This window comes from Mesorhizobium sp. Root554 (assembly GCF_001427025.1).
GTDB lineage: Bacteria > Pseudomonadota > Alphaproteobacteria > Rhizobiales > Rhizobiaceae > Mesorhizobium.
Genome location: NZ_LMGA01000001.1, coordinates 1,502,042 through 1,558,215 on the forward strand (window position 1 = coordinate 1,502,042; position 56,174 = coordinate 1,558,215).

55 protein-coding genes, 1 tRNA gene and 2 riboswitches (1 of these 58 cut by a window edge) are annotated in these 56,174 nt (G+C 63.9%); of the genes, 13 read left to right on the forward strand and 43 right to left on the reverse strand.

Translation table 11 applies throughout. The features are described 5' to 3' along the window. Positions 1 to 6: 6 nt before the first annotated feature. The 7 genes from ASD44_RS07220 to ASD44_RS07250 form a co-directional block, all read right to left on the reverse strand. A complete protein-coding gene (locus ASD44_RS07220; RefSeq protein WP_056110220.1) occupies positions 7 to 717 on the reverse strand; it encodes a nitroreductase in 711 nt (236 codons plus the stop codon). Positions 718 to 885: 168 nt separating this feature from the next. Beyond that, positions 886 to 1,473: an NAD(P)H-dependent oxidoreductase gene (locus ASD44_RS07225; RefSeq protein WP_056110222.1), complete on the reverse strand. Its 588-nt coding sequence runs from the start codon at positions 1,471 to 1,473 to the stop codon at positions 886 to 888. Next, positions 1,470 to 2,873, reverse strand: a complete 1,404-nt coding sequence (locus ASD44_RS07230) for an FAD-binding oxidoreductase (RefSeq protein ID WP_056110224.1) — start codon at positions 2,871 to 2,873, stop codon at positions 1,470 to 1,472. The genes ASD44_RS07225 and ASD44_RS07230 overlap by 4 nt, the downstream gene beginning before the upstream one ends. 2 nt (positions 2,874 to 2,875) lie before the next feature. After that, on the reverse strand, positions 2,876 to 4,180 hold the full coding sequence (locus ASD44_RS07235) for a cytosine deaminase (RefSeq protein WP_056110227.1): 1,305 nt from the start codon (positions 4,178 to 4,180) through the stop codon (positions 2,876 to 2,878). Between the two features lie 148 nt (positions 4,181 to 4,328). Further along, positions 4,329 to 5,180: an ABC transporter permease gene (locus ASD44_RS07240; protein WP_056110228.1), complete on the reverse strand. Its 852-nt coding sequence runs from the start codon at positions 5,178 to 5,180 to the stop codon at positions 4,329 to 4,331. Further along, a complete protein-coding gene (locus ASD44_RS07245; RefSeq protein WP_056115624.1) occupies positions 5,167 to 5,979 on the reverse strand; it encodes an ABC transporter ATP-binding protein in 813 nt (270 codons plus the stop codon). Before ASD44_RS07245 ends, ASD44_RS07240 begins: the two co-directional genes overlap by 14 nt. Before the next feature lie 14 nt (positions 5,980 to 5,993). Beyond that, positions 5,994 to 6,995 (reverse strand): ABC transporter substrate-binding protein, encoded by a 1,002-nt coding sequence (locus ASD44_RS07250; protein WP_056110230.1) that lies wholly within the window; start codon positions 6,993 to 6,995, stop codon positions 5,994 to 5,996. 245 nt (positions 6,996 to 7,240) lie between these two features. Here ASD44_RS07250 and ASD44_RS07255 point away from each other — a divergent pair, with 245 nt between their 5' ends. Then, entirely contained in the window at positions 7,241 to 7,633 is a 393-nt protein-coding gene (locus tag ASD44_RS07255) for a RidA family protein (RefSeq protein WP_056110232.1), read from the forward strand. After that, positions 7,630 to 8,433, forward strand: coding sequence for a creatininase family protein (locus tag ASD44_RS07260; RefSeq protein WP_056110234.1), 804 nt, complete (start codon positions 7,630 to 7,632; stop codon positions 8,431 to 8,433). Before ASD44_RS07255 ends, ASD44_RS07260 begins: the two co-directional genes overlap by 4 nt. 40 nt (positions 8,434 to 8,473) lie before the next feature. Here ASD44_RS07260 and ASD44_RS07265 read toward each other — a convergent pair whose 3' ends face one another. Together ASD44_RS07265 and cobD are read right to left on the reverse strand one after the other, a co-directional pair. Next, entirely contained in the window at positions 8,474 to 8,983 is a 510-nt protein-coding gene (locus ASD44_RS07265) for a tyrosine phosphatase family protein (protein ID WP_056110236.1), read from the reverse strand. Beyond that, complete coding sequence (gene cobD / locus ASD44_RS07270) at positions 8,980 to 10,053, reverse strand: threonine-phosphate decarboxylase CobD (protein ID WP_056110237.1); 1,074 nt, start codon at positions 10,051 to 10,053, stop codon at positions 8,980 to 8,982. The genes ASD44_RS07265 and cobD overlap by 4 nt, the downstream gene beginning before the upstream one ends. Between cobD and cbiB the strand changes: the two genes are divergently transcribed. Next, complete coding sequence (gene cbiB / locus ASD44_RS07275; protein ID WP_056110240.1) at positions 10,052 to 11,020, forward strand: adenosylcobinamide-phosphate synthase CbiB; 969 nt, start codon at positions 10,052 to 10,054, stop codon at positions 11,018 to 11,020. The genes cobD and cbiB overlap by 2 nt on opposite strands. Positions 11,021 to 11,063: 43 nt before the next feature. Here cbiB and cobO read toward each other — a convergent pair whose 3' ends face one another. The 5 genes from cobO to ASD44_RS07300 all read right to left on the reverse strand — a co-directional run bounded on the left by cobO (position 11,064) and on the right by ASD44_RS07300 (position 14,612). Then, positions 11,064 to 11,672 (reverse strand): cob(I)yrinic acid a,c-diamide adenosyltransferase, encoded by a 609-nt coding sequence (gene cobO, locus ASD44_RS07280; protein ID WP_056110242.1) that lies wholly within the window; start codon positions 11,670 to 11,672, stop codon positions 11,064 to 11,066. A gap of 1 nt (position 11,673) precedes the next feature. Continuing rightward, complete coding sequence (gene cobU / locus ASD44_RS07285) at positions 11,674 to 12,189, reverse strand: bifunctional adenosylcobinamide kinase/adenosylcobinamide-phosphate guanylyltransferase (protein ID WP_056110244.1); 516 nt, start codon at positions 12,187 to 12,189, stop codon at positions 11,674 to 11,676. Next, positions 12,182 to 12,937 carry a CbtA family protein gene (locus ASD44_RS07290; protein ID WP_056110246.1) on the reverse strand — a complete coding sequence of 252 codons (756 nt, stop codon included), beginning with the start codon at positions 12,935 to 12,937 and terminating at the stop codon, positions 12,182 to 12,184. Before ASD44_RS07290 ends, cobU begins: the two co-directional genes overlap by 8 nt. Before the next feature lie 15 nt (positions 12,938 to 12,952). Then, positions 12,953 to 13,132, reverse strand: a complete 180-nt coding sequence (locus ASD44_RS07295) for a CbtB-domain containing protein (RefSeq protein ID WP_056110248.1) — start codon at positions 13,130 to 13,132, stop codon at positions 12,953 to 12,955. Between the two features lie 37 nt (positions 13,133 to 13,169). Further along, a riboswitch (cobalamin riboswitch) is annotated at positions 13,170 to 13,361 on the reverse strand. 51 nt (positions 13,362 to 13,412) lie between these two features. After that, positions 13,413 to 14,612, reverse strand: a complete 1,200-nt coding sequence (locus ASD44_RS07300) for an MFS transporter (RefSeq protein WP_056110250.1) — start codon at positions 14,610 to 14,612, stop codon at positions 13,413 to 13,415. 231 nt (positions 14,613 to 14,843) lie between these two features. Here ASD44_RS07300 and ASD44_RS07305 point away from each other — a divergent pair, with 231 nt between their 5' ends. Both ASD44_RS07305 and ASD44_RS07310 read left to right on the forward strand, forming a co-directional pair. Continuing rightward, a complete protein-coding gene (locus ASD44_RS07305; RefSeq protein WP_056110252.1) occupies positions 14,844 to 15,842 on the forward strand; it encodes a DUF1624 domain-containing protein in 999 nt (332 codons plus the stop codon). After that, positions 15,839 to 16,330, forward strand: coding sequence for an isoprenylcysteine carboxylmethyltransferase family protein (locus tag ASD44_RS07310; protein WP_056110254.1), 492 nt, complete (start codon positions 15,839 to 15,841; stop codon positions 16,328 to 16,330). The genes ASD44_RS07305 and ASD44_RS07310 overlap by 4 nt, the downstream gene beginning before the upstream one ends. Positions 16,331 to 16,455: 125 nt before the next feature. Here ASD44_RS07310 and ASD44_RS07315 read toward each other — a convergent pair whose 3' ends face one another. Together ASD44_RS07315 and mgtE are read right to left on the reverse strand one after the other, a co-directional pair. Beyond that, entirely contained in the window at positions 16,456 to 16,842 is a 387-nt protein-coding gene (locus tag ASD44_RS07315) for a MerR family DNA-binding transcriptional regulator (RefSeq protein ID WP_056110256.1), read from the reverse strand. A 126-nt stretch (positions 16,843 to 16,968) separates the two neighbouring features. Beyond that, positions 16,969 to 18,387: a magnesium transporter gene (mgtE, locus tag ASD44_RS07320; RefSeq protein ID WP_056110258.1), complete on the reverse strand. Its 1,419-nt coding sequence runs from the start codon at positions 18,385 to 18,387 to the stop codon at positions 16,969 to 16,971. A gap of 258 nt (positions 18,388 to 18,645) precedes the next feature. Here mgtE and ASD44_RS07325 point away from each other — a divergent pair. Both ASD44_RS07325 and lipB read left to right on the forward strand, forming a co-directional pair. Beyond that, positions 18,646 to 18,730, forward strand: a tRNA-Leu gene (locus ASD44_RS07325). 231 nt (positions 18,731 to 18,961) lie between these two features. Further along, positions 18,962 to 19,780: a lipoyl(octanoyl) transferase LipB gene (gene lipB / locus ASD44_RS07330; protein ID WP_082542404.1), complete on the forward strand. Its 819-nt coding sequence runs from the start codon at positions 18,962 to 18,964 to the stop codon at positions 19,778 to 19,780. Between the two features lie 104 nt (positions 19,781 to 19,884). Here lipB and ASD44_RS07335 read toward each other — a convergent pair whose 3' ends face one another. From ASD44_RS07335 to ASD44_RS07455, 26 genes are all read right to left on the reverse strand, one after another. Then, a complete protein-coding gene (locus ASD44_RS07335; RefSeq protein WP_244478732.1) occupies positions 19,885 to 21,135 on the reverse strand; it encodes a site-2 protease family protein in 1,251 nt (416 codons plus the stop codon). Positions 21,136 to 21,620: 485 nt separating this feature from the next. After that, entirely contained in the window at positions 21,621 to 22,304 is a 684-nt protein-coding gene (locus ASD44_RS07340; protein ID WP_200946407.1) for an ABC transporter ATP-binding protein, read from the reverse strand. After that, the gene (locus ASD44_RS07345) at positions 22,301 to 23,602 is read right to left on the reverse strand and encodes a lipoprotein-releasing ABC transporter permease subunit (RefSeq protein WP_056110260.1); all 1,302 of its coding nucleotides are present in this window, start codon (positions 23,600 to 23,602) and stop codon (positions 22,301 to 22,303) included. The genes ASD44_RS07340 and ASD44_RS07345 overlap by 4 nt, the downstream gene beginning before the upstream one ends. Beyond that, a complete protein-coding gene (gene proS / locus ASD44_RS07350) occupies positions 23,599 to 24,927 on the reverse strand; it encodes a proline--tRNA ligase (RefSeq protein ID WP_056110262.1) in 1,329 nt (442 codons plus the stop codon). Before proS ends, ASD44_RS07345 begins: the two co-directional genes overlap by 4 nt. Positions 24,928 to 25,405: 478 nt before the next feature. Continuing rightward, positions 25,406 to 25,675 (reverse strand): DUF1467 family protein, encoded by a 270-nt coding sequence (locus tag ASD44_RS07355; RefSeq protein ID WP_056110264.1) that lies wholly within the window; start codon positions 25,673 to 25,675, stop codon positions 25,406 to 25,408. Further along, positions 25,672 to 26,076: a methylmalonyl-CoA epimerase gene (gene mce, locus ASD44_RS07360; RefSeq protein ID WP_056115633.1), complete on the reverse strand. Its 405-nt coding sequence runs from the start codon at positions 26,074 to 26,076 to the stop codon at positions 25,672 to 25,674. Before mce ends, ASD44_RS07355 begins: the two co-directional genes overlap by 4 nt. 100 nt (positions 26,077 to 26,176) lie before the next feature. Then, positions 26,177 to 27,844, reverse strand: a complete 1,668-nt coding sequence (locus tag ASD44_RS07365; RefSeq protein ID WP_056110266.1) for a ribonuclease J — start codon at positions 27,842 to 27,844, stop codon at positions 26,177 to 26,179. Between the two features lie 20 nt (positions 27,845 to 27,864). Continuing rightward, the gene (locus ASD44_RS07370; RefSeq protein WP_056110268.1) at positions 27,865 to 28,689 is read right to left on the reverse strand and encodes a biotin--[acetyl-CoA-carboxylase] ligase; all 825 of its coding nucleotides are present in this window, start codon (positions 28,687 to 28,689) and stop codon (positions 27,865 to 27,867) included. Then, positions 28,689 to 30,125 (reverse strand): NADH-quinone oxidoreductase subunit NuoN, encoded by a 1,437-nt coding sequence (gene nuoN / locus ASD44_RS07375; RefSeq protein WP_056110270.1) that lies wholly within the window; start codon positions 30,123 to 30,125, stop codon positions 28,689 to 28,691. Before nuoN ends, ASD44_RS07370 begins: the two co-directional genes overlap by 1 nt. 13 nt (positions 30,126 to 30,138) lie before the next feature. Beyond that, positions 30,139 to 31,644, reverse strand: a complete 1,506-nt coding sequence (locus ASD44_RS07380; RefSeq protein WP_056110272.1) for an NADH-quinone oxidoreductase subunit M — start codon at positions 31,642 to 31,644, stop codon at positions 30,139 to 30,141. Continuing rightward, complete coding sequence (gene nuoL / locus ASD44_RS07385) at positions 31,641 to 33,626, reverse strand: NADH-quinone oxidoreductase subunit L (protein WP_056110274.1); 1,986 nt, start codon at positions 33,624 to 33,626, stop codon at positions 31,641 to 31,643. Before nuoL ends, ASD44_RS07380 begins: the two co-directional genes overlap by 4 nt. Positions 33,627 to 33,636: 10 nt before the next feature. Next, positions 33,637 to 33,945 (reverse strand): NADH-quinone oxidoreductase subunit NuoK, encoded by a 309-nt coding sequence (gene nuoK / locus ASD44_RS07390; protein ID WP_056110277.1) that lies wholly within the window; start codon positions 33,943 to 33,945, stop codon positions 33,637 to 33,639. 1 nt (position 33,946) lies between these two features. After that, on the reverse strand, positions 33,947 to 34,567 hold the full coding sequence (locus ASD44_RS07395; protein WP_056110279.1) for an NADH-quinone oxidoreductase subunit J: 621 nt from the start codon (positions 34,565 to 34,567) through the stop codon (positions 33,947 to 33,949). A gap of 164 nt (positions 34,568 to 34,731) precedes the next feature. Continuing rightward, entirely contained in the window at positions 34,732 to 35,223 is a 492-nt protein-coding gene (nuoI, locus tag ASD44_RS07400; RefSeq protein WP_056110281.1) for an NADH-quinone oxidoreductase subunit NuoI, read from the reverse strand. Beyond that, on the reverse strand, positions 35,223 to 36,266 hold the full coding sequence (gene nuoH / locus ASD44_RS07405; RefSeq protein ID WP_056110283.1) for an NADH-quinone oxidoreductase subunit NuoH: 1,044 nt from the start codon (positions 36,264 to 36,266) through the stop codon (positions 35,223 to 35,225). Before nuoH ends, nuoI begins: the two co-directional genes overlap by 1 nt. A gap of 3 nt (positions 36,267 to 36,269) precedes the next feature. Beyond that, complete coding sequence (nuoG, locus tag ASD44_RS07410; RefSeq protein WP_056110285.1) at positions 36,270 to 38,351, reverse strand: NADH-quinone oxidoreductase subunit NuoG; 2,082 nt, start codon at positions 38,349 to 38,351, stop codon at positions 36,270 to 36,272. 62 nt (positions 38,352 to 38,413) lie between these two features. Continuing rightward, on the reverse strand, positions 38,414 to 38,905 hold the full coding sequence (locus ASD44_RS07415) for an NADH-ubiquinone dehydrogenase (RefSeq protein ID WP_244478733.1): 492 nt from the start codon (positions 38,903 to 38,905) through the stop codon (positions 38,414 to 38,416). 141 nt (positions 38,906 to 39,046) lie between these two features. After that, positions 39,047 to 39,712 carry a trypco2 family protein gene (locus ASD44_RS18340; protein ID WP_156459805.1) on the reverse strand — a complete coding sequence of 222 codons (666 nt, stop codon included), beginning with the start codon at positions 39,710 to 39,712 and terminating at the stop codon, positions 39,047 to 39,049. Then, complete coding sequence (nuoF, locus tag ASD44_RS07420; protein WP_056110287.1) at positions 39,709 to 41,013, reverse strand: NADH-quinone oxidoreductase subunit NuoF; 1,305 nt, start codon at positions 41,011 to 41,013, stop codon at positions 39,709 to 39,711. The genes ASD44_RS18340 and nuoF overlap by 4 nt, the downstream gene beginning before the upstream one ends. A 10-nt stretch (positions 41,014 to 41,023) precedes the next feature. Beyond that, positions 41,024 to 42,310, reverse strand: coding sequence for an NADH-quinone oxidoreductase subunit E (locus ASD44_RS07425; protein ID WP_056110289.1), 1,287 nt, complete (start codon positions 42,308 to 42,310; stop codon positions 41,024 to 41,026). A gap of 21 nt (positions 42,311 to 42,331) precedes the next feature. After that, on the reverse strand, positions 42,332 to 43,297 hold the full coding sequence (locus tag ASD44_RS07430) for an FkbM family methyltransferase (RefSeq protein ID WP_056110291.1): 966 nt from the start codon (positions 43,295 to 43,297) through the stop codon (positions 42,332 to 42,334). Beyond that, positions 43,294 to 44,484, reverse strand: coding sequence for an NADH-quinone oxidoreductase subunit D (locus tag ASD44_RS07435; protein WP_056110293.1), 1,191 nt, complete (start codon positions 44,482 to 44,484; stop codon positions 43,294 to 43,296). The genes ASD44_RS07430 and ASD44_RS07435 overlap by 4 nt, the downstream gene beginning before the upstream one ends. A 46-nt stretch (positions 44,485 to 44,530) precedes the next feature. Beyond that, complete coding sequence (locus ASD44_RS07440; protein ID WP_056110294.1) at positions 44,531 to 44,917, reverse strand: four helix bundle protein; 387 nt, start codon at positions 44,915 to 44,917, stop codon at positions 44,531 to 44,533. Positions 44,918 to 44,952: 35 nt separating this feature from the next. Further along, entirely contained in the window at positions 44,953 to 45,555 is a 603-nt protein-coding gene (locus ASD44_RS07445) for an NADH-quinone oxidoreductase subunit C (RefSeq protein ID WP_056110296.1), read from the reverse strand. Between the two features lie 6 nt (positions 45,556 to 45,561). After that, positions 45,562 to 46,155: an NADH-quinone oxidoreductase subunit B gene (locus ASD44_RS07450; RefSeq protein ID WP_056110298.1), complete on the reverse strand. Its 594-nt coding sequence runs from the start codon at positions 46,153 to 46,155 to the stop codon at positions 45,562 to 45,564. Continuing rightward, a complete protein-coding gene (locus ASD44_RS07455; protein ID WP_056110300.1) occupies positions 46,146 to 46,511 on the reverse strand; it encodes an NADH-quinone oxidoreductase subunit A in 366 nt (121 codons plus the stop codon). Before ASD44_RS07455 ends, ASD44_RS07450 begins: the two co-directional genes overlap by 10 nt. A gap of 333 nt (positions 46,512 to 46,844) precedes the next feature. Here ASD44_RS07455 and ASD44_RS07460 point away from each other — a divergent pair, with 333 nt between their 5' ends. Continuing rightward, complete coding sequence (locus tag ASD44_RS07460; protein ID WP_056110301.1) at positions 46,845 to 48,062, forward strand: winged helix-turn-helix domain-containing protein; 1,218 nt, start codon at positions 46,845 to 46,847, stop codon at positions 48,060 to 48,062. Positions 48,063 to 48,064: 2 nt separating this feature from the next. Here ASD44_RS07460 and ASD44_RS07465 read toward each other — a convergent pair whose 3' ends face one another. Next, positions 48,065 to 48,613, reverse strand: coding sequence for an NADAR family protein (locus ASD44_RS07465; protein WP_056110303.1), 549 nt, complete (start codon positions 48,611 to 48,613; stop codon positions 48,065 to 48,067). A 144-nt stretch (positions 48,614 to 48,757) separates the two neighbouring features. Between ASD44_RS07465 and ASD44_RS07470 the strand changes: the two genes are divergently transcribed. The 5 genes from ASD44_RS07470 to cobG form a co-directional block, all read left to right on the forward strand. Continuing rightward, the gene (locus tag ASD44_RS07470) at positions 48,758 to 49,690 is read left to right on the forward strand and encodes a DUF930 domain-containing protein (protein WP_082542553.1); all 933 of its coding nucleotides are present in this window, start codon (positions 48,758 to 48,760) and stop codon (positions 49,688 to 49,690) included. 62 nt (positions 49,691 to 49,752) lie between these two features. Then, positions 49,753 to 49,955: riboswitch (cobalamin riboswitch) on the forward strand. Positions 49,956 to 50,032: 77 nt separating this feature from the next. Then, complete coding sequence (locus ASD44_RS07475; RefSeq protein WP_056110308.1) at positions 50,033 to 50,416, forward strand: DUF1636 family protein; 384 nt, start codon at positions 50,033 to 50,035, stop codon at positions 50,414 to 50,416. A gap of 1 nt (position 50,417) precedes the next feature. Beyond that, positions 50,418 to 51,449: a cobalamin biosynthesis protein CobW gene (gene cobW, locus ASD44_RS07480; RefSeq protein ID WP_056110310.1), complete on the forward strand. Its 1,032-nt coding sequence runs from the start codon at positions 50,418 to 50,420 to the stop codon at positions 51,447 to 51,449. Positions 51,450 to 51,461: 12 nt separating this feature from the next. Continuing rightward, entirely contained in the window at positions 51,462 to 54,914 is a 3,453-nt protein-coding gene (cobN, locus tag ASD44_RS07485; protein WP_056110311.1) for a cobaltochelatase subunit CobN, read from the forward strand. Further along, positions 54,911 to 56,174, forward strand: the 5' portion of a protein-coding gene (cobG, locus tag ASD44_RS07490) for a precorrin-3B synthase (RefSeq protein WP_056110313.1). 50 nt of this gene lie beyond the right edge of the window; 1,264 of the gene's 1,314 nt are visible here — the first part of the coding sequence; the start codon lies at positions 54,911 to 54,913; its stop codon lies beyond the right edge, outside the window. Before cobN ends, cobG begins: the two co-directional genes overlap by 4 nt.

Here is a 56,174-nt window from a genome sequence, read left to right on the forward strand (position 1 = left end):
ACTGCCTCATTCCGCGAACGTCACCCATTCGTCCACCGGCGCGCGGTCGGTCCTGAAGGTGGCTTCGGGTTTGGACGTATCCTCGTAGCCAAGCGCCATGCCGCAGACGACGACTTCCTCGTCGCTGATGTTCAGCACCGGCCTGATCTGGCGGTGATAGGGCGCGAATGCCGCCTGCGGGCACGTATCCAGGCCCCTCGCCCGCGCCGCGATCATGATGTTCTGCAGGAACATGCCGTAGTCGATCCACGACCCCTGGTTCAGGCGGCGGTCGATGGTGAAGATCATGCCCACCGGCGCGTCGAAGAAGATGAAGTTGCGGTCGTGCTGGGCGCGCATCTTGTCGACGTCGCGGCGGCCGATGCCGAGCACGCCATAGAGGCCGAAGCCATTGGCGCGACGGCGGCTGAGATAAGGCTCGAAAAACTGGTCCGGATAATACTTGTACTCGTCCCATGCCACCTTTTCGGCGCGGATGCCGGAATTCAGGATGGCGTCGGCGATACGGTCCTTCACCGCGCCCTTGGTCACATAGACCCGCCATGGCTGCATGTTGGTGCCCGAAGGCGCGCGTGACGCCACTTCCAGGATTTCTCGAATCGTCGCGTCATCCACCGGCGTCGGCAGGAAGGAGCGAACCGACCGGCGCGAAACGATCGCGGCGTCCACCGCGGAAACATCGTCGGGCCCAGGGGTGTCATGTTCGGTCGCCAGCATCGCATTCCCTTTGCGCGGAGTGCAGCCGGCGTCCCCTATTCACCAGCTTGGCCAGCCTTTGCCTCAATGCCGAGGCAACCGCAAGCAAATCTTGCCGGCGAAATGCTTTTACTTGTCGTTTTGTTTTGTCCGCCGCACAAATACGTTCGCTTGGCCCGTAGGCTTCACTCAAAAGCGCTCCAGCCGCCGCCGCACCTTCTTGAGAAAGGCGGCGCGGCTTTCCTGCGTCGCCGAATCCATCATGTAGTGCGCCAGATAGAGCGTCTTGCAGCGCCAGCCGCATAGCGCCCGGATGCCGCGCAGGATGGTCTTTCGCCCCGGCTGACCGACGATGACACTCCACCACCAGGGCGCGCCGCAGGTGGTGACGATGGCGATCTTCTCGACCTGCCCCATCAGCGGCTCGATCGACTGGCGCGTGCCGTTGAAGGTGAAGGCGACATCCTTTGCCCACACCCGGTCGAGCCAGCCCTTCAGCATCGCCGGCAGACCGTACCACCAGGTCGGGTAGATGAAGACCAGCGCCTCCGCCCATTGCACCAGTTCGATATGCGGCCGCAGCGCCGGATCGCCGGGCGCCTGCTCGTTATAGCTGCGCCGTTCCTCGGCCCGCATTACCGGATCGAAATTCTCGGCATAGAGATCGATGATCCTTGCCTCGCAGCCCTTGGCCTCGATCGCCTCGACAGCCGCATCGCGCAGCGCGGCGCAAAATGAGTCCTCCACCGGATGGCAGTAGATGACGAGGACCTTCATCCGGCCTGCTCCAGCCCCTTGAACAGGAAAGTCCGGCCGCTGCGGTAGTCATAGTCGGGATTGTCCCAGGCAATCATCTTGCCGGGATTGAGCAGCCCTTGCGGGTCGGCCTCCCGCTTGAAGGCGAGTTGCACCGCGTCGGTCTGCTTCATGCCGCCTTCCTCCAGCGTGTAGCGGTGCGGATTGAAGATCGGGCAGCCATTGTCCTCGAATATCCGGACGATCTCGTCCAGCCGCGCCTCGCTGGTGAATTTCACCAGCGGCAGGCCGAAGCAGGTGATGTTGCCGTCGAGCCGGACAAATTCGAGGTGCGAAAAAACCTCGCCGGGGAACATGCCGTCCATCTTTTCCACAAGCGCCAGCTGGTTGGGGAACGGGTAGAGCGATTGCAGATAGGTGATCGACGGATCGATGCGCAGCGCCCGCAATGTCGTGTGGTTCCATGCCAGTTCGTAGGTCGGCGGCAGTCCTTTCCTGTCTTCCTCCGAAGCCGCCGCCGCATCGTACAAGACGGCGCCGCCCGCCCTGCGCGTGAAGGCGTGGAAGGCGTCCAGCGAGTGCGGCGCCACCATCACCAGGCAGACGCTCTGGCCTTCCGCCAGGAACTTTTGATGGCGCTTGAAGTAAAGCTGCGGCACCGGCGCGGCGATGGGCGTGATCAGCTTGGTCAGGATGCCGTCCTGGCAGGCGAGCGCATTGCCGTAGCCGGCTGCGCCCATGAAGCTGTCGAAGCCGACAATCACGTCCACCCAGTCATATGAGGCGGCCAGCGGCATCTCCACCTCGGTGATGATGCCGTTGGTGCCATAGGCATGCGTGACCTTGTGCAGGTCCTCGCCGGTCAGTTCCAGCACGCGCGGTTCGGCCTCCATGGTGGCGACGCGCAGCCGCAAGATGTTGCCGAAGTCGCGCAGCCCGCCGAAATTGATCGACCCGACGCCGCCCGAGCCGCCGGCGATGAAGCCGCCGATGGAAGCCGTGTTGTAGGTCGACGGATGCATCCGCAGTTCCTGCATCGAATGTGTGCGTGTGGCCCGGTCGATGTCGGCAAGGATCGCCCCCGGCCCGCAGACGACGCGGCCGGTCGATATCCCGCCGATGGCGTTCATCTCGGCCAGATTGAGCACCACGCCACCCGACAGCGGCATCGCCTGCCCGTAGTTGCCGGTGCCGGCGCCGCGCGGCGTCACCGCGACGCCATGCTTGTGGCAGGTGGCAAGCGTACGGATCAGTTCGGCCTCGTCCTTCGGCGTCACCACCAGATCGGCCGTCACGCCGTCGAGCTGCTGCTTGAGAACCGGGCTGTACCAGTAGAAGTCGCGGCTCTTCTGCAGGACCAGCTTTTCGTTGTCCTCGATCTTCAGCCCTTCCAGATCGCGCTTGAGCGCCGCAACATCCATCGTCACACCATCAGATCGTCGAGTTCGGCATAGTCCGGCAAGATGCGTTCGATGGCGCGGCCGTCGCGCACCACGATCCTTTCGGCCTCGGGCCGTGACAGGACTTCGGTCCAGCTGCGTCCCCGGAACACGATGAAATCGGCAGGACCGCCGGACGTAAGCGTGCCAATACCCTTGAGACCCATGATCTCGGCCGGCGTCGCTGTCACCGCCCTCGGCCAGTCGCCGACGGGATGGTCGAGATGCAGGACGCGGGTCGCCATGCGGTAGACCTCCAGCATGTCGAGATCGCCATAGGCATAGAATGGATCGCGCGTGTTGTCGGAGGCAACGGCGACTGGAATATCTCTCGCCTTCATCTCATGCAGCAGCGTCACCCCGCGCCAGCGTGGCGTCGTGCCGTCCACGCGCCGGTCCTGCAGATAGAGATTGCATAGCGGCAGCGACACGATGCCGATGCCGGCCTTGGCCACCTTGTCCAGCGTATCGAGCACATCGAGATCGGGTTGGCGCGCCAGCGAACAGCAGTGGCCGACGAGCACCTTGCCCTCGAAGCCGCTCCACAGCGCCGCCTCGGCGATCTTCTTCAGCGAAACCGACGATGCATCGCCCGTCTCATCGGCATGGAAATCGAGATCGAGCCCATGCCGATTCGCCAGGGTGAACATCTGATCCAGCAGCTTTTCGAGGTCCGGCACCATATAGGCGACCGCGCCCAGAACGCCGCCAGCCTTGGCCACCCGTCCGGCCAGCTTCTCGAACCGGGCCTTGTCCCTCACTGCCTCTATGCCAGTGAGGCACGCGGCCTGCAATTCAATGCGCCCGCGCCATTTCTCCCGCATTGCCTCGAACACCGGCCAGGAAATCTCATCCTGCGGTGCAATGCTGTCAAGGTGCGTGCGCAGAGCCCTGGTGCCATGCGCATAGGCAGCCCGCAGCGAGAAATCCATCCGCCGCGCCACGTCTTCGGCGCTCCACCGCGCCGACCGGTCGGCATCGGCGGCAATGAGCGCGCCTGCGAACGTCCCGTCGGGGTTGGGTTTGCGGCCCCAGATGTGCCCCTTGTCGATATGCGTGTGGCAATCGACGAAGCAAGGCAGCACGATGCGGCCAGCCAGATCGATAGCGCCCTCGGCAGCAGCAGCCGGCCGCGCGGCTTCGATTCGCGCAATCTTCCCGTCAAACACCGTCACATCCACCAACGCAAAGCCGTCCGCGTCATAAGTGGCTCGCAGCCCGGGCGTCAGCGACGCGTGCAGGCGTGCATTTTTCAGCGTGTAGGATTCGGGTGTGGGAAACCAGCTCAAGGGGCGCCCCCCTCACCCGGCTCGCTGTGCTCGCCACCCTCTCCCCGCCGGGGAGCGGAGGACGCTGCCATAGCCGCCTTACTCTTCTCCCCGGCGGGGCGAAGGTGGCCCGAAGGGCCGGATGAGGGAGCTATTGCGAGTCTCACCTTCACCGCTCCTGCACCATCGCGCTTTCGTGCCAGCGGCGCAGGACGAGGTTGGACACCAGCGACAGCGCCAGGAAGATGACGATGCCGGCGAGCGAGATCAGGATCAGCGCCGCGAACAGCCGCGGCGCATTCAGCCGGTAGCCCGCCTCGATGATGCGCGACGCCAGCCCCGACGACTGCCCGCTGGCGCCGGCGACGAATTCCGCCACCACCGCGCCAATCAGCGACAATCCCCCGGCGATCTTCAGCCCGCCGAGAAAATACGGCATGGCGGCCGGCAGGCGCAGCAGCCGCAATTGCTGCCAGCGCGTGGCGCCGTTCAGCCGGAACAGGTCGAGCAGATTGCGGTCCACCGAGTTCAGACCGAGCGTCGTGTTGGACAGGATCGGGAAGAATGCGACGATCCACGCGCACAGCAGAAGCTTCGTCGTCTGGTTGTCGACATAGATGTTGATGAGCGGAAAGATCGCCACGATCGGCGTCACCTGCAGCACGATGGCGAAGGGAAAGAACGACATCTCCACCCATTTCGACTGCGCGAACAGCACCGCCAGCCCGACACCGCCGACGACCGCCAGCGCCAGGCTGAGAAAGGTGATCTTCAGCGTCACGAGAAGCGACGAAAACAGCAGGCCGGCATCGTCATGCAGGGTTTGCAGCACGAGCCCCGGCCGCGGCAGGATGTATTTGGGGATTTCGTTCCAGACGCAGATGCGGTCCCACAGCCAGATGGCAAGGATCATGATCGCCAGCGGCAGCACCCAGCGGCCGATGCGCTCCAGCCGCTGCTGGCGCACCCGCCGTGCTTCTTCCGGGTCCAGCACTGGACGGCTCGGCTCAGGCATGGACATGCTGCGGCTCCGCATTCGTGCCCATGGCCGCTTCCAGCGCCGTCGATGCCTGCCGGCACAGCGCGGCATAGTCCACCGAAGTGCGGAACGCCTCGTCGCGCGGATAGGGCGCACTCACCGCCATCTCATCGGCTACCCTGCCCGGTCGCGCCGCCATGGTGACGATCCGGTTGGACAGGAACACGCTTTCGAAAACGCTGTGCGTCACGAACACCACCGTAAAGCGCTGGTCCTGCCACAGGTCCAGCAAATCGTTATTGAGCTGGAAGCGGGTAATTTCATCCAGCGCCGCGAAGGGCTCGTCCATCAGCAGCAGGCGCGGCTTCGTCACCATGGCGCGGGCAATGGAAACGCGCATCTTCATGCCGCCAGAAAGTTCGCGCGGCACCGCGTCGGCGAAACCGGCGAGGTGCACCCGCTCGAGCATTTCCATCACCGCCGGCTGCGCCTGCGCGCGCGAAATGCCCCGCAAGCGCAGCGGCAACCAGACATTGTCGAACACGCTCGCCCAGGGCATCAGCGTCGGCTCCTGGAAGACGAAGCCTATGTCGGAGCGGCTGGAGGCACCCGGCCATTCGATCTGGCCGGAAGTCGGCGTCGAGAGGCCGGCGATCAGCCTTAGCGCCGTTGACTTGCCGCAGCCGGAGGGTCCCAGAAGGCTGAGGAAATCGCCGTCGCGGATCGTCATGTCGACGCCGCGCAGCGCTACCGTCCCGGTGGAGAACGTCTTGCTCACATTACGCAGGAAAAGCAGCGGCGCCCTGTCGTCCGCCGCTGGTACACCGCTATCGCCAGACATGCCTTCGGACTGGCTCACTTCTTCAGGTCGAGCCCGACGCCCTTGTTGACGAAGTTCAGCGTGTAGGATTTTTTGATGTCGATGCCGGCCGGGATCACCTTGGCCTTGACCATCTTGTTGTAGAAATCCTGCATGCGCGCATCGGTCATGGCGCCGATGCCGAGCTTTTCGGTGTCGCCGGAATCGACGATGCCGAATTTCTTCAGCTGCGCGATCGTGAAGGCGATCTGCTCGTCGGTGATGTCGGGATTGTCCTTCTTGATCGCGGCGTTGGCGGCGGCGTTGTCGCCATAGAGATAGTTGTACCACCCCTTCGCCGAGCCATCGACGAAGCACTGCACCACCTCCGGACGCTTGTCGATCGTTTCCTGCATCGCTTCGATCGTCGTCGAATAGGTGCTGTAGCCATAGTCGGCGAGGAGGAACTGGTTCGGCATGAAGCCACCCTCCTTCTGCACCGCGAACGGCTCCGACGTGACGTAACCCTGCTGGATCGACTTCTTGTTGGCGATGAAGGGAGCGGCATTGAAGGTGTAGGGCACGCGCTTGGAGACGTCGAAGCCGTATTCCGTCGCCATCCACAGAAGGAAGCTCTGCGCGCCCTCGTCGCCGACGATGTACTGGTCGGCGTTCTTGAGGTCCTCCCATTTGTCGAGCCCTTCGCCGGGATGCGACATCATCACCTGCGGCTCTTTCTGGAAGGAGGCGGCGACGACGCGCAGCGGAATATCCTGCGCCACCGCATCGAACGCCTGCTGCATGTTGCCGCCCATGTAGAAATCGATCTTGCCGGCCAGCAGCAGCGGCCTTCCCGCCACCTGCGGGCCGCCCTGCTGGATGGTCACGTCGAGGCCACAGGCGGCATAGGTGCCGTCAACCACGGCCTGGTAGTAGCCGCCATGCTCCGCCTGGGCGAGCCAGTTGGTGCCGAAAATAACCTTTTCGTTGGCTTGCGCAGTCGCCATCCCGACGGCCATGGCAACGAACACAGCCGGCAGCATCACTTTACCGTACATGGAAATCACCCCTCTTGTTCCGACACACCGCCGGTCCGACTTCAATTTTGATGAAGCAAGACATATGCCATCGGCCATCGGACCGTATCGCCGCGTTTTCATCGGCAGTATCGGATGACGCTGGCCTCGATGGAAGGCATCCTGCTAATTTTTTTGTCCGCTGTCCACAAAGCCGCGCGCTCTCCACTCACGGTCTTGTGGAGGTGAAAAGGGCGGCCTAGTTTGCCCGTCGAAATGGAGCGCTCATGTTCAAATTCCTTCAGCCGAAATCGATCAAGCCGCCCTTCGCGCGCTACAGCCACGGCGTTGAGGTTCCGGCGGGAAAGCGCCTCGTCCTCACCTCGGGCCAGCTCGGCATCGGCGCCGATGACACCGTACCGGAAGACGCAGGCAAGCAGGCCGAACTCTGCTTCGCCAACATCGCCGCCATCCTCGGCGAGGCCGGCCTCGGCTTGAAGGACATCGTGCGCATCAACGCCTATGTCACGGACCGCGCCCATATGCGGCCCTATATGGATGTGCGCGACCGGCTGTTCGCCGACCCCGCCCCGGCCTCGACGCTGATGATCGTTTCCGGCTTCACGCGGCCCGAATTCAAGGTCGAGATCGAAGTGATCGCGGCGGGAGACGATCGATGACAAATTCGACCCGACGTGTCTGGTGGGGCGACTACCGCACGACCGAATATTCCGCCATCGACGCCGAGAAGACCATCGCCGTGCTGCCGGTCGCCGCGATCGAGCAGCATGGCCCGCATCTGCCGGTGTCGACCGACGCCACGATCATGCAGGGCATGCTGGAAACGGTGATCCCGCTCGTCCCCGCCGATCTCGACATCCGCATCCTGCCGATCCAGTCGGTGGGCAAGTCCAACGAGCACGTCCACGCCCCCGGCACGCTGACGCTTTCACCGCTGGCTGCGATCCAGGGCTGGGCCGAGCTTGGCGCCAGCGTCGCCCGCGCCGGAGTGAGAAAGATCGTCTTCGTCAATTCGCATGGCGGCAATGAGGAGATCATGGGCATCGTCACGCGTGAGTTGCGCGTCGCCTTCAACATGCTGGCGGTGAAGACGAGCTGGCAGCGGTTTGGCCGCCCCGCCGGCATGTATACCGACCTGGAGGATCGCCACGGCATTCACGGCGGCGATGTCGAGACCTCGCTGATGCTGCATTTCCGTCCCGACCTGGTCGACATGTCGAAGGCTGGGAATTTCGTTTCGAATGTCGCCCGCGCGGAGCAGGAATTCGACCTGCTGCGCCACACCGGCACGCACGCCTTCGCCTGGATCGCTACCGACCTCAACCCGCATGGCGTGGTCGGCGACGCCTCGATGGCGACAGCGGAAAAGGGACGGCTGACCGCCAAACATCAGGCCGACGGTTTCATTGCTCTGCTCAAGGACGTCCGCAAGGCGCGGCTGGAGGATTGGCTTTCGTGACGGCTTCTCCCTTCTCCCCTTGTGGGAGAAGGGAAGCCCCTCAAACATCCACCCTCAGCCCGAACGGCACGCCCTCGAACGCGTCTGCCCCGCGGCCGATCCCCTCGATGGCGCGAACCATGCGGCCACGCCGTCCCAGCAGTCCGTCGGCGATCGCAACCAGCCGGGGATTGGGCGTCGCGGAGGGGGAAAGCGACCGCAGCGCCAGCGCCAGTTCCTGCTCGTCCCGCTTCGGGGAAAGTGCTGCCGCGATGATGAAGGCCGATGCCGTCGAGCGGCTGATGCCGGCATAGCAATGCACCACCAGCGGCCGCGCGCGGTTCCAGTCCTGGGCGAAGTCCAGCAGTTCGCGCACGTGCTTCTCGCCCGGCAGCGTCATGCCTTCCTGCGCCTCGGCGATGTCGTGCATCGCCAGATGCAGATGGTTGCCGGCCATGATCGCCGCAGGGCGGGTCATCTCGGTTCCCGCCGCCAGCAGCGACAGCAGCCTTTCGGCGCCGGTCTTGTTGACGGTCTCCTCGACCCTCGACAGCGGGCAGACATAGATCATGGTTCACTCTCCTGCGGCGGTCCATCGTCGCGCCGCACTGCCCATCCGGCAAGCGCCGATTCCAGTCTCTGCCAATCGTCCTGACAGCCCGGCAGGCCGATGCGCAGCACATGCGGCCTTTCGGCGAAGTGCCGCAGCAGGATACCCTGCCGGCCAAGCGCGGCGAACAGGCCGGCCACGCCCGAAAATTCGATGTAGCGAAACAGCGCCGTGCCACCGGCAACGGGTACGCCGAAGCGGCCAAGCAGCGCATCAATCCTTGCCGCATCTGCCGCGAGCCGGCTGCGCATCTCATCCCGCCAGCCTGCGTCCTGCAATGCACAAATGCCATATTCCAGCGCCGGCCCCGAGACCGCCCACGGTCCCAGCTCAGCCGCCAGCCGCTTTGCCGTCGCCATGTCCGCCAGTGCAAAACCCAGCCTGACGCCGGCAAGCCCGAAGAACTTGCCGAAGGAGCGCAGGACGACGATGCCGCCGCGCGTAACGTCACCCGCAAGGCTTTCGGCGCGCGGCCCGACATCCATGAAGGCCTCGTCCACGACCAGCAGCCCGTCTTTGGCGCGCAGCTTTTGCGCCAGCGCCAGCAGATCCGCGCGCGTAACGATGCGCCCGTCCGGATTGTTCGGATTGACCACGATTGCCAGATCGGCCTGCGCCAAAGCATTCAGATCGCCGACCTCGGACACTTCATGTCCGGCCAGTGCGGCCGCCCGTGCATGTTCGGCATAGGTTGGCCCGAGCACAAGCGCCCTGCCCGGCTTCAACAGACGGGCGATGCGCGGCAGCAATATCTGCGTACCGGGCGCCGCGACGACATGATCGGCCGATGGCGCTCCGTAAGCCGCAGCCGCGGCCTCCAGCAGCGTGCGGAGCCCGGCCGGTTCAGGCAGCCGCGACAAGGCTGTGGCGGGCAGGTCGAAAAGCGGATAGGAGTGCGGATTGATCCCGGTCGAGAGATCGACGAACGGTTCGGGGGCGTGCGGGAAAAGCGCCCGCGCCCGGCCCAGGCTTCCGCCGTGGTCGACCGCCGCCATCGCCTCTCCGTCCATCGCTCCGTCGCCCAGATCCATGTCGATCCTGATTGCCCTTCTCTCGCTGATCGCCGAACGGCTCGCAGGCTATCCCGCGCCGCTGTTCAATGCCATCGGCCATCCGGTGACATGGCTCGGCAGGCTGATAGCCTGTCTCGACCGCACGCTCAACCGCGCCACCGACACCGACCCGGCGCGCCGCATATGGGGCATCGCCGCCCTCCTCGTCATTGTGCTCCTGCCGGCGTCAATCGCCTACGGCATCGAGGCCTTGCTCCTGAAAATTCCGTTCGGCTTCATCGCCGTCGCCCTGCTCGGCAGTTCGCTGCTGTCGCAGCGCAGCCTCGCCCAGCACGTCAAGGCCGTCGCCGATGCGCTGGACGGCGGCGGACTGCCTGAGGGGCGCAAGGCCGTGTCGATGATCGTCGGCCGCGATCCGGAAACACTCGATGAATCCGCCGTCGGTCGCGCCGCCATCGAAAGCCTCGCCGAGAACTTCTCCGACGGCATCGTCGCGCCCGCCTTCTGGCTCGGCGTCGGCGGCCTCGCCGGAGGGGTTGGCTATAAGGCGGCGAACACGGCGGATTCCATGATCGGCCATCGCACGCCCCGCCATCAAGCTTTTGGCTGGGCGGCGGCGCGCTTTGACGACCTCGTCAACCTGCCCGCCTCGCGCCTGACCGGCCTGCTGATCGTCGCCGCTTCCTTTCTCGTCCGGGATGCCGACACGGCCGCCGCCTGGCGCGCCATGTGGCGGGACGCGCGGCATCACCGCTCGCCCAATGCCGGCTGGCCGGAAGCCGCCATGGCCGGCGCCCTCGGCCTCGCACTGGCCGGCCCGCGCAGCTATGGCGGCGTACTGGTCGAGGGCAACTATATGGGCGAAGGCGGCCGGGCCGAAGTGAAGAGCAGCGATATCCGCCGCGCGCTGCGGCTCTATTGGGTAGCGGATGCGCTGCTGATCGGGCTGTTTGGGGTGCTCTATTCGATACCCCTCCTTCTATGATCCAGTGCGTCCTTCGAGGCTCGCTCCAACATCCAAATCGCGCCTAGAACTCGATCCCCTGCTGCGCTTTCACGCCGGCGGCGAAATGGTGCTTGGTCGCGCCCATCTCAGTCACCAGATCAGCCGCCTCGACAAGCGCCGGCTTGGCATTGCGGCCAGTGACGACCACGTGCAGGCCTTCGCGCCTCGCATTCAACGCCGAAACCACCGCATCCACATCGAGATAATTGTAGCGCAACGCAATGTTGAGCTCGTCGAGCACCACGAGGCTGATCGATGGATCGGCCATCAGGTCCAGCGCCTTGGCCCATGCCGCCTGCGCAGCCGCCACGTCGCGCTCTTTATCCTGCGTCTCCCAGGTAAATCCCTCGCCCATCGTATGCCACACGACCCGGTCGCCGAAAGCCGCGAAGGCATCCTTCTCACCGGTATGCCAGGCGCCCTTGATGAACTGCACGACGCCGACGCGCTTTCCATAGCCCAGCATCCGCAGCGCCAGCCCGAACGCGGCCGTGGTCTTGCCCTTGCCTGGCCCGGTGTTGACGATGAGCAGTCCCTTCTCGATGGTTTTCGATGCGACCTCGGCGTCCTGCACCGCCTTGCGCTTGGCCATCTTGGCGCGGTGCTTTTCGGTATCGGCGTCGTTGGCCATGTCATTTCACCTTCAGCGGCAGCCCGGCCACCATCATAACGACGGTGCCGGCCACGGCCGCGATATGCTGGTTCAGCCGGCCGGCCTCGTCCCGAAAACGCCGTGCCAGCGCATTGTCGGGCACGATGCCCAGACCGACCTCGTTCGACACCACCGCCCACGGCCCGCGCGGACGCGACAGCACATCCGTCAGCCGCCGGCATTCGGCTGTGAGGTCGTGTTCTGCCAGCATATGATTGGTCAGCCACAGGGTCAGGCAGTCGATCAGCACAGGACGGCCGTCTGGAATCGCATCGATCGCTTCCACGAGATCGAGCGGCGCATCCACCGTCTCCCAGCCCTCGCCTCGCCGCGCGCGATGCATGGCGATGCGTTCGCGCATCTCCCCGTCATAGGCTTGCGCCGTCGCAATGTAGGTCCAGGGCGCGGCGCAGGCCGTCACCAGTTGTTCGGCGTGCGCGCTCTTGCCGGAGCGCGCACCGCCAAGCACGAGGGTCAGGCTCGTGACGTCAGGCAAAGCTGTCGCGCAATCTCGCCGCCTCGCCGGAGAACCAGCCGCGAAGACCGCCGACAACCGCTCCCAAAAGCAGCCAGAACACCAGGTTCGTCACCGTCACGGCGACCACGAACTGGTGGTGCAGCCCTTCCGGTATCGGCGATTCGAAACTGTCGGGCTGCGGCGCGCCGACGATATGCGGCGCCACGATCAGCGCCACCGCAAGCAAGGTCAGCGGTAGCGACTTGCGGAACGCGATCAGCCACAGGCCTGCGCCCGTCGCGACCGCCGTCGCCACCCACCAGACCTGGCGGGCGTTGAGGTCGGCCGCCGGCATCGCCGGAAGTTCGGGCGGCAAGCCGAGACCGGGCGCCAGCGTGAACACGCCGAATCCGGCGAGACCCCAGAACACGCCCTGACGCCAGCTTGCGATGCCGCCTGCGAATTCCGATATGGCAACCAGCACCAGCGCGAAACCGATGCCGGTGACGACGTTCGCCAGCACGTTGTAGAGGAAGCGTTCGGCCCCATCGGCTGGCGCCCAGCCCTCCTCTTCCTCAGCCGGCACAGCTTGCTGCGTGGCCGATGCAGCGGGCGCTGCAGTCTCGGCGCTGGCGGCGCCGTGGTCGTGTCCGCCACCGGCGGTTTCATAGACTTCCGCCTGGAGAATCAGCGGAACGGTTGCATAGGCCTGCATGCAGGCGAGCGCGATTCCGGCCACAAGCCCGGCGATCGCCGCGACGAAGACGACGTTACGAAACAATGTCATGATGTCAGTTTCCCGTCAGTGGCAGGGAAAAGCCATGGAGTGGCGGTTGTCATGCGCGGCATTGTGCACGGCCTCGATATGCGAGAAGCCGACAAAGCCGAGAATGAACACGCCGAGAAGGGCAGCCATAGCGAGCTGCATGTGACGGGATTGCGCGGAAACCGATGCGCCGAGAGAAGCCGAAGCCGTCGTCATTTCATTGTCCTTTCCCCCTCCACCCGAGGGGTTGTTGAGCCATTTTCGTGTCGCCGGCAGGTCTCCTGGCTTGCGGATCAGCGCCCTCCTCCGCCTTCCCGGGTGTGACCCCAGTGGTTTTCGGAGAGGACTACCGCACACAGTTGCGGGGGCAGCCACGGCTTGGGGCTCGCGCCTTTACCGTATTCCCTCTCGGTTCCTTGCGGAAACCGACGACACGCGGACTATACGGAGAAACGCACGGCGCGGCAAACCAAATTACGGCCGGCCTTCGTGCGGCCTACAGGGATTTCGGCAGGTGCCGCCACGCAATCGTTGCGCAGAGCAGCATCAGGCAACCGAGCGCCGCGAACACCGAGCCGAGGCCGAAAAACGCCAGCAACACCGAATAGACCAGCGGCGGCGTCAGTTCGGAAAAGTCGAGATAGGTCCGGTAGACGGCCGCCATCTGAGGCCGTTCATAGGAACGCACCGCCCGCAGGAACACTGTCGAGCCGACGGCGTCGATGGCGACGGTGAACACCGCGCCGCCCAGAAGCAGCGCGCCGGTGACGAGCGGTGCGGCCTGGCCGACCGCGCCGGCGAGGTACAACAGGATCGCCATACCCAGGAAAGACAGCGAAATGATGCGCCGCGCGCCGAAACGCTTGCCCGCCCGCCCCCAGAAGATCGCCAGGAACAAAAGCGCGTTGCCGGCCGAAACCAGCAGGCCTCCGGCGAGCTTGCCCTGCCCGGTGACGACCATCAAAAGCGGCCCGTAGACGAAGAACGTCGTCCAGAAGCACGAGCGCCCGAACGCGACGACCCAGGCCAGCCGCAGCCTCGGCTGGGCGATGAAGCGGCCGATATTGGCAAGCGGGTTGACCGGCCGGCTCCTGCCGGCGGCGATCATGGTGTTGTCGCTCATCCGGTAGAACCAGAACAGCGCCAGAAGCAGCATCGAGAAGATGGCGACGACACCATGCGCGGCGAAGATGCCGTAGTGGGTATAGAGGACGATGCCGAGCGTCGGACCGCAGGTCCAGGCGAAGGTCGACAGCGCCATGCGCAGCGATTCGGCCTGCATCAGATCGGTCTTGCGGATATGGTCCATGATGTAGAGGTTGAGCGTGATCGACAGCGCGCTCGCACCCATGACGCGGCACAGCATGCCGAACAACTGGCCGGGCAGGATATTCACCGCCATCGACAGCGACCCGATCGCCAGCAGGCAGGCGCCGGCCGTATAGACCCAGCGGCGCGCGAAGCGGCGGATAAATGTCGGCATGAACAGTGTCGCCGAAAGGCCCAGCAGCGAGACGACGGTGTAGAGGATCGACACCTTCTGTTCGCTGTGCAGAAGGTCGTAGGCCTGGATCGGGATGACGCTGGAAATCAGCGCGCGGGCGCAGGATTCCAGCGCATAGAGCGACGCGAAGGTGCGCGCGCCCGCCGGACGAACGGCCGGAAGCCAGATCGGGTGGCGGACATGGGTGGACATGACGTCTCCGCGCCAGAATCTTACCGGTAAATTGACGTTGCCGGCACCCGAGTCGGTAGCAGGAAACCGACATGCTTCCATCGAAAAGCGAAGCCGACCAAACGCTTCCCAGCGCTGGTCCAATGACCGGCGCTATTTGCACCCTGCAAGCGGCCCTGCGCAGTGCAAACGAAGCGCTGCGAACCGTCCCCACTCGTGTTAGTCATCGTCCAGAATGGATTCCCGGACCCTATGAGCGTGGCAAATACAGATCAGCACCGAAGCCAGGGCGGCCGCATCGTCGCCATCGACGTGGCGCGCGGATTGGCGCTGCTTGCCATGGCGAGCTACCACTTCACCTGGGACCTCGAATTCTTCGGCTATGCCGACCCGGGTCTGACCGCCTTCGGCGGCTGGAAGATCTATGCGCGCTGTATCGCCTCGAGCTTCCTGTTCCTCGTCGGCGTCAGCCTGTTCCTCGCGCATGGGCGACAGATTCGCTGGCAGGGCTTCTGGAAGCGTCTCGCCATGGTGGCGGTCGCCGCGCTCGCCATTTCGGCGGTGACGTGGTTCGCGACGCCCGGCAGCTTCATCTTCTTCGGTATCCTGCACCAGATCGCGCTGGCCAGCCTGCTCGGTCTCGCCTTCGTGCGGCTGCCCGGCTTGCTGACACTGGCGGTGGCCGCCGCCGTCATTGTCGCCCCGCTCTACCTGCGGTCGCACGCTTTCGATCATCCCTGGCTCTGGTGGACGGGGCTTTCGACCGTCAAGCCGCGGTCGAACGATTTCGTACCGCTTTTCCCGTGGTTCGGCGCCGTGCTGATCGGCCTCGGCGCCGCCAAAGTCGCGGCAGGCCTCGGTTTCTTCGATTGGCTGAGGCGCTTCCAAGGCGGTGATCGCGTGAGCGGGCTGCTGGCATTGGCCGGCCAGCACAGCCTCGCCTTCTACCTCATCCACCAGCCTGTCCTGATCGCCTGCGTCTGGCTGTTCGCGCAGATCATGCCGCCGCATCAGGACACGCCGCAGGTCGGTTTCCAGAAATCGTGCCAGGCCGCGTGTGCGGAAACACGAGACGCGCAATTCTGCGCCCGCTATTGTGGCTGCATGCTGGAAGCGATCGAGGGCGAAGGCAGCCTGGACCGCCTGTTCAACGGCGACCAGACGGCCGAGTTCCAGACGCATATCGGCGACCTGGCGGCTACCTGCACAGCCACCACCGACAGCGACGAGATCGGGGAGAAGTTGCAATGATTTCAACCGAACCGCGACCGGCTCGTATCCCCTGGCCACCGCTGATCTATCTCATCGCCCTTGCGGCGGGCATCCTGCTCGGCATGTTCTATCCGGCGCCATGGCTGCGCGATTTTTCCGGCGACTATCTGCTCGGCTCGATCCTGTTCGGTTTCGGCTGGCTGCTGCTTTTCGCCGTCGCGGCGCTGTGGATCAGCGGCATACGCACGCTGATGAAAGCAAAAACCCCCGTCAATCCCAACGCAGCGCCCGAGCATCTGGTGACGGGCGGGGCCTTTGCTGTCAGCCGCAATCCGATCTATCTCGGCAACACGCTGCTGCTGATCGGCGTCGGGCTGATCGCCGGCAATCTGTGGATGATCGCGTTGGCCTTTGTCGCCGCTTTCACCACCGGCAGGCTGGCCATCGCAAAAGAAGAAAAGCTGCTGGAGGCGAAATTCGGCAAGCGCTACCGCGATTACGCCAAACGGGTTCGGCGCTGGATTTGAGGGCGGAAGCATTCCGCCCGCCGCCCCTTCCTTTCCTTATGGGAGAAGGTGGCCGAGCCAAGCGGAGCGAAGGCGAGGTCGGATGAAGGGTGCTAAGGCAGCGCCACGCCAAGCGCCGCACGTCCTCAGGTGTTGACGCCAAGCTCCGCCAACCGCTCCACGCAGGATTCTTCCGCCTGGTCGAGTTCGGCCAGCGTCTCTTCCAGATCGCGGCGCTTTTGCCGCAGATTTTCGCGCTTTTCCTCGATGCGCTTGATCATCAGCTTGAGCTGGCCGACCTCGCCGGGCGGCTCCCGATACATCTGGATGATTTCGCGGATCTCGTTGATCGAGAAACCGATCCGCTTGCCGCGCAGGATTTGCCGGATGAGATGCCGGTCCGACGGACGGAACAGCCGCGTGCGCCCGCGCCGCACCGGCTGGACCAGGCCTTCGTCTTCGTAGAAACGCAGCGTGCGCGTCGAGATGTCGAACTCACGCGTAAGTTCCGTGATCGAGTAATATTCGCGCATCGTTTCCCCGCACGGTTGAAATATTCGTGCTCTCACCGAACGGAAAGCTTTGACACGGCATTTACGTAAAAGTCAATTCGGTCCGCTTGCGCTTACTGCCGGCGTTTATTTCGGCTCACCCGAAAATCACGAAACGCCGAACCACCAGGTCGCCAGGCCGAGGAATGCGAAGAAGCCGACGACATCGGTCACCGTCGTCACGAACACGGCGGAGGCCACCGCCGGATCGATATCGAAACGATCGAGCGTCAAGGGAATGAGGATGCCGGCAAGGGCGGCGGCGAACATGTTGATGATCATCGCCGCGGCGATGATGCCGCCCAGATTGTAATCCTGGAACCACAGCCCTGCCACTATGCCGATCAGCACCGCGAAAATGGCGCCGTTGATGAAGCCGACGCCGACTTCGCGCCGGATGACCCGCCAGGAATTGTAGATGTCGAGATCCCTGGTCGCCAGCGCCCGCACCGTCACGGTCATCGTCTGCGAGCCGGCATTGCCGCCCATCCCGGCCACGATCGGCATCAGCACCGCCAGCGCGACAATATGCTGGATGGTGTTGTCGAACAGACCGATGACCGACGCCGCGAGAAAGGCCGTCACGAGGTTGACCAGCAGCCACGGCACCCGCGAACGCGAGGTCGAGAGCACAGAATCCGACAATTCTTCGTCGCCGACGCCGCCCATGCGCAGCAGATCCTCCTCGGCTTCCTGCTGAATGACGTCGACCACGTCGTCGATGGTCAGCACGCCGACCAGCCGCTCGTTCTCGTCGACCACGGCGGCGGACAGAAGGTCGTATTGCTCGAATTCGCGCGCCGCCTCTTCCTGGTCCATCGTCGCCGGAATGGCGTGACGCGTCTCATGCATGACCTCTTCGACCTTCACCGCGCGCCTGGTGCGCAGAATCTGGTCGAGGTCGATGGCGCCGAGCAGCTTGAAGGTCGGGTCAATGACGAAAATCTGGCTGAACCGGTCGGGAAGGTTCTTGTCATCGCGCATGTAGTCGATCGTCTGCCCGATGGTCCAGAACGGCGGCACGGCGACAAACTCCGTCTGCATGCGCCGCCCGGCCGTCTCTTCCGGATAGTCGAGCGAACGCCGCAGCCGGATCCGTTCGGTGAACGGCAGTTGCGACAGGATTTCGTCCTGGTCTTCCTGGTCGAGGTCTTCCAGAATGTAGACCGCGTCGTCGGAATCCAGCTCCTGCACCGCCTGCGCGATCTGCGCGTTCGGCAGATTGTCGACGATGTCCATGCGGATCGCTTCATCGACCTCCGTCAGCGACGAGAAGTCGAAGTCCGATCCCAGCAGGCCGACCAGCGCACGCCGCTGCTCCGGCAACAGCGCTTCCAGCAGGTCGCCCAGTTCCGACTGATGGAGGTCGCCGACATCCTGCTTCAGCGTCAGCGTGTCGCGATCGGCGATCGCCGCGCCGATATGGGCGAGATAGGACGCGCGGATGACGCCGTCCTCGCCATAGATGTCCGCATTCGCACTCTCGGCGGCGGGACGCTCTGCCTTGTGTTCGTCAGGGCTTTCCATCGGCTTCTCCCGCTGCCGGAATCCTCGCCAGGATCAATGTCAGGTCTAGCGCGCAAAGTACGGGAATATCAAACGAAATGCGCCCTGCCCCAGCGCTTGCGCAAGTGCGCCTGCAAATCGGCTTTTTCTATGGAGACGGCCCGCCGACAGTTCGCGCCCAATCTTTCCGAAGGCCGGCGAATATTGCCGAATGCGCACTTGTTTCGCCGGAAACGATTTGCTACACGCCGCGAGCCGGCTTGTTCGGCCCTACCACGTGCGGTCGTGGCGGAATTGGTAGACGCGCAGCGTTGAGGTCGCTGTGGGGCAACCCGTGGAGGTTCGAGTCCTCTCGACCGCACCATTTCTGAAAGACAGGTCGCAATCCCCTGTTTTCCTGCATTTCCGGATGACGACGTCTTCTAGATATCGCTGATCTGCGCGCCGCGGCAATTCGCCTGTCCGCGCCACGCAGGAAGCCTGCTTTGCGCGGATCAAGCGGCAGTGCTGCCTCCCGGCCGTCATCCCGCCTGCTGGCGCCTCTGGACGTTTGCGGCGATTGCCGCCATATCAGGGGAGGATCACGAGACCTGACATGCCTGAACGCAGCCTGATCGCCACGTCTTTCCTGCCTTCGCCGGGGTCCGCTCCGGTGGAATGGCGCATCGAGCCCGGCCTGACCGACTATGAGGATGCCGTAGCCTATATGGAGGCGCGCGCCGACGCCATCCGCAACGGCGGCGCCAGCGAGATGATATGGCTGGTCGAGCATCCGCCGCTCTACACCGCCGGCACCAGCGCCCAGCCGTCCGACCTCGTCGATCCCGGGCGGTTTCCGGTTTTCGCGACTGGCCGCGGCGGCAGCTACACCTATCACGGCCCCGGCCAGCGCGTCGCCTACGCCATGCTCGACCTGAAGCGGCGGCGCGAGGATGTGCGCGCCTTCGTTGCCGCGCTGGAACAATGGATCATCGACACGCTGGCCGCCTTCAACGTGCGCGGCGAACGGCGCGAGGACCGCGTCGGCGTCTGGGTGGTGCGGCCGGATCGTCCGCCCATGCCCGATGGAAGCCCGGTGGAAGACAAGATCGCCGCCATCGGCATCCGCCTGCGGCGTTGGGTCTCCTTCCACGGCATCGCCATCAATGTCGAGCCGGAGCTCGGTCATTTCGGCGGGATCGTGCCTTGCGGCGTGCAGGAGCATGGCGTCACCAGCCTGGTCGACCTCGGCCTGCCCGTCACCATGGCGGATTTGGACCTGGCCCTGAAAGCGGCTTTCGAGCAGACGTTCGGACCGGCGGCGGCTGGTGCCATTACGAATTTTCCGTTCGCCGCCAGGTTTCCCGAATCCGCTCATGGCGACATCGCGCCTGCCGGGCCGGATGCATCACAACCGGCCCGCAAGGCCGGCTGACGCCCAAAGAGCGTCGCGTCAAATGGCTTCAGACGACGTGCTTTAAGTTCTTTGTTTTATGCATGTCGTTTTCCCCAAGCCGCGCGCACTTTTGGCGACATGCATCAGGCCAGCTTGGACACCGCCCACAGCACGCCGCAGCCGTGGATGACGAAAACAGCCAACAGCGCACCGCCTATCGCAACCCGGTCGAAAGTCCCGATCGGTTTCAATTCGTGGCGCGGCTTCACGCCGCTGCCCATGGTCAGCAGGCTGAGAACAATGAAAACAGCCGCAGCGACCAGAAGGAAGCCGGGTTCGAAGCCCGCCCTCCAGCCGACGCCGAGAAAGGCCGCCAGGATAAGGAAGGAACAGCTGGCCAGAACCCAGGGCGTCGGGCAAATCTGGCGCAGCACCTGGCCGCCGTCGAATTTCCACACCGGCACAAGATTGGCGATGTTGAACAACGCCGCGCAGCCGGCGAACGTCGCCAGGAGAGCGGCGGCCAGACGATGACCCTCCGCACCGGCGAACTCGCTGCCCAGCATGGCAGCCGGCACGAAAAGCGCTGAAAAGCCCGCCCCCATCAAGGCGACGAAAGCAACTTCGAAATGACTGTCATAGGGCCGGCCGCCGATGGCGATGCCGCCCAGCAACGGAATGAAGATCATTCGCGTCCGCTTGTGACCCATCATGCGGAACGCCGTCATGTGCCCCAGTTCATGCAACGCCACCACCGAGGTGAGCGTCGCGGCCAGGGCGAAGCCACCGATGTTTAGGCCGAAGAGCGGCCAGAGGATCAGGGCGGAGACGACCGCGAAACCCACCTGGCTGAGAGGATGCTCGAACCATCCGCCTGCGCGGTAACGGCCGCTCTCGCCCCAGACCTTGAGCTTGGCCAATTCCCGGCGCATGGCGAAATAACGGAAAATGAGGAAGGCCACGCCGCGATACCGGTCTGTCTGGCTGACGACCACCCGGGTGAATTCACCTTCGCGGATCAGCTCCGTCGTTTCGCGGTAGTGTGCCCAGAACGACGGATCGAGCGAGGTGTCATCGATGACGCGCATGGCGAACCGCCTGCCCTCGTTCACATCTTCGAGGACTATTTTGCGTTCGATCGGCAGCCCGTCCCGCCCTTCCCAGGACAGGAAAACACGCGCCGCACCTTCGCCGTCAGACGTTGCGGACACAATCTCGCCGGACCATCCTGCATGTGCGCCCAGCGGCCATTTCGCCTGCCACAGACGCATCCGGTCGGCAGCGACGAGCCTGCTCAGTTTGACGGTGCGGCTCCCGAGCGGCACCGTCATGAGCAGAAAGATAAGACCGAGATTTCCGGCCACGAGGCCAAGCGTCAGAAGCGGCGACACCACGCATTACTCCATGTCGGGAGCATCGTATCGCCGTCGCGGCAAGAAAAGCTTAATCGCCGCGACGAGACCAGGCAAAAGCCCGGCCAGACAAATCACATCGCGCCGATCCATACGGCCATGGAAACCAGGAAGGCGCTCATGCAAACCAGCGAGGCCACGTCCTGAACGAAATCGGTCATAACTCTCTCCTGTTTTTAATTTGTATCTCATTTGTTCTTATTTTGTTCGAATTGTCAAACGTTCTGAGGTCGGAACGTAACGGCTCCTGCCGTCTCCTGCCGCAAGGGTTAGCGAAGCGTGAACCGCGTGCCCCAGGACCGCCGAATTTTAACGATCTTTGAAATCCCGACGAACGTGTCCGCCTGCGGCCACGGAAGCCGGCGCATCACGGTCACCGGCAATGTCCGGATGAACGTTCGCTTCAAGAGCCGGACAATAACGGCGGCCGGACGTTTTAAATAAGAAGCTAGAAGGGCCGCCGACGCCTAAAGCGGAACGACCTTGCCGTCGGCCAGCGTCACGCGGCGGTCCATGCGCGCGGCCAGCTCATGGTTGTGCGTGGCGATCAATGCCGCCAGGCCGGATTGCTTCACCAGCGCACCCAGCGCCTCGAACACATACGAGGCGGTGACCGGGTCGAGATTGCCAGTCGGCTCGTCGGCCAGAAGCAGCAGCGGCGCGTTGGCGACGGCGCGGGCGATCGCCACGCGCTGCTGCTCGCCGCCGGAAAGCTCGGACGGACGATGCTGCGCCCGCTTGCCGATCTGCATGTAGTCGAGCAGCTGCGCCGCGCGCTCCGCCGCTTCCTTGTGCGGCAGCCCCTTGATGAGCTGCGGCATCATGATGTTTTCCAGCGCCGAAAACTCCGGCAGCAAATGATGGAACTGGTAGACGAAGCCGACATCGTTGCGGCGGATCGCCGTGCGTTCCTCGTCTGAGAGCCGCCCGCAGGCTCGGCCGCCGAGAATGACATCGCCGGCATCGGGCCGCTCCAGCAGTCCCGCCGTGTGCAGCAGCGTCGACTTGCCAGTGCCGGAGGGCGCCACCAGCGCCACCATCTCGCCGCGCCGCAGCGTAAAATCCGCGCCGTTCAGGATGGTCAGCTTGCGCTCGCCCTGCTCGTAGTGCCGCTCAACGCCCTTCAGTTCGATAATGGCTGCGGCCATCATTCGTACCTCAATGCTTCGACGGGATCGAGCCGCGCCGCCCGCCAGGCGGGAAACAGCGTCGCCAGGAAGGACAACACCAAGGCCATGGCGACAACCGAGAAGGTTTCGCTGAGGTCCATCTTCGCCGGCAACTGGCTGAGGAAATAAAGCTCGGGATTGAAAAGAACCGTGCCCGAAATCCACGAGAAGAACTCGCGGATGCGCTCGATGTTCAGACAGATGAGGATGCCGAGGATGACACCGGCGAAGGTGCCGACCACGCCGATGGCGGCGCCCGTCATCAGGAAGATGCGCAGGATCGCGCCGCGCGTCGCGCCCATGGTGCGCAGGATGGCGATGTCGTGGCCCTTGTCCTTCACCAGCATGACTAGGCCCGAAATGATGTTCAGCGCCGCCACCAGCACGATCAGCGTCAGGATCATGAACATCACGTTGCGTTCCACCTGCAGCGCCGAGAAGAACGTCTGGTTTCGCTGTCGCCAGTCGGTCAGGTAGATCTGCCGCTGCGCCGCCTCCTCGATCTTCGGCCTGAGCGCATCGACATCGTCGGGATTATCGACATAGATCTCGATGGTCTGCGCGCGGCCCTCCATGTTGAAATAGAGCTGCGCTTCCGCAAACGGCATGTAGACGATGGAGCTGTCATATTCGGACATGCCCACTTCGAAGATGGCCGAAACCGGGTAGCCCTTCAGCCGCGGCGTCGTGCCGAGCGGCGTCACGTCGCCGTCGGGCGACACCAGCGTTATCGTATCGCCGAGCGCGAGGCCGAGATTGTCGGCCATGCGGCGACCGATCGCCACGCCCTCGCCGGTGTCGAAGCCGACGATGGAGCCCTGTTTGATGTTGTTGGCGACGATGGTCATCTTGCCGAGGTCTTCGCCGCGGATGCCGCGCACCAGCGCGCCAGTCCCGGCGCCGACATTGCCCTGCGCCAGCACCTGCCCATCGACCAGCGGAATGGCGTATTTCACGCCCGCCACGCCGTTGATGCGGCCGGCCACGGCGGCGTAGTCCTCAAGCGGCAGATCGACCGGCGTGACGATCAGATGCCCGTTGACGCCGAGGATGCGCGTCAGCAACTCGGCCCTGAACCCGTTCATCACCGCCATGACGACGATCAGCGTCGCGACGCCCAGCATGATGCCGAGGAACGAGATGGAGGCGATGACCGAGATCACCGTTTCCTTGCGGCGCGAGCGCAGATAGCGCCAGGCAACCATCCGCTCGAAGCCGGAGAACGGGCCGGCTCCGGTTCCCGGCTTGGCCGGACCCTTCGTTTCGGCGGCGGCGCTCATCCCTTCGGCCCGAGCGACGCCAGCAGCGTCTCGATCTTCTTGGTGTCGCGCTCGCCCGTGGCGCGGCGCTTGACCTCTACCTCGCCCGCCGCGACGCCGCGCGGCCCGACGATGACCTGCCACGGCACGCCGATCAAATCCGCGCTGGCGAATTTCCCGCCGGCGCGCTGGTCGGTGTCGTCATAGAGGACGTCGAGCCCGGCGGCCTGATGCGCGGCATAGAGCTGGTCGCACACCTTGTCGCATTCGGGATCGCCGGCCTTCATGTTGATGATTACCACATCGAACGGCGCCACCGCCTCGGGCCAGATGATGCCGTTCTCGTCGTGGCTGGCTTCGATGATGGCCGCCACCAGCCGGCTCGGGCCGATGCCGTAGGAGCCGCCGGAGACGAAATGCTCCTTGCCGTCCGGTCCGGTCACTTTCGCGCCCATCGGCTTTGAATACTTGTCGCCGAAATGGAAGATGTGGCCGACTTCGATGCCGCGCGCCGAAACCTTGTCGGCGTCGGGCACTTTCTCCCAGCCGCCTTCGTCATGCATCTCGTCGGTGGCGGCATAGGGCGTCGTCCACGTCTGGACGATATCGGCGATTTCCGCGTCGTTGGCGAAGTCGGTATCGGCGCCGGGCACCGGCAACGAAAGATAGTCGCGGTGGCAATAGACCTGGCTCTCGCCGGTATCGGCCAGGATGATGAACTCATGGCTCAGATCGCCGCCGATCGGCCCTGTGTCCGCCCGCATCGGGATCGCCTGCAGCCCCATGCGCGTGAAGGTCCGCAGGTAGGAGACGAACATGCGGTTATAGGCCGCCTTGGCGGCCTCATAGTCGAGGTCGAACGAATAGGCGTCCTTCATCAGGAACTCTCTGCTGCGCATCACGCCGAAGCGCGGCCGCACCTCGTCGCGGAACTTCCACTGGATATGATAGAGGTTGAGCGGCAGGTCCTTGTACGATTTCACGTAGGAGCGGAAGATTTCCGTCACCATCTCTTCGTTGGTCGGCCCGAAGAGCATCTCGCGCTCCTGCCGATCCTTGATGCGCAGCATCTCCTTGCCGTAGTCGTCGTAGCGCCCGCTCTCGCGCCACAGATCGGCCGACTGGATCGTCGGCATCAATATCTCCAGCGCACCCGCCCTGTCCTGCTCCTCGCGGATGATGCGGCAGACCTTGTCGAGCACCCGCTTGCCCAGTGGCAACCACGAAAAGCTGCCCTGCCCCTGCTGCCGGATCATGCCGGCGCGCAGCATCAGCCGGTGCGATACGATTTCGGCTTCGCGCGGGTTTTCTTTGAGAATGGGCAGGAAGTAGCGCGACAAACGCATGGGGTGTTCCGTGAGAGAGGGCGAACGTGCCGGAATCGGCGCGAAGCAGGCTTGCTTGCACGGCTTCATAGCTATTTCGTGGCGGATTGGAAACCCGCGCCGGAGGCGACCTCGCAAGCGGCGATTCAATCTGTACGTTTCGCGTGCAAGAAGTGCACGTCCATTGTGCAATGCAGCACAGTATTGCATGTTTCAGGGCAAAATTTTTCGTGACATCGTCTTCCCGGTTGGGATAGGGTGCCCTGCATAACCGAGAGGGTAGAAGTACAATCTGCTCTCCTGCGCGGTCAAAGTCTTGGGAGGATGCGATCTAGGCGCGATTTTCGCTGCCGCCGGACAACGGAAAACAGATCGGACGCGTTTAATTGCAAGGCCTCGTGCCTTGCATTTTTTTTGTGCAGTCAGGAATTTGCACGCCGATTCTGTGAACACGGATGACGCTGTCCACTTTTACGTGAACACAGTCCCCGAGTGTCGATCACTCGAATTCCGGGACGATATGCGGCAGGTCGTCAATGCCCAGTTCAAGCCCCCGGGTCACGCCGTAGAATATTCCCAGCAGAACTATCGTCACGAGCGTCGTCCACAGCACCGCGCGCAACATGTGCGGCCCGCGCGGCGCACTGGAAACCGTGCCGAGGGTGACGTCGCTGTCGTCGTCCTGCGTCTTCAGGCCAAACGGAAGAATGGCGAACAGGACGGTCCACCAGACCACGAAGAAAAGAGCGGTGAGCGAGACCCAGCTCATGCCTGCTCCAGTTCCACCAGCGTACCGGTGAAATCCTTTGGATGCAGGAACAGTACCGGCTTGCCATGAGCGCCGGTCTTGGGATTGCCGTCGCCGAGCACGCGCGCGCCGGCGGCCTTGAGACGGTCACGGGCGGCGATGATGTCATCCACCTCGTAACATATGTGGTGCATTCCGCCGGACGGGTTCTTTTCCAGGAAACCGGCGATCGGAGATCCCTCGCCCAGCGGCTCGAGCAGTTCGATCTTGGTGTTGCCGAGATCGATGAACACCACGGTGACGCCATGTTCTGGCAGGGCCTGCGGCTGGTTCACCCGCGCGCCGAGCGTGTCGCGATAGGTCGCTGTCGCAGCTGCAAGGTCCGGCACGGCAATGGCGACGTGGTTGAGGCGGCCTAGCATGGGCATCTCCAGATACGGCAGTCGGCAATAGGAACAAGGACAGGCTTCGTCGTCACACGGCAATCACCGACTGCCGACTACCCATTGCCAACTGCCTATTTCACCTCGTCACAAACACCGTCACCAGCGGCTTCTTGCCCCAGCTTTCGTTCGCCGCGGCGCGAACGGCGCGCCGCACGGACTCCTGCACGAGGTCCAGGTCTTTTCGGCGCTGTCGCGGTATCGAGTCCACCGCGCCGATTGCCGCATCGAGCATGAGGTCCTCCAGCGTCTCGCCGCGCGCGTCCGCTTCGGCGACGCCGATGGCGACCAGGTCGGGATCGCCCGCCAGCTCATATTTGTCGTCGAGGACCACATTGACGGCTACGTGGCCGGCAAAGGAAAGCTTGCGCCGGTCCTTGATGCCCATGGCCTCGTCGGTGCCGACGAGCTTGCCATCCTTGTAGACGCGGCCGAACGGCACCTTGCCTATGATCGTAGCCGCGCCCGGATAAAGCCGCAGCATGTCGCCGTCGCGGATCTGCGCCACCTGGGCGATGCCGCTGGTCGCCATCAATGACCCTTGCGCCACCAGATGCGCAGCCTCGCCATGCACCGGAACGCCGATCTGTGGCCGCACCCATTCATACATGCGCTTCAGTTCGGCGCGGCGCGGATGCCCGGAGACATGCACCAACTGGTCACCGTCCTCGATGATCTTCATGCCGAGGTCGATCAGCTTGTTCTTGACCTCAAGGATCGCCTTTTCGTTGCCGGGAATGGTGCGCGAGGAAAAGATCACCGTATCGCCGGCGGTCAACGCTACCGATTTCATCTCGTCGCGCGACAGCTTCGCCAGCGCCGCCAGCGGCTCGCCCTGGCTGCCGGTGCAGATGATCACCAGATTGTCGCGCGGGATGAAGCCGTAATCCTCCTCGGCGATGAATTCCGGCAGTCCATCCATGTAGCCGAGTTCGCCGGCGACATCGACGACGCGCTTCAGCGAGCGTCCGAGCAGGAGGCACTGCCGGCCGGCATCGCGCGCCGCCTTGGCGATCGAAACGATGCGACCGACATTGGAGGAGAAGGTGGTGACGGCGACCCGGCCCTTGGCCTGGCTGATGATGTCCTTCAGGCTGGCGCCCACCGCCTGCTCGGAGGGCGAATCCCCGTCCCTGACCGCATTGGTGGAATCGCAGACCAGCGCCAGCACGCCCTTGTCGCCATAGGCGCGGAACCGCGCCTCGTCGGTCATCGGCCCGACCGTCGGCGCTGGGTCGATCTTCCAGTCGCCGGTGTGGATCACCGTGCCCGCCGGCGTGGTGATGGCGAGCGACATCGGCTCCGGAATCGAGTGCGCCACCGGGATCGCCTCGATTTCGAACGGGCCGACCGTGAACTTTTCACCACCGCGATAGATCGTCACCGGGATTTTCGGCGCGCCCTGCTCGCCCTGCCGCTTGGCTTCAAGCAGTCCGGCGGCGAAAGGCGTCATCCAGACCGGCGCCTTCAGACGGGGCCAGATGTCGTGCAAAGCACCGTAGTGATCCTCATGCGCGTGGGTAATGACGATACCGCGAAGATTGGCGACGTTTTCCTCGATGAAGCGTGTGTCGGGCAAAACGAGATCGACGCCAGGCAGCGACGCATCGGGAAAGGTGACGCCGACATCCACCAGAAGCCATTCGCGCTTGTTGGCCGGTCCATAGCCGTAAAGAGCGAAGTTCATGCCGATTTCGCCGACGCCCCCGAGCGGAACGAAGACGAGTTCGGCGTTGCTGTTGGCCATGAAGGGTCCTTCCTGAGGTCTTAGACAGAGCCCGCCGAAGCGACCGCGCCGAAGTGAACGTCGCCGGCCGCAATCGTCAACAGCGCGCCACGTTCATCGCGGACCACGAAACGGCAGTCCTCGTCAATGGTTTCGAAGGTGCCACGCACCACATTCCCGTCGATTCTGACCGCAACCTGCCCGCCGAGGCCGGCGGCGCGCTGCAGCCAGCGTTTGCGCACGGCATCGAGCCCGCGCCCCTCCTGCCAGAGCCGGGCGTTTTCGCTCCAGGCATCCGATAGCGCCAGAAACAACGTTTCGGCGTCACAGCCGCTGCCCAGTTCCTTCAGCGACGTGGCCGGATAGGGCAAATCCTGCGGATAGGCGACGACATTGACGCCAATGCCGACCGCGACGGCAAACCGCCCATCGGCGAGCACCGCCGATTCAAGCAGGATGCCGGCCATCTTCGCACCGGCCGCTAGCACGTCGTTCGGCCATTTCAGTTCGAAACGGTTGCGTCCGGCGCTGGCGCCGTCAAGGCCGATTGAAATCCGCTTTTCCGGAACCACGGCTTCCAGCGCATCCGCCAGCGCCAGCCCGGCAACGAAGCCGAGTGTCGCCGCCAGCCGCAATTCTCCGTTGGAAATCACCAGTAGTGTTGCGGCAAGATTGCCATGCGGCGTGGCCCAGGCCCGCCCGCGGCGGCCACGGCCGCTGTCCTGCTTCTTCGATACGACCCAAAGCTTGCCGGAATCGCCGGCGCGAGCATGGTCCAGCGCCAGCGCGTTGGTGGAACCGACCGTATCATGCGCCTCGAGGCGGAAGCCTTCGGCGGCAGCAGTCGGCGCCAGTGCAAATCCCATCAGAAGAATGTCTTCGCCGCGGCCCCGGCATAGCTGGCGACCGGACCGCCGATCAGCACGTAGAACAGGACGAAAATGCCGGACAGGCCGAGCACCACCCGCAATTCGCCCGCCATAGGCTGGAAGCCGCCGACGGATTCATCGAACCACATGATCTTGATGATGCGCAGATAGTAGTAAGCGCCGACCACCGAAGCGAGAACGCCGAGCACTGCCAGCGCGTAGAGATTGGCGTTGATGGCAGCGAGGAAGACGTACCATTTGCCCCAGAAACCGGCGAGCGGCGGAATGCCGGCAAGCGAGAACATCAGGATCGTCAGCACCGTCGCCATCGCCGGATTGGTCGATGACAGGCCGGCGAGATCGCCGATCTGCTCGACATTCTGGTCATTGCGCCGCATGGCCAGGATGAAGGCGAAGGTACCGAGCGTCATCACCAGGTAGATCAACATGTAGATGGCGACGCCGCGCACGCCGGCCTCGCTGTTGGCGGCAAGCCCGACCAGCGCATAGCCCATATGGCCGATCGAGGAATAGGCCATCAGCCGCTTGATATTGGTCTGGCCGATAGCGGCGAAGGCGCCCAGCGCCATCGAGGCGATGGAGATGAAGACGATGATCTGCTGCCAGTCGGCGGCAATCGGCTCGAACGCGCCCATGGTGACGCGCACGATCAGCGCCATGGCCGCCATTTTGGGTGCCGCCGCCATGAAGGCGGTGACCGGCGTCGGTGCGCCCTCATAGACGTCGGGCGTCCACATGTGGAACGGCACGGCGGAAATCTTGAAGGCAAGTCCGGCGAGGACAAAAACCAGTCCGAACACCAGTCCAAGCTGCCGTTCACCCGTGCCCAGCGCCGAGGCTATGGCGTCGAAGGATGTGTTGCCGGTGTAGCCGTAAACGAGGCTGATGCCGTAGAGCAGCATGCCGGAAGACAGCGCGCCCAGCACGAAATACTTCAGGCCGGCCTCGGTGGAGCGGGCGTTCTCGCGATTGATCGCCGCCAGCACATAGATCGCCAGCGACTGAAGTTCGAGGCCGAGATAAAGCCCGATCATGCCGCTGGCCGAGATCATCAGCATCATGCCGAGCGTGCAAAGCAGGATCAGAACCGGGTACTCGAACTTGTCGAAATTCTCCGCCTTGGCGAAGCGCACCGACATGACGAGCGTCACCGCCGAACCGACCAGCGACAGCACCTTCATGAAGCGGGCGAACGCGTCCTGCACATAGGCGCCGCCATAGGCGCTGCCCTCGCCGGTCATGAACAGCATCCATCCGCCGGCCACGATCAGGATGACGACGGCAAGCCCGCTGATGGCGCCGCTCGTCGCTTCGCGTGAATACGCGCCAACCATCAGCAGCACCAGCGCACCGATGGCGATGATCAGTTCGGGGGCCGAAAGCGAGAGGCTGGAGAGAATGTCCGACGTCATGATTGCCTCAGGTTCAGTTCGCCGCCGCGGTCTGCGCGGAGTTGATGGATGCGGAGACGTTGGTGACCAGCGCCTTGACCGACTGCGCGGTCGCGTCGAACACGGGCGCCGGATAGACGCCGAAGAAGATCGTCAGCACCACCAGCGGATAGATGACCACCTTCTCGCGCGGCGACAGATCGAGCAGGGCCTTCAAACTGTCCTTGGTCAGCGCGCCGAAGATGACGCGGCGATAGAGCCACAGCGCATAGGCCGCCGACAGGATGACTCCGAAAGCGGCGAAGAACGCCACCCAGGTGTTGACCTTGAACACGCCGAGCATCGTCAGGAATTCGCCGACGAAACCGCTGGTGCCCGGCAGTCCGACATTGGCCATGGTGAAGATCAGGAACACCGTCGCGTATTTCGGCATGTTGTTGACCAGCCCGCCATAGGCGGCAATCTCGCGCGTGTGCATGCGGTCGTAGATGACGCCGACGCACAGGAACAGCGCGCCGGAGACGAGGCCGTGCGACAGCATCTGGAAGATCGCGCCCTGCACGCCCTCCTGGTTCATCGCGAAGATACCCATGGTGACGAAGCCCATATGGGCGACAGACGAATAGGCGATCAGCTTCTTGATGTCCTCCTGCATCAGCGCCACCAGTGAGGTGTAGATGATGGCGACGACCGACAGCGTGAACACCAGCGGCGCGAACATTTCGGACGCCAGCGGGAACATAGGCAGCGAGAAGCGCAGGAAGCCGTATCCGCCCATCTTCAGCAGGATGCCCGCCAGGATGACCGAGCCGGCGGTCGGCGCCTCGACATGCGCGTCCGGCAGCCAGGTATGTACCGGCCACATCGGCATCTTCACCGCGAACGAGGCGAAGAAGGCCAGCCACAGCCATGTCTGCATAGTCACCGGGAAATTGTGGGTCAGCAGCGTCGGAATATCGGTGGTGCCGGCCTGGAAGAACATCGCCATGATGGCGAGCAGCATCAGCACCGAGCCGAGCAGCGTGTAGAGGAAGAACTTGAACGAGGCGTAGACGCGCCGTTTGCCGCCCCACACGCCGATGATGATGAACATCGGGATCAGGCCGGCCTCGAAGAACACGTAGAACAGCACGATGTCGAGGGCGCAGAACACGCCGATCATCAGTGTTTCCAGAAGCAGGAAGGCGATCATGTACGCCTTCACCCGCTTCTCGATCGACTGCCAGCTCGCCAGTATGCACAGCGGCATCAGGAAGGTGGTCAGGATGACGAACAGCATCGAGATGCCGTCGACGCCCATATGGTAAGAGATGCCGGAATCCAGCCAGTCGGTCTTCTCGACCATCTGGAAGCCGGGGTTCGCATTGTCGAAGCCGGCCCAGATAAACAGCGAGATGACAAAGGTGATGATCGTTGTCCACAGCGCAATCATCCGCACGTTGCGGCGCGCATTCTCGCTGTCGTCCCGGATGAACAGGATGAGCAGGATGCCGACCAGCGGCAGGAATGTGACCGTCGAGAGAATAGGCCAATCGGTCATAGCATCATCCAGGTGACGAGAGCCGCGACGCCGATCAGCATGGCGAAGGCATAGTGATAGAGATAACCGGTCTGCAGCTTGACGACGCGGTTGGTGACGTCGACCACGCGGGCCGAGACCCCGTCAGGCCCAAAGCCGTCGATGACCGTGCCATCGCCCTTCTTCCACAACGTGTAGCCGAGCCATTTCGCCGGCCGCACGAACAGGAAGTCGTAGAGCTCGTCGAAATACCACTTGTTGAGCAGGAAGGCGTAGAGGCCGCGATGCCGGGCCGCGAGGTCGCGCGGCGCCTGCGGATTGCGGATGTAGAACTGCCAGGCCACGAGCAGGCCAAGCAGCATGGCGACGAACGGCGCCAGTTTCACCCACATCGGCACTTCATGCATGTCGTGAAGGATATGGTTGGTCGGCAACGTGAACAGCGCGGCTTTCCAGAACTTCTCGTAACCCTCGCCAATGAAGGCATCGTGGAACAGGAAGCCGGCGAACAGCGCGCCCGCCGCCAGCACGAACAGCGGCACCAGCATCACCGGCGGTGATTCATGCACATGGTGCATCACCTCGTGGCTGGCGCGCGGCTTGCCATGGAAGGTCATGAAGATCAGCCGCCACGAATAGAACGAGGTGAAGCAGGCGGCGATCACCAGCATGATGAAGGCAAACAACGCAACCGGATTGTGGCCGACGAACGAGGCCTCGATGATGGCATCCTTGGAGAAGAAGCCGGCGGTGCCGATAAGCGTGGCCGGGATGCCGACGCCGGTCAGCGCCAGCGTGCCGATCACCATCATCCAGTAGGTCGTTGGAATGAGCTTCCGCAGGCCGCCCATGTTGCGCATGTCCTGCTCGTCGGAAACGGCGTGGATCACCGAGCCCGAGCCGAGGAACAGCAGCGCCTTGAAGAAGGCGTGCGTGAACAGGTGGAAGATCGCGACGCCATAGGCCCCTACCCCAAGCGCCACGAACATGTAGCCGAGCTGCGAACACGTCGAATAGGCGATGACGCGCTTGATGTCATTCTGCACCAGGCCGACGGTGGCCGCGAAAAAGGCGGTGATCGCACCGATCAGAGTCACGACCGTCAGCGCCGTGTGCGACAGTTCGAACAACGGCGACAGCCGCGCCAGCATGAACACGCCCGCCGTCACCATGGTCGCGGCATGGATGAGCGCCGAGACCGGCGTCGGGCCTTCCATGGCGTCCGGCAGCCAGGTGTGCAGCGGCACCTGCGCCGACTTGCCCATGGCGCCCATGAACAGCAGCAGGCACACGACGGTGATCGCCGCGCCCTTGTCCAGCGCATAGCCGAGGAAGGTCAGCACCGTCTCGCCATGGGCCGCGGCTTCAGCTCCATGCTCCGCCGGCACGAAGGACGCGGCATTGGCGAAAATGGTCGAGAGGTTGACCGAGCCGAACAGCACGAAGACGCCGAAGATGCCAAGCGCGAAGCCGAAATCGCCGACGCGGTTGACGACGAAGGCTTTGATGGCGGCTGCGTTGGCCGACGGCTTCTTGTACCAGAAGCCGATCAGCAGATAGGAGGCGAGACCGACACCCTCCCAGCCGAAGAACATCTGGATGAGATTGTCTGAGGTCACCAGCATCAGCATGGCGAAGGTGAACAGCGACAGATAGGCGAAGAAGCGCGGCCTGTTCGGATCGTGGTGCATGTAGCCGATCGAATAGATGTGGACCAGCGCCGAGACCGTATTCACCACCACCAGCATGACCACCGTCAACGTGTCGATGCGCAGCGCCCAGGCGGCATCGACGCCTCCGGACTGGATCCAGCGCAGCACTGGCACGGTGAACACTTCGCCTGTCCCGAAAGCGACGGCGAAGAAAGCGACCCAGGACAGCGCCGCCGCGATCACCAGGAAGCCGGAGGTGATGTACTCCGATGCCTTGGCACCCAGCGAGTTGCCGAACAGCCCGACGACCAGAAAGCCGAGAAGGGGTAGAAAAACAATGGCTTGGTACATGATTGCCCCGTCAGCCCTTCATCATATTCACGTCTTCGACCGCGATGGTGCCGCGGTTACGGAAGAAGACGACAAGAATGGCAAGTCCGATCGCCGCTTCGGCAGCCGCCACCGTCAGCACGAACAGCGCGAACACCTGCCCGACCAGATCGCCCAGCGCCGCCGAGAAGGCGACGAAATTGATATTCACCGCCAGCAGGATCAGCTCCACCGACATCAGGATGACGATGACGTTCTTGCGGTTCAGGAAAATGCCGAACACGCCGAGCGTGAACAGGATCGCCGAGACGGTGAGAAAATGTGCGATGCCGACAACCATATCAGATGCCCTTCCCCGTCTTGACCTTCTTGATTTCCATGGCGGTGGCCGGGTTGCGGGCCACCTGCACCGGAATCGACTGGCGCTTGACGCCTTCCTTATGGCGCAGCGTCAGCACGATGGCGCCGATCATGGCGACCAGCAGCACCAGCCCGGCGATCTGGAAATAATAGAGGTAGTCCGTATAGAGGATGTCGCCGAGCGCCGCCGTGTTCGACCGCGCGGCAAGGTCCGGGATCGGCTGGGCCACGGTCGAGGCGAGCTGCGGCGCAAAGGTATAGCCGCCCAACACCACGATCAGCTCGGCCGCCAGGATCAGTCCGACCAGCGCGCCGATCGGCGCATATTGCAGTGCGCCGCTCTTCAGTTCGGCGAAATCGACGTCCAGCATCATGACGACGAACAGGAACAGCACCATCACCGCGCCGACATAGACGACGAGCAGGATCATCGCCAGGAACTCTGCCCCCGTCAGCAGGAACAGGCCGGCGGCGTTGAAGAAGGTGAGGATCAGATAGAGCACCGAGTGCACAGGATTGCGGGCGGAGATGACCATGAAGGCCGACGCCACCGCGATAAAGGCGAAGAGGTAGAAGAAGATCGCCTCTAGTCCGTTCAGCATGGGTTCCCCCGAGTTCCTGTCCGGTCTGACGCACTGCGCCCCGCCGGTCTTTCCTGTGCCTCGATCCGCCTCCGGTATCGAAGCCGCGTTGTCCTTAGACGAGCCGGTCCGGCCCGTCCACGTATCTCTGTCCGTCGCCCACCGCGTTCACGCTGGGCGGTCAATCAACGGTACGGCGCATCCAGTTCCATGTTGCGCGCAATCTCGCGTTCCCACCGGTCGCCGTTAGCCAGAAGCTTGTCCTTGTCGTAGTAGAGTTCCTCGCGCGTTTCCGTCGCGAACTCGAAATTCGGCCCCTCGACGATGGCATCGACCGGACACGCTTCCTGGCAGAAGCCGCAATAGATGCACTTCACCATGTCGATGTCGTAGCGCACCGTGCGCCGCGTGCCGTCGTTGCGGCGCGGCCCGGCCTCGATGGTGATGGCCTGCGCCGGGCAGATCGCCTCGCACAGCTTGCAGGCGATACAGCGTTCTTCGCCGTTCGGATAGCGGCGCAGCGCGTGTTCGCCGCGGAAGCGTGGGCTGATCGGCCCCTTCTCATGCGGATAGTTGATCGTCTCCTTCGGCGCGAAGAACTGCCGCATCGACAGGAAGAACGCGCTGACGAAATCCTTCAGCAGAAGCGATCCAGCGGCTTGGAAAAGTGCGCCCATTATGCCCACCCGGTTATCTTGAGGAATGCGGCGGTGATGACGACCATCGCCAGCGAAATCGGCAGGAACACCTTCCAGCCGAGCCGCATGAGCTGGTCATAGCGGTAGCGCGGCACGAACGCCTTCACCATCGAGATCATGAAGAAGACGAAGCAGACCTTTAGCACGAACCAGATGACGCCCGGCACCCAGGTGAAGGGCGCGAAGTCGAAGGGCGGCAGCCACCCGCCGAGGAACAGGATGGTGGCGAGCGCGCACATCAGCACGATGGCGACATATTCTCCGAGGAAGAACAGCAGGAAGGGCGTCGACGAATATTCGACCATGTGGCCGGCGACCAGTTCCGATTCCGCTTCCACCAGGTCGAAGGGCGGGCGGTTCGTTTCGGCCAGCGCCGAGATGAAGAACACCACGAACATCGGGAACAGGCCGAGCCAGTGCCAGTCGAGGAAGGTGTTGGGCAGGCCGAGCCGCGTGCCGATGCCGTCATGCTGCGACAGCACGATGTCCGACAGGTTGAGCGAACCGACGCACAGGAGCACGGTGACGATGACGAAGCCGATGGAAACCTCGTAGGACACCATCTGCGCCGCCGAGCGCAGCGCGCCGAGGAACGGATATTTCGAGTTCGACGCCCAGCCGCCCATGATGACGCCGTAGACTTCCAGCGACGAGATGGCGAAGACGTAGAGAATGCCGACATTGACATTGGCGATGGCCCAGCCGTCGCTGACCGGGATCACCGCCCAGGCCGAGATTGCCAGCACCGCCGACACCAGCGGCGCCAGCAGGAACACGCCCTTGTTGGCGCCCGACGGGATGATCGGTTCCTTGAACACGAACTTGAACAGGTCGGCGAAGGCCTGCAGCGTTCCCCACGGGCCGACGACGTTCGGGCCGCGGCGCAGCTGCACCGCCGCCCAGATCTTGCGGTCGGCGTAAAGCACGTAGGCCACGAAGATCAGCAGAATGACGATCAGCACGACCGACTTCAGCGCGATGATCAGCGCCGGCAGGACATAGAAGGAGAAGAAGCTGTCCATGTCTTACTCCGCCGCCTGCCGGAAGCCGTTCCTGGCCAAAGCCGAACACTCGGCCATGACCGCCGATGCGCGCGCGATCGGGTTGGTGAGATAGAAATCCTTCACCGGCGCGGTGAAGGCGCCCTTGCCGAGCCGGCCGCTGAGCTTCGCCGCTTTGGCGACGTCGCCGGCATCGCCCGCCGCGATCTGGTCGATGCGTGCGAGATGCGGGTATTCGGCGTAGAGCTTTGCGCGCAACTGCGCCAGCGAATCGAACGGCAGCTTGTGGCCGAGAACGTCCGAAAGGGCGCGCAGGATCGCCCAGTCCTCGCGCGCCTGGCCGGGGGCGAAGCCGGCGCGGCTGGTCTGCTGCACACGGCCTTCCGTGTTCACATAGGTGCCGGACTTTTCCGTGTAGGCGGCGGCCGGCAAAATGACGTTGGCGCGGTGCGCGCCGGCATCGCCATGCGTGCCGATATAGATGACAGACGCGCCGCCGGTCTTGCCCATGTCGATCTCGTCGGCCCCGAGCAGGAACAGCACGTCCGCTCCGCCGAGCATTCCGGCGACATCCTTGCCGCCCTCGCCCGGCACGAAGCCGATGTCGAGGCCGCCAACGCGCGCGGCCGCGTTGTGCAGCACCGCAAAGCCGTTCCATTCGGTGGTGACAGCGCCGATGGCAGAAGCCAGCTTCGCCGCCTGACCCAGCACCGCCGCGCCATCGGCGCGCGCCAGCGCACCCTGGCCGACGATGATGAGTGGCTTTGAGGCCTTCTTCAGCGCCTGGAAGAACTTGCCGTTGCCGTCCGCCATGTCTTTCAGCGAATCTGGACCGGCGCCGAGCATCTCGTAGTCGTAGCGCAGGTCGCCGACATCGCCGATCACGCCGATCGGCAGCGGACCGGCGCGGAAGCGCTTGCGGATACGGGCGTTCAGCACCGAGGCCTCGAAGCGCGGATTGGCGCCGATGATGAGGATGGCGTCGGCCTGCTCGATACCCTCGATCGTCGGGTTGAAGATGTAGCTGGCGCGTCCGAGCGAAGGATCGAGCGCCGCGCCGTCCTGGCGGCAGTCGATGTTCTGTGAGCCGAGCGAGGCCATCAAAAGCTTCAGAGCATACATGTCCTCGACGGCGGCGAGATCGCCGGCGATGGCGCCGATTTTTTCCGGCGTTGTCTTCGACACCGCTTCCTGGATGGCGGCGAACGCCTCGCCCCAGCTTACCGCCACCAGCTTGCCGTCCTTGCGGACATAGGGCCGGTCGAGGCGCTGCGTGCGCAACCCGTCCCAGATGAAGCGGGTCTTGTCGGAAATCCACTCCTCGTTCACCTGCTCGTTGATACGCGGCAGGATGCGCATCACTTCGCGGCCACGCGAGTCAACCCGGATCGCCGAACCGACAGCGTCCATCACGTCGATGGATTCGGTCTTGGTCAGCTCCCAGGGGCGCGCCGTGAAGGCGAACGGCTTCGAGGTCAGCGCGCCGACCGGGCACAGATCGACGACGTTGCCCTGCAGTTCGGAGGTCATCGCCTGTTCGAGATAGGTGGTGATCTCGGCGTCCTCGCCGCGTCCGATCAGGCCGAGCTCCGAAACGCCGGCGACTTCCGTGGAGAAGCGGACGCAGCGCGTGCAATGGATGCAGCGGTTCATCACTGTCTTGACCAGCGGGCCGATATATTTGTCTTCGACGGCGCGCTTGTTCTCGTGATAGCGCGAGGCATCGACGCCGAACGCCATCGCCTGGTCCTGCAGGTCGCATTCGCCGCCCTGGTCGCAGATGGGGCAATCGAGCGGATGGTTGATGAGCAGGAACTCCATCACCCCTTCGCGCGCCTTCTTCACCATTGGCGAATTGGTGAACATTTCCGGCGCTTCGCCATTCGGGCCGGGACGCAAATCGCGCACGCCCATGGCGCAGGAAGCCTGCGGCTTCGGCGGGCCGCCCTTCACCTCTACCAGGCACATGCGGCAGTTGCCGGCAATCGACAGCCGCTCGTGGAAGCAGAAGCGCGGCACTTCCGCGCCCGCCTCTTCCGCCGCCTGCAGCAGCGTGTAGTGGTCGGGTACCTCGATCTCTTTCCCGTCGACCTTAAGCTTTGCCATCTCGTCTCGAACCTCTGCGGAAAGCCCGCAATCTCGCCACGCGCCGCGCCTGCGGCGTCTGCTTAGTTTTTCTTGCCCGCAAGCCTTGCCGCCTGCCCCAGCCAGTCGTCACGCCCGATGCGCCCCTTGAAGCCCAGGGCGTCTTCCATCCAGGCAATTTCCTCGGCCTTCCACGCGGCAATCTGCCGATATGTCCACACGCCAAACCCGTTCAGCACTTGCTCGAGCTTTGGACCGACGCCGGCAATAGCCTTGAGGTCGTCCGGCTTGCGTGGTTTTTCCATGCCTTGCGGCTGACGGAAATCCTCCGGCATCAGCGCGGCTGCGGCACCGGTTCGGCCCTCGCCCACCGGCGGCATAGAAGAAGCCGCGCCGCGGGTTTCCCTGGCCACACCTTCCGCCGCGTCCTGCGTTGTTCGAATGAGCTTCTCCGCCGCATCCCGCGCCCTGGCCACGGGCGCCTTGGCAGGTGGCGCGAAATCCCGCGCCCCACCGGGCATCTCATCCAGCATCGGCTGCATCAGGCGCTGGGATATCTCGGCGGCGCCGGCCATCGCGCCCATCCACACACCGAAAGCATGGCTGGCGAAGCCGATCCCGAGCGCCGACATTGCCGCCGCGCCGGCGAGCGGAGGCGTGAAGAGATTGACGGCGCCCGCCATCTCAGTTGTGAACTTTGAACTCATCCTGTTCATTTACTTCTCAAAGCCATCCAACTGGAACTTTGCCTCAGGAATCTTTACCGTCGTTGCGCCGCTATTGAGTAGTTCGGCAGCCACCGAAGGGTCACTAGCTTGTAGGGTCTTCACCCAGCTCGAATAAGAATCCTTGTTGACCACCACCCCATCTGTAGCCACGTCTAAAGCCGTGGCATTGACCGCACCGGGAACACTTCCGGTTTTCGAGATGTCAGATAATTTCTTTAGCGCATCATATGTGGAAGAGGGGATAAGAATGGATTCTTTTTTGGGGTCAAAAGAATTGAACTTAATATTCGGCTGCCATTTACCATCTGAACTCATTGTCCTCGCAGGGCTAAGCTTGATGGTTACAGTTTGAATTCTCTCGTTCTTCAAGCCGGTTCCAGCGTCTGCCCCCACTCCCCAGAAATTAGCCTGAACTTTTCCGGAAGCGCTTTTTTCGATCGTAAACTTCAACTCTAGCTGCGTTTCGCCAAGGTCAAAAACAGTTGTACCATCGACGGCCTGTTGCTCGACCGGGGCTGCTGCACGTTTGATGTCGTTGACAACAGCCCGGATCAAATTGTCCAATCCTATAGTGTCGGACGATTCTCGTTCCTGAGCGAACGTTGGGCAGGCTAAAGACGTTATTATTACTAACGCGGCAGCTATTCTCTTCATTCCGCCGCCTCCAGAACCGGTTCGGCTTTGTGTGCATTGCGCGAGAACTCGTCGATGCGCCGCTCCACCTCGCCACGGAAGTGCCGCATCAGCCCCTGGATCGGCCACGCCGCCGCATCGCCCAGCGCGCAGATCGTATGGCCTTCCACCTGCTTGGTGACGTCGAGCAGCATGTCGATCTCGCGCTTCTGCGCCTCGCCGCGCACAAGCCGCTCCATCACCCGCCACATCCAGCCGGTGCCTTCGCGGCAGGGCGTGCACTGGCCGCAGCTCTCGTGCTTGTAGAAATAGCTGAGCCGGGCAATGGCCTTCACCACATCGGTCGACTTGTCCATGACGATGACAGCGGCCGTGCCGAGACCCGATTTCAGGTCGCGCAACGCGTCGAAATCCATCGGCGTGTCCATGATCTGCTCGGCCGGCACCAGCGGCACCGAAGCGCCGCCCGGGATGACCGCCAGCAGATTGTCCCAGCCGCCGCGTATGCCGCCGCAATGCGTCTCGATCAGCTCGCGGAACGGGATCGACATCGCCTCTTCGACCGTGCACGGATTGTTGACGTGGCCGGAGATGCAGAAAAGCTTGGTGCCGGCATTGTTCGGCCGGCCGAAGGATGCGAACCAGGCCGCGCCGCGCCGCAGGATGGTCGGGGCGACGGCGATCGATTCCACATTGTTGACGGTGGTCGGGCAACCATAGAGGCCGACATTGGCCGGGAACGGCGGCTTCAGCCGTGGCTGGCCCTTCTTGCCTTCCAGGCTTTCCAGCAGCGCCGTCTCCTCGCCGCAGATGTAGGCGCCCGCGCCGTGGTGGACATAGATGTCGAAATCGTAGCCGGATGTGTTGCCCTTGCCGATCAGCTTGGCCTCATAAGCCTCGTCGATGGCCCGCTGCAGCGCTTCGCGCTCGCGGATGAACTCGCCGCGCACATAGATGTAGGCGGCGATCGCGCCCATGGCGAAACCGGCGATCAGGCAGCCCTCGACCAGCGTGTGCGGATCGTTGCGCAGGATGTCGCGGTCCTTGCAGGTGCCGGGCTCGGACTCGTCCGCGTTGACCACGAGATAGCTCGGACGGCCGTCGCTCTGCTTCGGCATGAACGACCATTTCAAACCCGTCGGGAAGCCGGCGCCGCCACGGCCGCGCAGGCCGGACGCCTTCATCTCGTTGACGATCCAGTCGCGTCCCTTGCCGATCAGCCCCGGCGTATTGTCCCATGCGCCACGGCGCATCGCCCCGGCCAGCGACTTGTCGAAGCGGCCGTAGATGTTGTTGAAGATGCGATCTTTGTCCTGAAGCATGTTCGCTCTCTCAGACCGGCTTCTTGCCGAAAACGCGGATATATTCGGCGACCCCGCCCTTGGCGAGCGCCTTGGCCTGCCGCACCCAGTCGTCGCGCTCGATGCGGCCATGGAACGACAGGTAACCGTCCACCCAGTCCCGCTCCGCCTTCTTCCACGCCGCGACCTGCGCGAAGGTGTAGATGCCGAGCGAATGCAATACGCCCTCGATCTTCGGGCCGACGCCCGAAATCAGCTTGAGGTCGTCCACCGACGCCGGCCTGGCGATGCCGGCGGGCCGGTTCTTGTCTTCGAGCGAAGGCTTTGCCGGCTTGGCGGCGACTTTTTTGCCACCGGCGCCAATCGGCTCACCCTTGAGCATTTCGGGAGCCTTGAATGCCCCTTTGGCGCCCTGCGATGAGATCGGCCGGGTGCGCGGCTTGTTCGCCACGCGCTCCACCGCCGGTTCTGCCTTGTCCGCCTGCTTCTTGTCGAAGGCCGGGGCAGGCGACGGATTTTCCAAGGACGGCTTGGGCTTCGATGCCTTGGCGGGCGCCTTGCCGGCCGCCGCCGCTGCGGGGGCTTTCAGCGCCGGATTGGTTTCTTCCTTGGCGGTCGCCGGCTTCGCCGCATCCGAAGGCGGCACTTGCGCAGCCGCCTTGGCGGCTTCCTTGGCCTGCTTGTCGCGCGTCGTCTTCAGCACCGCCTTCTCGTCCTGAAGGCTGGTGAAGCCGCTGGTCGGCGCGGAATAGAAGCGGCCGTTCTGCGGGCCCGGAGTCACCGAACCGCCCTTGCCGGCCTCGTAGAGAGCGATGATTTCCTCCAGCCGCTCCGGCGTCAGGTCCTCGAACGTATCCTTGAAGATCATGACCATCGGCGCGTTGACGCAGGCGCCGAGGCATTCGACTTCTTCCCACGACAGCTTGCCGTCGTCGGTGGTGTGGAACTGGTCGTGATGGATCTTCGAGCGGCAGACGTCCATCAGCGCTTCGGAACCGCGCAGCATGCAGGGCGTGGTGCCGCAGACCTGGATATGCGCGCGCGTGCCGACCGGCTTGAGCTGGTACTGCGTGTAGAAGGTCGCAACTTCAAGGCCACGGATGCGCGGCATCTCCAGCATGTCGCAGATCGATTCGATGGCGGCCTTCGTCACCCAGCCTTCCTGCTCCTGCGCGATCATCAGAAGCGGAATGATGGCCGACTGCTCGCGGCCCTTGGGATATTTCTTGATCCACTGCCTTGCCGCCGCCGCGTTCGCCTTGTTGAAGGCGAAGGAGGCTGGCTGGACGCTGGCATCGGCTAAACGGCGAACACTCATCTTGCTTCCTCGATTCCCGACTCAGTGCACCGTCGATGCCGAGGCATCGAGCCGGTTCAGCCAGAACGGGCTGCTGCTGGCAACCATGTCGTAGCCGGCCCTGCGGGATTTCTTGATCCGGTCGAGTTCATCGACTGTCGTCAGTTCACGCGCGCGCCCTTCGCCCAGCCAGAACACCCTGAGCTTCATGACGTCCAGAACGTGACGGGTGGTTTCGTGCCGCGGATCGGAGCCATGCTCCTCATAGACAAAAACGGCATCGCCGGAGAGCAACCGGTCAGCCCCCGAAAAGGCAGCAATCTCAACGCCTTCGACATCGAGCTTGACGACGAATTTGTCGATGCCAACGAATTCCGGCAGGTCGGCCAGATCGTCGACCGAGATCGTCTCGCAATCGAGGATCGGCATCGCGTCGGCCGAAGGCGCCACGATCGAGCGCGCCTCGTGCTTGGCACCGTACACCCGCACATGCTCGCCGCTCCTCGAGCCGATGGCGCGGTTGAGCGCGGCGAAGCGGCCGCCATTCAGGTCGCGATTGTCGTCCAGCTTGCGGAACGTGTCGGCAGCCGCCTCTATGGCGACCGCCTTCTTGGAGCCGAATTCCTCGCCCGAAACCAGGATCGACCAGTATCCATGGTTGGCGCCGCCGTCGATGAAGCCGTAATTCACGTCGCGCGACGCCTTGAGCAGCGCCATCACCGAGCGCTCATACTTGTAGTCCGGCGAAACCAGCACCGACCAGTAGGTGTCGCAATAGGCGACGCGCATGGAGCTGTCCGGCGTCAGCCTGAACAGCATGGCGCGGTCGCTCGGCAGCAGGGCGCGCGTGGCGCGGGCGATATAGGAAATGCCGACATTGGCGAACGGCTTCAGGAAGAACATGGCCGAGCGCAACACCGTGATGGCGATGCGTTCGCCGGCGGAAGCGCCTTCGACGCGCCCGCTGCGTGCATCGATCACAATGTCGTTCGCCGCGGCGATGCTCATCTGTCTACCTCGCCGAAGACGATGTCGAGCGAGCCGAGAACGGCGGTGACGTCGGCCAACATGTGGCCGCGGCAGAGGAAGTCCATCGCTTGCAGATGCGCGAAACCGGGGGCGCGCAGCTTGACCCGGTAGGGCTTGTTGGTGCCGTCCGAGACCAGATAGACGCCGAACTCGCCCTTCGGGGCCTCGACGGCGGCATAGACCTCGCCGGCCGGCACCCGGTAACCCTCGGTGTAGAGCTTGAAGTGGTGGATCAGCGCTTCCATCGACCGCTTCATGGCGTCGCGCTTGGGCGGCACCACCTTGCCATCGAGATTGGACACAGGACCCGTGCCTTCCTTGCCGAGCAGCAGGTCGATGCACTGGCGCATGATCCTGGCCGACTGGCGCATCTCTTCCATGCGGATGAGATAGCGGTCGTAGCAGTCGCCGTTCTTGCCGATCGGAATGTCGAAATCCATCTCGGCATAGCATTCATAGGGCTGCGACTTGCGCAGGTCCCACGCCGCGCCGGAGCCGCGCACCATGACGCCCGAAAAGCCCCAGGCCCAGGCATCCGCCAGCGACACAACGCCGATATCGACGTTGCGCTGCTTGAAGATGCGGTTGCCGGTCAGAAGCTGGTCGAGATCGTCGAGGTTCTTGAGGAACGGATCGATCCACCGGCCAATGTCTTCGATGAGCTGCCGCGGCAGGTCCTGGTGCACGCCGCCCGGGCGGAAATAGGCCGCGTGCATGCGTGATCCCGATGCCCGCTCGTAGAACACCATCAGCTTTTCACGGTCGACGAAGCCCCACAGCGGCGGCGTCAGGGCGCCCACGTCCATCGCCTGCGTCGTCACGTTGAGGATGTGCGACATGATGCGGCCGATCTCGGAATAAAGCACCCGGATCAGTTGGCCGCGCTTCGGCACCTCGATGCCGAGCAGCTTTTCGACGCCAAGGGCGAAGGCGTGCTCCTGGTTCATCGGCGCGCAGTAATCGAGCCGGTCGAGATAAGGCACAGCCTGCAGATAGGTCTTGTGCTCCATCAGCTTCTCGGTGCCGCGATGCAGCAGGCCGATATGCGGATCGACGCGGTCTACCACTTCGCCGTCAAGCTCCAGCACGAGGCGCAGCACGCCGTGCGCGGCCGGATGCTGGGGCCCGAAATTGATGTTGAAGTTGCGGACGGAGTGCTCGGTCATAAGAATGACCTCTCAGGCAGTCGGAAATCGGCAGTCGGCAGTCGGATCACGATGACACCCCTGCATTCTGGACAGAGCGGATGAGTCCGCGAAGCATCTTTCCAACCGTGTCGGCGCGATCCAGCACGGCGGTAGCCTCCTCGCGAGGCATCATTTCAACTTTCACGGCAAGCAAAACGTGCGTTTCCAGTTCTTTCAAAGAACCCTGAGCATTCTTCAGAAACTGAGCGTAGCTGCCGGCGCTCTCGCGACCGTATCCCTCGGCGATGTTGGCCGGCACGGAAGCGCAGGCGCGACGGATCTGAGCGGTCAAGCCGAACATTTCCCCGCGCGGAAGCGAACGCGTCAAACGGTAACAATCTGCCGCCAGTTCCATAGCCTCGTTCCAAACCCTTAGATCACGATATGACTGAATGATACCGTCAGTCGCCATCCCGATTGCCTACTGCCTATTGCCGACCTGCCGCATCACTGCTTCGCCTTTTCATCTCCCGGCAGCACGTAGTCCGTGCCTTCCCAGGGCGACAGGAAGTCGAAATTGCGGAATTCCTGCTTGAGCTCGACCGGTTCGTAGATCACCCGCTTGGCCTCGTCGTCGTAACGAACCTCGACAAAGCCGGTCAGCGGGAAATCCTTGCGCAGCGGGTGCCCCTCGAAACCGTAGTCGGTGAGGATACGCCGCAAATCCGGATGACCCGTGAACAGAACGCCATAGAGATCGTAGGTCTCGCGCTCGTACCAGTCGGCGCCCGGATAGACACCGGTGAGCGACGGCACCAGTGTATCTTCGTTCGCCTGCACCTTGATGCGGATGCGCAGATTCTGCTTCGGCGAGAGCAGGTGATAGACCACGTCGAACCGGTTCGGGCGCGCCGGATAGTCCGCGCCACAGACATCGATGATCGAGATGAACTGGCATTTCTTGTCATCGCGCAGGAACGTCGCCACCTTGACGATGTCGCCGGGCGCGACTGCGATGGCCAATTCGCCGTAGGACAACACGCTATCGGCGATGACATCGCCAAGCTTGCCCTTGATGTGGGCGGCAAGATCGCTGAGAGCTTCACTCATGGTCGGTTACCGTTCGATCGTGCCGGTGCGGCGGATCTTCTTTTGCAGAAGCAGGATGCCGTAGAGCAGCGCCTCGGCGCTCGGCGGGCAGCCGGGCACGTAGATGTCGACCGGCACGATGCGGTCGCAGCCGCGCACCACCGAATAGGAATAGTGATAATAGCCGCCGCCATTGGCGCACGAACCCATCGAGATGACGTAGCGCGGCTCCGGCATCTGGTCGTAGACCTTGCGCAGCGCCGGCGCCATCTTGTTGGTCAGCGTGCCGGCGACGATCATGATGTCGGACTGGCGCGGCGACGCGCGCGGCGCGACGCCGAACCGCTCCGAATCGTAGCGCGGCATGGAGGTGTGGATCATTTCCACCGCGCAGCAGGCCAGGCCGAAGGTCATGAACATCAGCGAGCCCGAGCGCGCCCAGTTGACCAGCGCGTCGGTCGAGGTGACGAGAAAGCCCTTGTCGGCCAGCTCATTGTTGATTTCGAGGAAGAACGGATCGTTCGCGCCCACCGGCTTGCCGGTGTTCGGATCGATGATCCCCTTCGGGCGCGGCGCGACGAGCGTGCCGCCCGAAGCCAACGGAGCGTCGTTCAATCCCATTCCAGCGCTCCCTTTTTCCATTCATAGGCGAAGCCGATGGTCAGGACGCCCAGAAACACCATCATCGACCAGAAACCCAGCATGCCGATCTTGCTGAACGAGACGGCCCACGGAAACAGAAAAGCGACCTCGAGGTCGAAGATGATGAACAGGATCGACACCAGGTAGAAGCGGATGTCGAACTTCATGCGGGCGTCATCGAACGAGTTGAAACCGCATTCGTAGGCGGACAGCTTTTCCGGGTCGGGGTTGCGGTAGGCGACCAGGAACGGTGCCGTCAACAGCGCAAGACCCACCACCAGCGCGACCCCTATGAAGATCACGATGGGGAGGTACGAACTGAGGAGTGCGTTCATGCTCCGACTTTCCAACGGTGGCCTGTCCACCAGATTTATAGCACCGGACCCGATTGCGGAAGCGTGACAGGTTGACCGCTAAACCGTTTTAAAAAAGGACCCGGCTGTAACGCGGCGAGGGTTAGCGCAGCGATCCCGCCGGTGCAAGTCAAACATTGGCCAAAATGAGCTGCTGGACGGCATATCCGCCGAAACTGGTCCCATCGGCTCCTGTTTGATTTCCTTCATATTTTACTCCACTTTTCTTCCTGACACTCCTGCCGCCATCGGCCTGCTAGTATCGGCCGGAATCGGGCAGGAACAGCCTGCCCGCCGCAACGCAGACAGGCGCTCATGACGCAAAAGCTTTCCCTTGCCGCCGCCCGCCGCATCGCCCTTGCAGCACAGGGGTTCATGGATCCTCGTCCTGCCGCTGATCCGACGCGAAGGCACCTTCAACGCGTGTTGTCGCGCACCGGCCTCCTGCAGATCGATTCCGTCAGCGCCGTGGTGCGCGCCCACTACATGCCGCTTTATTCGCGGCTTGGCCCCTACCCCCAGTCGCTGCTGGACAGCGCGACCGTCGGCCGCAAGCGCACCCTGTTCGAATACTGGGCGCATGAGGCCTCGCTGCTGCCGGTCGAGACATGGCCGCTGATGCAGTGGCGAATGCAGCGGGCGCGGGCGAACGATGCCGGCGAAATCTACAAGGGGCTGGCCCGCTGGGCCGAGGATAAAGTGGCCTTCATCGAAGAAGTCTACCGGGAAGTCGAGGCGAGCGGCCCGATCCCCGCCTCCGCCATGGAAGGCCATAAGGGCAAAGGAGGCTGGTGGGGCTGGAGCGATGCCAAGGCCGCCTTCGAATGGCTTTTCTGGGCCGGGCGCATCACCACCCATTCGCGCCGCGGCTTCGAGCGTTACTACGACCTGCCCGAACGCGTCCTGCCGCGGGCAATCCTCGACATGCCGGTGCCATCGCTGGAGGACGCCCACCGCGAACTGCTGCGCATCTCGGCCAAGGCGCATGGCGTCGCCACTTATGCCTGCCTGCGGGATTATTTCCGTCTTGCGCCCGCCGACACAAAAACCGCCCTGGATTCACTGGTGGAGGAAGGCGAGCTGCTGCCGGTGACGGTCAAGGGCTGGAACAGGCCGGCCTATCTGCACCCCGACGCCCGCATACCGCGCAAGGTCGAGGCGCGCGCCCTGCTGGCGCCGTTCGACCCGCTGGTGTTCGAGCGCAGCCGTACAGAAAGCCTGTTCGACTTCCGCTATCGAATCGAAATCTACACGCCGGCCGACAAGCGTCAGTATGGCTACTACGTCCTGCCCTTCCTGCTCAACGAGCGCATCGTCGCCCGCGTCGACCTGCGGGCCGACCGCCCTGCCGGCGTGCTGCGCGTCCATGCCGCCTACGCCCAGCCGAACGCGCCATCCGAAACCGCCGCCGAACTGTTGCAGGAACTTAAGCAGATGCAGGGCTGGCTCGGGCTGGAGCGGATGGAGATCACTCCGGCAGGCGATCTGGGGGCTGCACTTAAGGCCGTTGCAGCGGATCAGCCATCCTCCTAGCCTCAGACAGCAAGCCTTTCTCTGGCCTGCATGAGTGCAAAGCCCAACAGGTTTTCACCGCGCCACAGAAGCGGATTTGCCGCACGCTTGTCGTCCGCCGAAAGGCCTATCCCCCAAATTCTATCGACCGGACTGGCCTCCACCAGAACGGCATCGCCGGTAGAAACCAGAAACTCCTTGAGCGCGGTATTCTGATCGAATTTGTGAAAGCTGCCTTCGTCTACGATGCGCCGTTTCGCGGCATCCCACTTTTCTTCGTCGAAGCCCCGCACTTCCCGACCAAGCTGCTTTGCCTGTTTTGGACTCCCGGCCTCCAGTATCCTTGATGCGGTTTCACGATCCTCGAAAAGCAGCGCTTTCTTCGCCATCATCCAGTGTTCGGCAGTGGGATACCGCATGCCTTCCACAGTAAAGGGTGCCGGCCACCATTGGCTGAAACAGGAAGCGATTATCCGACCATGCTTTGATGGTTGGTGACCCCAGAAGAAAAGAAACTTCGGGCGGACCTTCGCACGGAATGCGTTTTCGAGTTCAGAACGGTCATAAAACATGGGTTGAACCCTGAAGTCTTGGGCGCATCCCTGTCAATCGCGACTGCCTATCGCGGTGCCCGTGGCCTTGTGTGCATCCCAAAATTCCGCAAGCGCTTGATGCTGCCACCATTTCATTCCACATCCGTCATGATGAAGGATGAAATGCGGGATCAGCACTGGACATCGAGCTTGGCCTTGCCGGCTTCCGGCGTCCTGCACCTGGCGATCGTCGCGCTTCTGATTTTCGGATTGCCGAAATCATTCCCGAAGCCGCAGGACGAGCAGGCGGTCGCGGTCGAGCTGGTGCCGCCGCCCAAGCCCCCGGAAAAAGCGCCGGAAGAGCCGAAGGCCGAGCCGCCTGCCAAAAAGCCTGAGCCTAAGCCTGAAAAACCCAGGCCCGAGACGCCGAAGCCCGAAAAGCCTCCGGAAGCGCAGGTCGAACCGCCGACGCCAGCCCCGGAACAGCCCATCCGCAGGCTCAACCCCGTCGTCCAGTTCGGCGAGAAGGATGCCGGTCCGCGAAAGGCATTGGATGGTGACAGCGCCGAAGAAAGCTCGACGAAGGCGACGGATCAGGAGAATCCCGAAAAGCCGGAGAGCCAAAACGAGAAGCCGGTCGAGCCGCCGGCTGTCATCGCGGTCGAAAAGGATGCTTCACCATCGCTGCCACAAACGGCAACACAAAAGCCAACACCCAAACCCGCTGAAATCGCCGAACCCCGGAAGGCGCCGAAACTTCAGGACGTCAAAAAACTGTATTCCCGTTCGGCGACTGATGACCCGGTGGCGACGACCGCGATGCGCGGCGTGCCGCGCGACGTTCGCGGTGGTACGCTCTGCGTCACCGAACTGCGCGAGCAATTGTACAGAGCCTCACCGCCCTATTTCCCTGACCTTCTGCCGTCCTTCCGGCTGAAGGAAGGCACCACCCTCGATGTTCCCGGCGCCGCCTTCCGCGTCGGCGGGCAATGGCGCGCCTTGAGCTACCGGTGCGAAGTCGACGCGAATGTCACGAGAGTGGAGTCCTTTGCTTTCCGCATCGGCGGGCTGATCCCGCGCAGCGAATGGCAAAGGCTTGGCTTGCCGACAAGATAACACCACGCCGCGACCGGCAAGGCATGTCGCAAGCACGCGTTGACTTCCCTCCCCCCGCCAGCCTAAATCGACCCTGCAACGGTCTCCTTCCTCCACGGGAAGGAGCTAAGAGGGAATGCGGTGCGGGCGAAATCCCAAATCCGCGGCTGTCCCCGCAACTGTGAGCGACGAGCCAGGGCCGATAACCACTGGGATTTTCCCGGGAAGGCGGCACCATGGCGACGACCCGCAAGCCAGGAGACCTGCCGTCGCAAGGAAGATGAATCCGACCGTCCGGCGGGTGTCCCGGGCAAGGAGCACGATTTGGACCAGGACGGCATTTTACCGGATGACGGCGCGGATATGTCCGTTGTCGATTCTCTGCGCGACGTCACCATACTTGTCTGCTCGACCTGCCGCGACGAGACCGGCTCCGATGCGCACCCCCGCGCCGGTTCACTTCTGGCCGAGGACGTCCGCCGCGCCGCCGTCAACGACAACATCCGCATCCGCACGGTCGAGTGCCTCGGCAACTGCAAGCGCCGGCTCTCAGCCGCCATCCTGCGCAAGGATTGCTGGAGCTATGTCTTTGGCGACCTGTCCGCCGACAGCGGCCCCGACCTGATCGCCGGTGCCAAGCTGTTCGCCACCTCCACCGATGGGCTGATCCCGTGGCGCGGGCGTCCCGATTCCCTGAAGCGCGGCCTCGTCGCCCGCATCCCTCCCCTCGACCTTCTGAAGGACTGACATGACCGCCACACGCGTTCCCTGCACCGTCGTCACCGGCTTCCTCGGCGCCGGCAAGACCACGCTCATCCGCCACATTCTGGAAAACGCCAAGGGCAAGCGCCTCGCCCTCATCGTCAACGAATTCGGCGATGTCGGCGTCGATGGCGAAATCCTCAAGGGCTGCGGCGTCGAATCCTGCCCGGAGGAAAACATCGTCGAACTGGCCAATGGTTGCATCTGCTGCACGGTGGCCGACGATTTCGTCCCGGCGCTCGACCAGATCCTGTCGCGCACGCCCAAGGTCGATCATATCCTGATAGAGACCTCCGGCCTCGCCCTGCCGAAGCCGCTGGTGCAGGCGTTCCAGTGGCCGAGCGTCAAAAGCCGCGTCACCGTCGATGGCGTCATCGCGGTGGTCGACGGGCCGGCGCTGGCGGAGGGCCGCGTCGCCTCCGACATGGATGCGCTGGCGGCGCAGCGGGCGCAGGACGGCACGCTCGATCACGACGACCCGGTCGAGGAGGTGTTCGAGGACCAGGTCGCCTGCGCCGACCTCATCATCCTGTCGAAAAGCGACCTGATGGACGCCGCCGGCTCGGCACGCGCCAACACCCTCATCGGCGAACACATTTCGCGCGCGGTGAAGATCGTGCCGACCGCCCACGGCAAGGTCGATCCGTCCGTGCTGCTCGGTCTCGGCCTCGCCGTCGAGGATGACATCGAGAACCGCAAGAGCCACCATGACGGCATGGGTGACCATGAGCACGACGATTTCGATTCCTTCGTCATCGAACTGCCTTCCATCGCCAGCCCCGACGAACTGGCGGCGCGGGTCTCGAAGGCGGCGGAAGAGGAGAACGTCCTGCGCGTGAAGGGGTTTGTCGACGTCGACGCCAAGCCGATGCGGCTGCTGGTGCAGGCCGTCGGGCCGCGCGTCAATCATTACTACGACCGCGCCTGGACGCCGCAGGACGACCGCCGCTCACGCCTCGTGGTGATCGGCTTGAAGGGCCTGAACCGCCCGGCGATCGAGAAGATACTGGTGGGGTGATAGAGTGCGCTGATGCACATCCTGACCACCACATCCGCTTCGCTCGACGACATCGCCGAGCCGGTCGATCTGAAGCAGAAGCCGGCCGATGTCCTGGCGTTGTCCTTCACCGACAGCGATCTGGCGGGCATGGCTGCGGCGTGGAAAACCGACGCGGCAAACCTTGCGCCGATGCGGCTCGCGGCTCTGCGCGACCTGCGCCATCCCATGTCTGTCGACCTTTGGGTCGATAGCGTCGCCCGCCACGCCAGGGTGATCCTGGTTCGAATCCTCGGCGGCTATGACTGGTGGCGCTACGGCTGCGACCGGCTGGCGGCGATCGCGCGGGAGCACGGCGTGAAGCTGGCGCTTCTGCCCGGCGAAGACCGTGGCGAGGACCCACGCCTCGTCGAGGCATCGACCCTGCCGCCGGAAGAACTCACCGCGCTGCTTGCTTATTTCCGGCAGGGCGGCCCCGACAATATGAAGGCGCTGGTGCGCCATCTGTCGAAGCTGGCCGGCTATGAAAGCGACCTGACGGACCCGGTGGAAGTGCCGAAAGCGGGATATTATTGGCCGGGCTTGGGCACTTCTACCTCCCCCTTGTGGGGAGGTCGGACCGGAGGTCCGGGTGGGGGTGGATCAATCGACCTGTCGAACTCCCCCACCCCAGCGCTGTGCGCCGACCCTGCCCCCAAGGGAGAGGGTAATGAGGCCCCCCTCATTCCCATCCTCTTCTACCGCTCCATGCTCCTGGCCGCCGATGCCGCGCCCATCGACGCGCTGACCGAAGCGCTGCGCCGAAAAGACCTCGCGCCGGTTCCCATCTTCGTGTCCAGCCTCAAGGACCCCGATTCGCTCGCCTTCGTCGAGACCGCCTTGGCCGACCTGAAGCCCGCCGCAATCGTCGCCGCCACTGCCTTCGCATCCGGCGCCGAGCCCGGCTCGCAGACCCTGTTCGACCGCGCCGGCGTGCCGGTCTTCCAAATCATCGTCGCCACCACCCGCCGCGATGCCTGGGAGAACAACCAGCGCGGACTCGCGCCGGCGGACCTCGCCATGCATGTGGTGCTGCCGGAACTGGACGGCCGCATCCTTGCCGGCGCAATTTCCTTCAAAGCCGAAAGCGAGATCGACCCGGCGCTCGGCTTCCGCGCCTTCGCCAACAAGCCGGAACCCGACCGCGTCGAGCAGGTGACCGAGCGTATCGCCGCCATGACGCGGCTGCAGGATACGCCTCGAGCCGAGCGCCGCATCGCAATCCTGATCCCGGACTATCCGAGCGCACCCGGCCGCACCGGCTACGCCGTCGGCCTGGATGTCCCGACCTCCGTTCTCGCCATGCTCCACGACCTGAAGGAACAGGGCTATGCGATTGACGGGATTCCGCAATCGCCGCGTGCGCTGCTGGATTTGCTTGAGCAAGGATCGGCGTCATGGCCCGTCGCTGATTATTCCGGGCACTTTGCCGGACTGCCCGACGCGGCGCGTGACGGGGTTGAGACGGCATGGGGCTCCCTGCACGAGGACGAGGATAAATTCTTCTTCCGCGCCGCCACCTTCGGCAACATCACCGTCGCCCTCGCCCCGGACCGCGGCCGCTCCGCCGACCGCCGCGCCGACTATCACGATCCGACCGTTCCGCCGCGCCACGAATTTCTCGCCTTCGGCCTGTGGCTGCGCAAAGCGCTCGACATCCACGCGCTTGTCCATGTCGGCGCGCACGGCACGCTGGAATGGCTGCCCGGCAAGACCGTGGCCATGAGCCGAAACTGTTACCCGGAGATCGTCGCCGGCTCCCTGCCGGTCGTCTATCCCTTCATCGTCTCCAACCCCGGCGAGGCGGCGCAGGCCAAGCGCCGCATCGCCGCCGTGACGCTCGGACACCTGCCGCCACCGCTGGCCGCCGCCGGTCTGGACGAGAACCAGCAGATGCTCGAACGTCTGGTGGATGAATACGCCCAAGCCGATGGCCTCGACCGCCGCCGCCGCGACCGGCTGGCCAAGCTGATCGTCGAGACCGCGGCGAAGACCGGGCTCTCTGCCGAGGCCGGCGTCGCACGCACCGACGCGCCGGACGAGGCCCTGCGCCGCATCGATGCCTGGCTTTGCGACCTCAAGGACTTCGCCATCAAGGATGGCCTGCACATTTACGGCCGCGCGGCCGAAAACGAGGCCGACCCGCTGCGCATCGAAAGCGCGGCATCCGAAAAGGCCAACCTCATTGCTGCGCTCGACGGACGCCACATCGCCGCCGGTCCGTCCGGTGCGCCGGCGCGGGGCCGAACCGATGTGCTGCCCACCGGGCGCAACCTGTTCACCGCCGATCCGCGCACCATGCCGACGCCGACCGCCTTCGACCTCGGCAAGGCCGCCGCCGACGAGATCGTGCTCGCCTACATGCAGGCGCATGGCGATTACCCGCGCTCGCTGGTCATCGACCTGTGGGGCTCGGCCTCGCTGCGCACCGGCGGCGAGGAGATCGCGCAGGGGCTGGCGCTGATGGGCTGCCGCCCGCAATGGGACCCGGCGACGGGCCGCGTCACCGGCATCGAGGTGCTGCCCCCGGCGGCCACCGGCCGGCCGCGCGTCGATGTCACCTGGCGCATTTCCGGCCTGTTCCGCGACATGTTCCCGACCCAGATCGCGCTCATCGACGCCGCCGCGAATGCGGTCGCCAGCCGCGACGAGGACGCGCACGACAATCCGCTGGCGGCTGAAACCCGCGCCGAAGGCCGGCCCGGACCGCGCATCTTCGGCTCATCGCCCGGAACCTACGGCGCCGGCATCGAAGATCTGCTGTCCGGTGGCAATTGGGACGAGCGCGAAGAATTGGGTCGCGCCTATCTCGATGCCACATCGCACAGCTACGGCGGCGTCGATGGACTTGGAACGCCTGCTCCCGACGCCTTCGCCAACCGCATTGCCGAGGCCGACCTGCTCGTCCACACCGGCGACGATCCCGGCCTCGACATCCTCGAAGGCTCGGCCGACGTGGCCTTCATCGGCGGCTTTTCCGCGGCCGTGGCGGCCCTCGGCGGCAAGGCGGACGTCATCGTGCTCGACACCACCGACCCGGCTCGTCCGAAGCCGCGCTCCGTCTCCGAAGCCGTGGCGCGTGTCGTTCGAGCGCGCGCCGTCAACAAGCGCTTCATTGCCGGCCAGATGCGCCACGGTCCGCGCGGCGCATCCGAATTCGCCGAAACCGTCGACCGTCTCGTCGGCTTTGCCGAAACCACCCACGCCATCCCCGGAGGCCTGATCGGGACCTTGCACGACGCCTATCTCGGCGACCCGCAGGTCCGCGCCTTCCTTCTCAAGGAAAATCCGGCGGCGGCAAGGGTCATCGCCGAACGGTTCCAATCCGCGCGCCGTCGCGGGCTTTGGCACCCGCTGCGCAATTCGGTCGATGACGATCTGGCGGCGTTGATCGCCGAAGCCATGTCGCTCGGCGTCAGCGCCAGACCTGCGGAGGCGGCGGAGTGAACGCTTTCTCGCGCCGTGGCGCCTGCCCCGCTTTGTCCGCACCGATGCAGACCGGCGATGGCCTCCTGGTACGGCTCAACCCCGCTGCTGGAGGACTCGCCCCCAACGCCTTGATCGGACTCTGCGAATCGGCCGCCCGCCATGGCAACGGCATCGTCGAGGTGACGGCGCGCGGCTCGATCCAGATTCGCGGCCTGACGCCCTCCGCCGCCGATAAGCTCGCCGCCGAAGTCGATGCGCTGAGGATAGATGTCCGAACGGGCGTCCCCGTGGAAACCGGCCCGCTTGCCGGGATCGATCCGGATGAAATTGCCGACCCGCGCCCGCTGGCTGAAACCATTCGCCTTGGCATAGCCACCGCCGGACTTTCAGCGCGGCTCGGCCCGAAAGTCTCGGTCGTCGTCGATGGCGGCGGCCGGCTGACATTGGACGATGTGCTGGCCGACGTTCGGCTGGTTGCGATCCGCCGGAATGATGGAACAGCCTGGCATGTATCGACTGGTGGAACTGCGGCGACAGCGAAACCGCTAGGGACATTCGCCGAAGACGACGCCTCCGGCGCCGCGCTCCGTATTTTGAACGCTGTCGCCGAAATCGGGCCCGAGGCACGCGCGCGCGATTTATCACCCCCCGCATGGGAAGCGTCGGTAGCCCCCCGCAAAGGGGAAGGTAACGTGCCCATCGGCATCCTCCCGCTCGGCGATTCCACCTTCGCCCTTGTCCTCGCCCTGCCCTTCGGCAGCCTGCCCGCCGCAACGCTGATCGACCTGGCGCGGAAGGCCGGCGATCTCGGCGTGACCGAAATCCGCCCGGCCCCGCGCCGCGCTCTGATCCTGCTTGGCCTTTCCAGACCCGACTGCGAAATCCTTCTGGCGCAAGCCGCGCATCTCTGCTTCGTCACCGATCCTACCGACCCGCGCCTGTCCATATCCGCTTGCCCGGGCTCCCCCTCCTGCGCTTCCGGCCAATTGTCCACCCGCGACATCGCCACGGAACTCGCGCAGGCCGCGCCCGAGTTCTTCGACGGCTCCCTCGCTTTGCATGTCTCCGGCTGCGCCAAGGGCTGTGCTCATCCCGCCGCTGCCGCGCTCACGCTGGTGGGCGGCGATAACGGGGCCGGCCTTGTCGTCGAGGGAGCGGCAAGGGACCTTCCGGCCGGATACACGCCGCGCTATGAAGCCGCGACGGGCCTCAGCCGCGTAGCAGGGCTGGTGAGGAACAACCGTATGGCCGGAGAGACGAGCGCAACCTGCCTTGCGC

Coding starts and splice junctions, on each gene's coding strand:
- ASD44_RS07440 (WP_056110294.1), bottom strand. CDS start 44,917: ATGGCGACTGACGGTATCATTCAGTCATATCGTGATCTAAGGGTTTGG.
- ASD44_RS07290 (WP_056110246.1), bottom strand. CDS start 12,937: ATGACATTGTTTCGTAACGTCGTCTTCGTCGCGGCGATCGCCGGGCTT.
- ASD44_RS07345 (WP_056110260.1), bottom strand. CDS start 23,602: ATGAGCGCCGCCGCCGAAACGAAGGGTCCGGCCAAGCCGGGAACCGGA.
- cbiB (WP_056110240.1), top strand. CDS start 10,052: ATGTCGATCCTGATTGCCCTTCTCTCGCTGATCGCCGAACGGCTCGCA.
- nuoK (WP_056110277.1), bottom strand. CDS start 33,945: ATGGTTGTCGGCATCGCACATTTTCTCACCGTCTCGGCGATCCTGTTC.
- ASD44_RS07220 (WP_056110220.1), bottom strand. CDS start 717: ATGCTGGCGACCGAACATGACACCCCTGGGCCCGACGATGTTTCCGCG.
- nuoF (WP_056110287.1), bottom strand. CDS start 41,013: ATGCTTCAGGACAAAGATCGCATCTTCAACAACATCTACGGCCGCTTC.
- proS (WP_056110262.1), bottom strand. CDS start 24,927: ATGCGTTTGTCGCGCTACTTCCTGCCCATTCTCAAAGAAAACCCGCGC.
- cobN (WP_056110311.1), top strand. CDS start 51,462: ATGCACATCCTGACCACCACATCCGCTTCGCTCGACGACATCGCCGAG.
- lipB (WP_082542404.1), top strand. CDS start 18,962: ATGCCTGAACGCAGCCTGATCGCCACGTCTTTCCTGCCTTCGCCGGGG.
- ASD44_RS07380 (WP_056110272.1), bottom strand. CDS start 31,644: ATGACCGATTGGCCTATTCTCTCGACGGTCACATTCCTGCCGCTGGTC.
- mce (WP_056115633.1), bottom strand. CDS start 26,076: ATGCTAGGCCGCCTCAACCACGTCGCCATTGCCGTGCCGGACCTTGCA.
- ASD44_RS07445 (WP_056110296.1), bottom strand. CDS start 45,555: ATGAGTGAAGCTCTCAGCGATCTTGCCGCCCACATCAAGGGCAAGCTT.
- cobW (WP_056110310.1), top strand. CDS start 50,418: ATGACCGCCACACGCGTTCCCTGCACCGTCGTCACCGGCTTCCTCGGC.
- nuoH (WP_056110283.1), bottom strand. CDS start 36,266: ATGGACAGCTTCTTCTCCTTCTATGTCCTGCCGGCGCTGATCATCGCG.
- nuoG (WP_056110285.1), bottom strand. CDS start 38,351: ATGGCAAAGCTTAAGGTCGACGGGAAAGAGATCGAGGTACCCGACCAC.
- ASD44_RS07245 (WP_056115624.1), bottom strand. CDS start 5,979: ATGTCTGGCGATAGCGGTGTACCAGCGGCGGACGACAGGGCGCCGCTG.
- ASD44_RS07455 (WP_056110300.1), bottom strand. CDS start 46,511: ATGAACGCACTCCTCAGTTCGTACCTCCCCATCGTGATCTTCATAGGG.
- ASD44_RS18340 (WP_156459805.1), bottom strand. CDS start 39,712: ATGAAGAGAATAGCTGCCGCGTTAGTAATAATAACGTCTTTAGCCTGC.
- ASD44_RS07450 (WP_056110298.1), bottom strand. CDS start 46,155: ATGGGATTGAACGACGCTCCGTTGGCTTCGGGCGGCACGCTCGTCGCG.
- ASD44_RS07365 (WP_056110266.1), bottom strand. CDS start 27,844: ATGGCCAACAGCAACGCCGAACTCGTCTTCGTTCCGCTCGGGGGCGTC.
- ASD44_RS07255 (WP_056110232.1), top strand. CDS start 7,241: ATGTTCAAATTCCTTCAGCCGAAATCGATCAAGCCGCCCTTCGCGCGC.
- ASD44_RS07425 (WP_056110289.1), bottom strand. CDS start 42,310: ATGAGTGTTCGCCGTTTAGCCGATGCCAGCGTCCAGCCAGCCTCCTTC.
- ASD44_RS07415 (WP_244478733.1), bottom strand. CDS start 38,905: ATGGCCGGCGCCGCCGAGATATCCCAGCGCCTGATGCAGCCGATGCTG.
- ASD44_RS07460 (WP_056110301.1), top strand. CDS start 46,845: ATGACGCAAAAGCTTTCCCTTGCCGCCGCCCGCCGCATCGCCCTTGCA.
- ASD44_RS07470 (WP_082542553.1), top strand. CDS start 48,758: ATGCGGGATCAGCACTGGACATCGAGCTTGGCCTTGCCGGCTTCCGGC.
- ASD44_RS07310 (WP_056110254.1), top strand. CDS start 15,839: ATGATTTCAACCGAACCGCGACCGGCTCGTATCCCCTGGCCACCGCTG.
- ASD44_RS07465 (WP_056110303.1), bottom strand. CDS start 48,613: ATGTTTTATGACCGTTCTGAACTCGAAAACGCATTCCGTGCGAAGGTC.
- ASD44_RS07295 (WP_056110248.1), bottom strand. CDS start 13,132: ATGACGACGGCTTCGGCTTCTCTCGGCGCATCGGTTTCCGCGCAATCC.
- ASD44_RS07315 (WP_056110256.1), bottom strand. CDS start 16,842: ATGCGCGAATATTACTCGATCACGGAACTTACGCGTGAGTTCGACATC.
- ASD44_RS07300 (WP_056110250.1), bottom strand. CDS start 14,612: ATGTCCACCCATGTCCGCCACCCGATCTGGCTTCCGGCCGTTCGTCCG.
- ASD44_RS07265 (WP_056110236.1), bottom strand. CDS start 8,983: ATGATCTATGTCTGCCCGCTGTCGAGGGTCGAGGAGACCGTCAACAAG.
- ASD44_RS07250 (WP_056110230.1), bottom strand. CDS start 6,995: ATGTACGGTAAAGTGATGCTGCCGGCTGTGTTCGTTGCCATGGCCGTC.
- cobO (WP_056110242.1), bottom strand. CDS start 11,672: ATGGCCAACGACGCCGATACCGAAAAGCACCGCGCCAAGATGGCCAAG.
- ASD44_RS07435 (WP_056110293.1), bottom strand. CDS start 44,484: ATGACCGAGCACTCCGTCCGCAACTTCAACATCAATTTCGGGCCCCAG.
- ASD44_RS07305 (WP_056110252.1), top strand. CDS start 14,844: ATGAGCGTGGCAAATACAGATCAGCACCGAAGCCAGGGCGGCCGCATC.
- ASD44_RS07230 (WP_056110224.1), bottom strand. CDS start 2,873: ATGGATGTTGCGGCGCTCAAGCGCGATCTGGAAGGGCTGAAGATCGAG.
- nuoN (WP_056110270.1), bottom strand. CDS start 30,125: ATGACGTCGGACATTCTCTCCAGCCTCTCGCTTTCGGCCCCCGAACTG.
- ASD44_RS07475 (WP_056110308.1), top strand. CDS start 50,033: ATGTCCGTTGTCGATTCTCTGCGCGACGTCACCATACTTGTCTGCTCG.
- ASD44_RS07240 (WP_056110228.1), bottom strand. CDS start 5,180: ATGTCCATGCCTGAGCCGAGCCGTCCAGTGCTGGACCCGGAAGAAGCA.
- mgtE (WP_056110258.1), bottom strand. CDS start 18,387: ATGGAAAGCCCTGACGAACACAAGGCAGAGCGTCCCGCCGCCGAGAGT.
- ASD44_RS07225 (WP_056110222.1), bottom strand. CDS start 1,473: ATGAAGGTCCTCGTCATCTACTGCCATCCGGTGGAGGACTCATTTTGC.
- ASD44_RS07395 (WP_056110279.1), bottom strand. CDS start 34,567: ATGCTGAACGGACTAGAGGCGATCTTCTTCTACCTCTTCGCCTTTATC.
- ASD44_RS07355 (WP_056110264.1), bottom strand. CDS start 25,675: ATGAGCTGGGTCTCGCTCACCGCTCTTTTCTTCGTGGTCTGGTGGACC.
- ASD44_RS07340 (WP_200946407.1), bottom strand. CDS start 22,304: ATGATGGCCGCAGCCATTATCGAACTGAAGGGCGTTGAGCGGCACTAC.
- ASD44_RS07260 (WP_056110234.1), top strand. CDS start 7,630: ATGACAAATTCGACCCGACGTGTCTGGTGGGGCGACTACCGCACGACC.
- nuoL (WP_056110274.1), bottom strand. CDS start 33,626: ATGTACCAAGCCATTGTTTTTCTACCCCTTCTCGGCTTTCTGGTCGTC.
- ASD44_RS07370 (WP_056110268.1), bottom strand. CDS start 28,689: ATGGGATTTGCACTGGCGCCGACTGCTGCCGCCGAAGGCTTCCGCCTC.
- ASD44_RS07430 (WP_056110291.1), bottom strand. CDS start 43,297: ATGAGCATCGCCGCGGCGAACGACATTGTGATCGATGCACGCAGCGGG.
- nuoI (WP_056110281.1), bottom strand. CDS start 35,223: ATGGGCGCACTTTTCCAAGCCGCTGGATCGCTTCTGCTGAAGGATTTC.
- cobD (WP_056110237.1), bottom strand. CDS start 10,053: ATGGATCTGGGCGACGGAGCGATGGACGGAGAGGCGATGGCGGCGGTC.